Annotated in this window: 55 protein-coding genes (2 of these 55 only partly in view); 45 read left to right on the top strand and 10 right to left on the bottom strand. The window is 44.6% G+C overall.

The window, feature by feature from the left end; translation table 11 throughout:
* The 26 genes from LOZ80_RS26040 to LOZ80_RS25925 form a co-directional block, all read left to right on the top strand.
* Positions 1-175 carry the final stretch of a phage replisome organizer N-terminal domain-containing protein gene (locus tag LOZ80_RS26040; protein WP_238167396.1) on the top strand. Its footprint begins 674 nt before the window's first position, so 175 of the gene's 849 nt are visible here — the last part of the coding sequence; its start codon lies beyond the left edge, outside the window; its stop codon occupies positions 173-175.
* Positions 168-1,454, top strand: a complete 1,287-nt coding sequence (locus LOZ80_RS26035) for a replicative DNA helicase (RefSeq protein WP_238167395.1) — start codon at positions 168-170, stop codon at positions 1,452-1,454. Before LOZ80_RS26040 ends, LOZ80_RS26035 begins: the two co-directional genes overlap by 8 nt.
* Before the next feature lie 146 nt (positions 1,455-1,600).
* Positions 1,601-1,798, top strand: a complete 198-nt coding sequence (locus LOZ80_RS26030) for a hypothetical protein (protein ID WP_238167394.1) — start codon at positions 1,601-1,603, stop codon at positions 1,796-1,798.
* Positions 1,795-1,923 (top strand): hypothetical protein, encoded by a 129-nt coding sequence (locus LOZ80_RS39220; RefSeq protein WP_283214703.1) that lies wholly within the window; start codon positions 1,795-1,797, stop codon positions 1,921-1,923. Before LOZ80_RS26030 ends, LOZ80_RS39220 begins: the two co-directional genes overlap by 4 nt.
* A complete protein-coding gene (locus LOZ80_RS26025) occupies positions 1,923-2,324 on the top strand; it encodes a RusA family crossover junction endodeoxyribonuclease (protein WP_238167393.1) in 402 nt (133 codons plus the stop codon). Before LOZ80_RS39220 ends, LOZ80_RS26025 begins: the two co-directional genes overlap by 1 nt.
* A gap of 138 nt (positions 2,325-2,462) precedes the next feature.
* A complete protein-coding gene (locus LOZ80_RS26020) occupies positions 2,463-2,651 on the top strand; it encodes a hypothetical protein (RefSeq protein WP_238167392.1) in 189 nt (62 codons plus the stop codon).
* Between the two features lie 123 nt (positions 2,652-2,774).
* Positions 2,775-3,782 carry a hypothetical protein gene (locus tag LOZ80_RS26015; RefSeq protein ID WP_238167391.1) on the top strand — a complete coding sequence of 336 codons (1,008 nt, stop codon included), beginning with the start codon at positions 2,775-2,777 and terminating at the stop codon, positions 3,780-3,782.
* Entirely contained in the window at positions 3,782-3,988 is a 207-nt protein-coding gene (locus LOZ80_RS26010) for a hypothetical protein (RefSeq protein WP_238167390.1), read from the top strand. Before LOZ80_RS26015 ends, LOZ80_RS26010 begins: the two co-directional genes overlap by 1 nt.
* Before the next feature lie 423 nt (positions 3,989-4,411).
* Positions 4,412-4,633 carry a hypothetical protein gene (locus LOZ80_RS26005; RefSeq protein WP_238167389.1) on the top strand — a complete coding sequence of 74 codons (222 nt, stop codon included), beginning with the start codon at positions 4,412-4,414 and terminating at the stop codon, positions 4,631-4,633.
* Positions 4,630-5,088 (top strand): sigma-70 family RNA polymerase sigma factor, encoded by a 459-nt coding sequence (locus LOZ80_RS26000; protein ID WP_238167388.1) that lies wholly within the window; start codon positions 4,630-4,632, stop codon positions 5,086-5,088. Before LOZ80_RS26005 ends, LOZ80_RS26000 begins: the two co-directional genes overlap by 4 nt.
* Positions 5,089-5,455: 367 nt before the next feature.
* Positions 5,456-6,019, top strand: coding sequence for a hypothetical protein (locus LOZ80_RS25995; RefSeq protein WP_238167387.1), 564 nt, complete (start codon positions 5,456-5,458; stop codon positions 6,017-6,019).
* Positions 5,973-7,490: a phage terminase large subunit gene (terL, locus tag LOZ80_RS25990; protein WP_238167386.1), complete on the top strand. Its 1,518-nt coding sequence runs from the start codon at positions 5,973-5,975 to the stop codon at positions 7,488-7,490. Before LOZ80_RS25995 ends, terL begins: the two co-directional genes overlap by 47 nt.
* Positions 7,484-7,720 (top strand): hypothetical protein, encoded by a 237-nt coding sequence (locus tag LOZ80_RS25985; RefSeq protein WP_238167385.1) that lies wholly within the window; start codon positions 7,484-7,486, stop codon positions 7,718-7,720. Before terL ends, LOZ80_RS25985 begins: the two co-directional genes overlap by 7 nt.
* Positions 7,721-7,739: 19 nt before the next feature.
* The gene (locus tag LOZ80_RS25980) at positions 7,740-9,590 is read left to right on the top strand and encodes a portal protein (RefSeq protein WP_238167384.1); all 1,851 of its coding nucleotides are present in this window, start codon (positions 7,740-7,742) and stop codon (positions 9,588-9,590) included.
* 68 nt (positions 9,591-9,658) lie between these two features.
* Positions 9,659-10,447, top strand: coding sequence for a hypothetical protein (locus LOZ80_RS25975; protein ID WP_238167383.1), 789 nt, complete (start codon positions 9,659-9,661; stop codon positions 10,445-10,447).
* Positions 10,448-10,463: 16 nt separating this feature from the next.
* Entirely contained in the window at positions 10,464-11,426 is a 963-nt protein-coding gene (locus LOZ80_RS25970) for a N4-gp56 family major capsid protein (protein WP_238167382.1), read from the top strand.
* 58 nt (positions 11,427-11,484) lie between these two features.
* A complete protein-coding gene (locus tag LOZ80_RS25965) occupies positions 11,485-11,766 on the top strand; it encodes a hypothetical protein (RefSeq protein WP_238167381.1) in 282 nt (93 codons plus the stop codon).
* A gap of 41 nt (positions 11,767-11,807) precedes the next feature.
* Positions 11,808-12,395, top strand: coding sequence for a phage adaptor protein (locus tag LOZ80_RS25960; protein WP_238167380.1), 588 nt, complete (start codon positions 11,808-11,810; stop codon positions 12,393-12,395).
* Positions 12,392-13,948: a glycosyl hydrolase family 28-related protein gene (locus LOZ80_RS25955; protein ID WP_238167379.1), complete on the top strand. Its 1,557-nt coding sequence runs from the start codon at positions 12,392-12,394 to the stop codon at positions 13,946-13,948. Before LOZ80_RS25960 ends, LOZ80_RS25955 begins: the two co-directional genes overlap by 4 nt.
* A 10-nt stretch (positions 13,949-13,958) precedes the next feature.
* A complete protein-coding gene (locus LOZ80_RS25950) occupies positions 13,959-15,368 on the top strand; it encodes a hypothetical protein (RefSeq protein WP_238167378.1) in 1,410 nt (469 codons plus the stop codon).
* 54 nt (positions 15,369-15,422) lie between these two features.
* Positions 15,423-15,557: a hypothetical protein gene (locus LOZ80_RS39215; protein ID WP_283214702.1), complete on the top strand. Its 135-nt coding sequence runs from the start codon at positions 15,423-15,425 to the stop codon at positions 15,555-15,557.
* Positions 15,558-15,683: 126 nt separating this feature from the next.
* Positions 15,684-15,959: a hypothetical protein gene (locus LOZ80_RS25945; protein WP_238167377.1), complete on the top strand. Its 276-nt coding sequence runs from the start codon at positions 15,684-15,686 to the stop codon at positions 15,957-15,959.
* Entirely contained in the window at positions 15,956-16,672 is a 717-nt protein-coding gene (locus LOZ80_RS25940) for an HNH endonuclease (RefSeq protein WP_238167376.1), read from the top strand. Before LOZ80_RS25945 ends, LOZ80_RS25940 begins: the two co-directional genes overlap by 4 nt.
* A gap of 26 nt (positions 16,673-16,698) precedes the next feature.
* Positions 16,699-17,412 (top strand): hypothetical protein, encoded by a 714-nt coding sequence (locus LOZ80_RS25935; protein WP_238167375.1) that lies wholly within the window; start codon positions 16,699-16,701, stop codon positions 17,410-17,412.
* 38 nt (positions 17,413-17,450) lie between these two features.
* Positions 17,451-17,948, top strand: a complete 498-nt coding sequence (locus tag LOZ80_RS25930; protein WP_238167374.1) for a copper amine oxidase N-terminal domain-containing protein — start codon at positions 17,451-17,453, stop codon at positions 17,946-17,948.
* 49 nt (positions 17,949-17,997) lie between these two features.
* Positions 17,998-18,162, top strand: a complete 165-nt coding sequence (locus LOZ80_RS25925) for a hypothetical protein (RefSeq protein WP_238167373.1) — start codon at positions 17,998-18,000, stop codon at positions 18,160-18,162.
* On the opposite strand, the gene LOZ80_RS25920 is transcribed toward LOZ80_RS25925, so the two are convergent.
* Positions 18,159-18,308, bottom strand: coding sequence for a hypothetical protein (locus LOZ80_RS25920; RefSeq protein WP_238167372.1), 150 nt, complete (start codon positions 18,306-18,308; stop codon positions 18,159-18,161). The two genes, LOZ80_RS25925 and LOZ80_RS25920, sit on opposite strands and share 4 nt — an antisense overlap.
* Before the next feature lie 123 nt (positions 18,309-18,431).
* Between LOZ80_RS25920 and LOZ80_RS25915 the strand changes: the two genes are divergently transcribed.
* The 6 genes from LOZ80_RS25915 to LOZ80_RS25890 all read left to right on the top strand — a co-directional run bounded on the left by LOZ80_RS25915 (position 18,432) and on the right by LOZ80_RS25890 (position 25,493).
* The gene (locus tag LOZ80_RS25915) at positions 18,432-19,673 is read left to right on the top strand and encodes a hypothetical protein (protein ID WP_238167371.1); all 1,242 of its coding nucleotides are present in this window, start codon (positions 18,432-18,434) and stop codon (positions 19,671-19,673) included.
* 7 nt (positions 19,674-19,680) lie between these two features.
* Positions 19,681-23,562 carry a hypothetical protein gene (locus LOZ80_RS25910; RefSeq protein WP_238167370.1) on the top strand — a complete coding sequence of 1,294 codons (3,882 nt, stop codon included), beginning with the start codon at positions 19,681-19,683 and terminating at the stop codon, positions 23,560-23,562.
* A gap of 45 nt (positions 23,563-23,607) precedes the next feature.
* The gene (locus LOZ80_RS25905; protein WP_238167369.1) at positions 23,608-23,805 is read left to right on the top strand and encodes a hypothetical protein; all 198 of its coding nucleotides are present in this window, start codon (positions 23,608-23,610) and stop codon (positions 23,803-23,805) included.
* Positions 23,802-24,212: a hypothetical protein gene (locus tag LOZ80_RS25900; RefSeq protein WP_238167368.1), complete on the top strand. Its 411-nt coding sequence runs from the start codon at positions 23,802-23,804 to the stop codon at positions 24,210-24,212. Before LOZ80_RS25905 ends, LOZ80_RS25900 begins: the two co-directional genes overlap by 4 nt.
* Positions 24,169-24,915, top strand: a complete 747-nt coding sequence (locus LOZ80_RS25895; protein ID WP_238167367.1) for a peptidoglycan recognition protein family protein — start codon at positions 24,169-24,171, stop codon at positions 24,913-24,915. Before LOZ80_RS25900 ends, LOZ80_RS25895 begins: the two co-directional genes overlap by 44 nt.
* A gap of 155 nt (positions 24,916-25,070) precedes the next feature.
* Positions 25,071-25,493: a YhjD family protein gene (locus tag LOZ80_RS25890; protein WP_238167366.1), complete on the top strand. Its 423-nt coding sequence runs from the start codon at positions 25,071-25,073 to the stop codon at positions 25,491-25,493.
* A gap of 282 nt (positions 25,494-25,775) precedes the next feature.
* On the opposite strand, the gene LOZ80_RS25885 is transcribed toward LOZ80_RS25890, so the two are convergent.
* The gene (locus tag LOZ80_RS25885; protein WP_238173118.1) at positions 25,776-25,925 is read right to left on the bottom strand and encodes a hypothetical protein; all 150 of its coding nucleotides are present in this window, start codon (positions 25,923-25,925) and stop codon (positions 25,776-25,778) included.
* 241 nt (positions 25,926-26,166) lie between these two features.
* Here LOZ80_RS25885 and LOZ80_RS25880 point away from each other — a divergent pair, with 241 nt between their 5' ends.
* Both LOZ80_RS25880 and LOZ80_RS25875 read left to right on the top strand, forming a co-directional pair.
* Positions 26,167-26,424, top strand: coding sequence for a hypothetical protein (locus LOZ80_RS25880; RefSeq protein WP_238167365.1), 258 nt, complete (start codon positions 26,167-26,169; stop codon positions 26,422-26,424).
* A 19-nt stretch (positions 26,425-26,443) separates the two neighbouring features.
* Entirely contained in the window at positions 26,444-26,929 is a 486-nt protein-coding gene (locus LOZ80_RS25875) for a hypothetical protein (RefSeq protein ID WP_238167364.1), read from the top strand.
* 110 nt (positions 26,930-27,039) lie between these two features.
* On the opposite strand, the gene LOZ80_RS25870 is transcribed toward LOZ80_RS25875, so the two are convergent.
* A complete protein-coding gene (locus LOZ80_RS25870; RefSeq protein WP_238167363.1) occupies positions 27,040-27,330 on the bottom strand; it encodes a hypothetical protein in 291 nt (96 codons plus the stop codon).
* Between the two features lie 18 nt (positions 27,331-27,348).
* Positions 27,349-27,531, bottom strand: a complete 183-nt coding sequence (locus LOZ80_RS25865; RefSeq protein ID WP_238167362.1) for a helix-turn-helix domain-containing protein — start codon at positions 27,529-27,531, stop codon at positions 27,349-27,351.
* Positions 27,532-27,661: 130 nt separating this feature from the next.
* Between LOZ80_RS25865 and LOZ80_RS25860 the strand changes: the two genes are divergently transcribed.
* Both LOZ80_RS25860 and LOZ80_RS25855 read left to right on the top strand, forming a co-directional pair.
* Complete coding sequence (locus LOZ80_RS25860) at positions 27,662-28,018, top strand: DUF1878 domain-containing protein (protein ID WP_238167361.1); 357 nt, start codon at positions 27,662-27,664, stop codon at positions 28,016-28,018.
* A gap of 251 nt (positions 28,019-28,269) precedes the next feature.
* Positions 28,270-28,548, top strand: coding sequence for a hypothetical protein (locus tag LOZ80_RS25855; protein ID WP_238167360.1), 279 nt, complete (start codon positions 28,270-28,272; stop codon positions 28,546-28,548).
* Positions 28,549-28,583: 35 nt separating this feature from the next.
* On the opposite strand, the gene LOZ80_RS25850 is transcribed toward LOZ80_RS25855, so the two are convergent.
* From LOZ80_RS25850 to LOZ80_RS25835, 4 genes are all read right to left on the bottom strand, one after another.
* The gene (locus LOZ80_RS25850; protein WP_238167359.1) at positions 28,584-28,859 is read right to left on the bottom strand and encodes a hypothetical protein; all 276 of its coding nucleotides are present in this window, start codon (positions 28,857-28,859) and stop codon (positions 28,584-28,586) included.
* Positions 28,860-28,876: 17 nt separating this feature from the next.
* A complete protein-coding gene (locus tag LOZ80_RS25845; RefSeq protein ID WP_238167358.1) occupies positions 28,877-29,194 on the bottom strand; it encodes a hypothetical protein in 318 nt (105 codons plus the stop codon).
* A 96-nt stretch (positions 29,195-29,290) separates the two neighbouring features.
* Positions 29,291-30,058 carry a hypothetical protein gene (locus LOZ80_RS25840; RefSeq protein ID WP_238167357.1) on the bottom strand — a complete coding sequence of 256 codons (768 nt, stop codon included), beginning with the start codon at positions 30,056-30,058 and terminating at the stop codon, positions 29,291-29,293.
* 482 nt (positions 30,059-30,540) lie between these two features.
* Positions 30,541-34,377, bottom strand: a complete 3,837-nt coding sequence (locus LOZ80_RS25835) for an AAA family ATPase (protein WP_238167356.1) — start codon at positions 34,375-34,377, stop codon at positions 30,541-30,543.
* Positions 34,378-34,581: 204 nt separating this feature from the next.
* Here LOZ80_RS25835 and LOZ80_RS25830 point away from each other — a divergent pair, with 204 nt between their 5' ends.
* The 6 genes from LOZ80_RS25830 (at position 34,582) to cysC (ending at position 46,750) form a co-directional block, all read left to right on the top strand.
* Positions 34,582-35,220 (top strand): lysoplasmalogenase, encoded by a 639-nt coding sequence (locus tag LOZ80_RS25830; RefSeq protein ID WP_238167355.1) that lies wholly within the window; start codon positions 34,582-34,584, stop codon positions 35,218-35,220.
* A 95-nt stretch (positions 35,221-35,315) separates the two neighbouring features.
* Positions 35,316-38,423, top strand: coding sequence for an S-layer homology domain-containing protein (locus tag LOZ80_RS25825; RefSeq protein ID WP_238167354.1), 3,108 nt, complete (start codon positions 35,316-35,318; stop codon positions 38,421-38,423).
* Between the two features lie 439 nt (positions 38,424-38,862).
* Positions 38,863-40,173, top strand: coding sequence for an AAA family ATPase (locus LOZ80_RS25820; RefSeq protein ID WP_238167353.1), 1,311 nt, complete (start codon positions 38,863-38,865; stop codon positions 40,171-40,173).
* Positions 40,160-40,897 carry a hypothetical protein gene (locus tag LOZ80_RS25815; RefSeq protein WP_238167352.1) on the top strand — a complete coding sequence of 246 codons (738 nt, stop codon included), beginning with the start codon at positions 40,160-40,162 and terminating at the stop codon, positions 40,895-40,897. The genes LOZ80_RS25820 and LOZ80_RS25815 overlap by 14 nt, the downstream gene beginning before the upstream one ends.
* A 243-nt stretch (positions 40,898-41,140) precedes the next feature.
* Entirely contained in the window at positions 41,141-45,988 is a 4,848-nt protein-coding gene (locus tag LOZ80_RS25810) for a GLUG motif-containing protein (RefSeq protein ID WP_238167351.1), read from the top strand.
* Positions 45,989-46,147: 159 nt separating this feature from the next.
* Entirely contained in the window at positions 46,148-46,750 is a 603-nt protein-coding gene (gene cysC, locus LOZ80_RS25805; protein ID WP_238167350.1) for an adenylyl-sulfate kinase, read from the top strand.
* A gap of 287 nt (positions 46,751-47,037) precedes the next feature.
* Here cysC and LOZ80_RS25800 read toward each other — a convergent pair whose 3' ends face one another.
* On the bottom strand, positions 47,038-51,282 hold the full coding sequence (locus LOZ80_RS25800) for a GGDEF domain-containing protein (RefSeq protein ID WP_238167349.1): 4,245 nt from the start codon (positions 51,280-51,282) through the stop codon (positions 47,038-47,040).
* 261 nt (positions 51,283-51,543) lie between these two features.
* On the opposite strand from LOZ80_RS25800, the gene LOZ80_RS25795 reads away from it, so the two are divergent.
* From LOZ80_RS25795 to LOZ80_RS25785, 3 genes are all read left to right on the top strand, one after another.
* Positions 51,544-51,795 (top strand): hypothetical protein, encoded by a 252-nt coding sequence (locus tag LOZ80_RS25795; RefSeq protein WP_189010090.1) that lies wholly within the window; start codon positions 51,544-51,546, stop codon positions 51,793-51,795.
* Between the two features lie 133 nt (positions 51,796-51,928).
* Entirely contained in the window at positions 51,929-53,503 is a 1,575-nt protein-coding gene (locus LOZ80_RS25790; protein WP_238167348.1) for an SWIM zinc finger family protein, read from the top strand.
* Entirely contained in the window at positions 53,500-56,487 is a 2,988-nt protein-coding gene (locus tag LOZ80_RS25785; protein ID WP_238167347.1) for a DEAD/DEAH box helicase, read from the top strand. The genes LOZ80_RS25790 and LOZ80_RS25785 overlap by 4 nt, the downstream gene beginning before the upstream one ends.
* A gap of 38 nt (positions 56,488-56,525) precedes the next feature.
* Here LOZ80_RS25785 and LOZ80_RS25780 read toward each other — a convergent pair whose 3' ends face one another.
* On the bottom strand, positions 56,526-57,671 hold the final stretch of the coding sequence (locus LOZ80_RS25780; protein WP_238167346.1) for an O-antigen ligase family protein. 1,374 nt of this gene lie beyond the right edge of the window; 1,146 of the gene's 2,520 nt are visible here — the last part of the coding sequence; the start codon falls outside the window, past its right edge — the gene reads right to left on this strand; the stop codon is at positions 56,526-56,528.

The following is a 57,671-nucleotide window of genomic DNA, read 5'->3' as shown; positions in this document are numbered from 1 at the left end:
TCGCTGGATTAAAGAAGGCATATACACCAGGGCGGAATCCAAAAGACGCCATGATGAGGAAAGAAAAAAGGTTGTGTCCATTCAAACCAAGCAGCAGCCTGTAGCTGCTCCAAAAGAATTTATTCCTGATGCTGATTTAATGGCGAGAGTGAGGGCGGCCAACGGAGATGTTTGATACAGAAATTATTGAGTCTCAGGTACTGGGTACGTTATTGCTTGATCCAACACTGGTGAGGGACACAGTAACGGTCACGAATGCAGACATGTTCATGAGTGCCATGCACAAAAACATATTCGTCATGCTGCAGAAGCTAAACGACCGGAACATAGAAGCAACCTTAAACAACGTAGCGATCCACTTTAGCAATCAAATTCACAAAGTTGGTGGAATCGGATACCTATCAGAAATGATGGGTTCCGTACCATCGGTGAACCAATTCAACTACACGTTGAGTAAATTCCTAGAGTTTGATGCCCGTCGCAAGTTCAATCACCTGCTTGAAACATACAAAGGTATTGTGAGTGATCCGGTTGAAACGGACTTCGAGGAAATTTTGAATGAGTTTGAACAGAAGGCGCTGGCGATCCGGCCGAAATCGCTGGAAAAAGAGAGTAGAATCGACGGACTGGTGGACTGGTACGAGGATTTGGAGCTCAAGATGGCCGATCCCACTCGAGCATATGGCATGATGACTGGTTACACTGGGCTAGATGCACTCACACTTGGCTTTCAACGCGCTGACTTCTTTGTACTCGGAGCTCGGACGAGTATGGGAAAATCAGCTGTCGCCAATGAGCTCGCAGGTAATGCAGCAAAGAAAGGGCTAAAGGTTGCTATGTTCAGCCTGGAAATGAACAAAGGGCAGATATACAACCGGTTCGTAGCAAGCATGTGTCAGATTCCGCTACAAGATTTGCGGACAGGTAGGGTGCCACTGGAAAAACGAGACAACATCGGCATAGCAATGGGCATTATTTCCGGAATTACTATCAATGATCAACGAGGCGTCACCGCTGATTATATAGCAAGCGAGATGCGGCGAATGAAGCGTCAAGAAGGATTGGACATGGTCATCATCGACTATCTTCAAGAAATCATGGAGCCCTCTGAAAAGAACGACAATACCGGATCCGCACTGCACCGTGTGTGCCAAAAGATCCGAATTGCGGCTAAAGAGTGTGACTGCTTCGTACTTGGACTGTCGCAGCTCAAGCAGGACATTGACGCAAGGCAGCAGAAACGGCCAATCATATCCGACTTAACAGGTAGCGCAGCAATTGCAGCTGTAGCAGATGGCATAATACTTCTTTATCGCGATGAATACTACAACCCCGATACCGCAGAACCAGGAATACTTGAGGTCAATCTAGCTAAACAGCGGAACGGACCGACCGGACTGGTGAAGCTGAAATACGACAAAGTGTATCAAACAATCACAAATAACTATTTCTAGGAGTGGTGAAATGGACGCGTTGTTAAAGACGTTCGCACACATCGAGGAAATGATGCAACAAGAGACGGACCCGTTGAAACGGTGGAAACACAGGATGGTACTGTCTGAAATGATCAGAAAATTCGAACTATTGGGGAGGAATTAACTTGAAAAAGAAACCAGTATACCGCTACAGCATGCCAAAAGGGATTGAAACCAAGGGAACAGCGAATGGCGAGGTAACTAGTTCATTCATGAATCCCATAGAGTTAGCGGAATGGAAGCGCGGATTACCAGCAAGACCAGACCATGCGCTGGAGAAGATATTGAACCGATCGTACAAAGGAGGTCCGGACATCGCATGAAATGGGCCGTCTACTACAAGTCACGCAGACTCACGCCGCCAGTACCAGACAGAGACGTGGCAGAGCAACATTTGAAGAAGCTCAAGTACACATTCGCGAATATTGATGTGAAAGAGGTGATGTGATGAAAATTGTAATCCCAGGCACGGCACCTAGTGTTAATCACATGTACGAGAACAGAGCGATACGCTACACCAACAAAAAAGGTCAAGCTGCCATGCGGAGAATTAAAGTCCTTTCGAGGGATGCTGAGCATTATCAAAACTTGGCTATATTGCTAGCGAAAGCATGGCGGACTAAAAACAAATGGAAGCCGCCGGACGGCAAAGTGATCGTTAATCTCTGGTACTTCTGGCCGGACAATAAAAAGCGAGACACGCACAATACGTTAAAGTTGCTTCTTGATTGTCTGGAGGCAGCGCAGATCTATACAAATGATCGTTACGCGTTACCACGCATTATGGATTACGAAGTGGACAAGAAGAATCCAAGAGTGGAAATAGAGATCGTGGAGGTCATATCATGAACCAAACATACATCAGTACCGTTCAGAGCGTCTCAGGACGTCATACAGGAGTGTTTATAGTATCCGACGACCCAAATATCATCCGAGAATCCATGAAGCTCACAGATGCCTTTAAATCGGTCGTAGGGGGTGGTAGAAATGAACATACCAGCACTAGCAAAGATTCAAGATCCAATTGCTAAGGCGATCATAATTGATTTAACACAGCGCTTGGAGAAATTGGAGCAGAAACAGCAGTCGACTCCTGCGATCGGATTCCACCAAAATGCGAGCACGTCGAGTGTCGATATCGCGTTCCCGAATAGGCGTAAAGCAGTCGGTGACTAGAATACTAAATGTTGAGTAAATGAGAGAAAAAGTATCAATATATCGTGTTAATACGAGTAAAAGTGTGCTATAATTAGTCTAATAAGGTAATTTGGACGAATTTAATCTCAGGAGGATGAATACATGAATTTACGGGATCAACTTACAAGCGTTCAGAACCAACTTGCGGAGGAAAAAAGCAAGGCTGTCGATAAGAATTTGGAGCTCATTTCGTCACTGGAGAAGCAAGAGGAAAAGTTGCTGCATGACATCATGATCGAGGAAGATAATCTTAAATCAGCACAGATCCAACAACAAAATGCAACCATTGACGCATCGAACATTGCAATTCCTCGTCAGTATGATTTCAACGTTGACTATAATGATATTTATGGGACACAAATTTTAAACGATCGCATTCAAGGTCATCTCGATGATTTGAGAGAGCAGCTCCACAATTACTACATGGGACTACAGGAAGAAAGAGATTGTCAAATCCGTGAATTACGCAAGGATGTTGATGACGCCACTGAACAAAACAAAGAATTAATCAAAGCCAAAGGGCAGGCTGAAATTGAACGTAATGATTTTGCAAAGCGATTCGAGAACGCTGGAGAGCTGATTAAGGAACTACAAGCCGAAGTCGCTCGCTTGAAAGAGCGCGAGATGGAATTGATCGAAACTGCTAACAAAGCACCGCTGCTATATCCGCATAAAGTTATTGATATCGGAGCGAGCAACCTGGATGCAGGTGACGCAATTCGTGAAGAACGCGCGAAGGAGCTCGCATTAAAACCTAAAGTATGGAATCTAGAGTGGGTTGATGAGCTCAAGAAAACCGAGTACAAAGGTGTGGGTGAAGACGGAACTGAACTGATCATCAAAAGGCTAGAGCTTGGCAGATACAACGTTCAGGTGGGACCCCGGCCTGAGCAAGTTGTTACCGAAGTGGTTGTTGCGGATTCTCAAGATAGCGTAACACCGGAGGAAACTTTTCCGACAGTTCCCAGTGCCGAAGCACCAATCATTTCAGGAGAAATTCCGTTGGTTGTTCCAACACCAGAATCTAGTGGACAAGGCCAAACGGTTGAAGAAAGACTCAGCGCGTTAGAGGCTCATGTGTTTGGATATGTGAAAGGTAAGGTGGCGTAATGGAAGAAAACGCGATCTGGACACGGATTAGTAAAGTTGACTTGGAGAAAGATCCTGTATTATTAGACGAGGTTAAGAGTCTAGCTAAGACTCACCTTGAAGCAACTGTGGGGCATCCTTTGGACGAAGTAGAATACACACTTACGGATTATGACGAAGACACTATGAGGTTAGATTGCAAAGTAAAAGAAAAGCTGGCGTCCTAGTGGGCGCCTGTATATAAGGGGATGAGACAATGTTTCAAATCATAGAATTCATCTTCTCTAGCTTTTGGAGATGGCTTGGAATGTTTATGTATTTGGGTGTAATATTCGGGAGCATCACCGGAGTGCGGATATACAACAAAAAGACCTAAATTGGCCGAAGGGCATCGAATCGACCGAATAACCCCAGTGGAACGTGGGCCGTATCGAGGTATTTTAGGATAAGGGAGTAACACTATGAATAGAGCAACAAACATATACATCGTGGACCCTCCTGGCAGCACAGGTCAATTATGCGCTTGTGGTAAGCAGGCTATGTTCCTGTTAGGAATACATGAACACAAGATCCATATATGCGAAGTGTGTGTCGGAGAAGTGGCCAAAAGAATCATTGATGGACTAACTTAGGTGAGTGAGGGGAATGTAATGAGTAAGTATCATGCAGATCAAGAAAGAAAGCTTGAGCGGTTAAACGAGATTGCACTACATGACACTACTGTAAATGCATTGATGAACATATATAAAGCAGGCGATGTATCTTTTGAATATGTACTAATCTCTATGGTGGAAGTACTCTATCATGAAAAGAAGAGGATACATGAACAGTTGATGAAATACGCTCATAGATACGGGGTGATGGACGAATGAGCAAGGTAACCGAGATGCTGAAGAAATACCAGTCGTATAAGTTTGCGGTAAACGTGTACGAGAAGCATAAACCAGTTCCAACAGCTGGAATTTCCAATTATAGTGGTATGCCAGGAGGATCAGGAGCACCGGAACGATTCTTCGCTCTTGTGGGCAAGCCTGCTGATATGGGTGTGACGAGTATGAAGGACAAAATTGATTATATGCGATATAAAGCTGCTGTCGTCGAGATTGAGGGAGCTATCGGAATTCTCTCAGACGAGCAACAGTCGGTAATTAAACTCAAGTGGATGCATGATATGACGCTTAAACAGATCGCTGAGCGCAAGGGATATAGCATTGACACCATCAAAAAGGCTCACCGAATGGCACTGAAATATTTGACGGATGCGCTAAGATTCACGCAAATGCCAGAGATCGAGTCACATGAAATGGGCAAAGTTAGCACTTTTTAGCATCTTTTTCTCACCCTTACCTGTAGTATAGTAATAGTATCGAGAGAATGTTGCTAACGTAATGATAGCTATGTGCGCAGTCGTGCGTTACAACTCTCTTGTTATACTCCATATGGTGTAACCGTAGCACAGTGGATAAATCCGCGGGAGTGGGTTCAATTCCTGCGTGGAGGGTAAATAACAGATTGATTCGCCGCTTACGGTTGAAGTGGCATAACGAGGGTACATCGTAATAGTGAAAAACCGTATAAGGAAGTGAGTACCATGATAGACGCACTCAATGCGCTATGTTGGTTCTCGGTTCCTTTTTTCGTATGGTGGCATTGGTTCTGGAGCGTTTATTACAGGGATGAGGATGGTGAATGATATGGCTACAGGAGTTAGCATTGACGACAATACCAAAGAGCAGATAAAAGGGTTGCTGGCAACCGGTATGGCGAAAAATGCGGTAGCCAAACAAATAGGTGTATCATGGGCGACTGTAGACAAGGTGAGCAAGGAAGAACCAGACAACCTTGAGAGTTTGCGAGAACATAAAAGAACGCAGTTTATTGACCGTTTATGGAACAGCATGGATTTGGCTTTAGGATTGGCGGATAAGAAGATTCAATTAGCTCTTGAAGCGTCTGACAAGCTTGATGAATTATCCGATGCTATTGGAGATTCTGAGTTGGATTTCAAGAAAGCTCAGGAGTTGCAAAATGCAATTACTAATCTTTCGACTGTTCCGCTAGGACAGATATCTACCTTCATAGGGACTATGTATGATAAGCACGCACTCATGACTGGTGGAAAGACTGGTCAACTCGGCGTGAGTGGTGGACTCGACAACACTACACAAGACATAACTGGACTATCTCCAGACGAACGGAGGGCGAGGATAGATGAGCTTAACCGCCGCCGAGGAAATGGAACTCATAGCGCTTCTTGAGATCGAGGAGAAGCATAACGCAGCGAATGATTACTACGAGTATGTGAAGTATACACATGGCTCGATGTATGGATATACAAGGCATGGTGAATATATATGCCGATTGTTGGATGATGCAGTGAATAGGCGCAAACGCATGCTATCCGAACAGATACCGGTGAAGACACAATACTTCATGTTATCGGTACCACCACAGCATGGTAAGTCAATGCACATTACTGAGACGTTCCCCAGCTATTTCCTTGGACACTTCCCCAATGAGGGAGTGATCGAGGTGAGTTACAATAGCGGATTTGCCGAGAAGTTCGGCAGCAAAAATAAAGACAAGGTTGAGGAGTACGGTAAAGACTTATTCGGCATTAATGTAGCTGCTGACACTAGGGCTAAAGACGAATGGTCAGTGTCCATTGATGGCAAGAAGACGCGAGGTGGCATGATCTCCAGAGGGATTATGTCCGGTATAACAGGTTCATCCTGGGGCGATTGTGTTATCATCGATGACCCCATCAAAAACCGCGAGGAAGCAAACAGTGAGACGTACCGTAACAAGATGTTTGAGGAGTGGAAAGATTCTATATCTACTCGCATCCATCCTGGGGCGATTGTCATATTGATTAATACTCGCTGGCACGAGGATGACTTATGGGGCCGGCTTCTCGATCCGATGCATGGGAAGCCGCTGCCGTGGGTAGTCACTAACTTACCGCTTGAGTGCGATGAGACGCATATCGAGAAGGAAGGGAATCCACTTGCCAGAGAGCTTGGTGAACCGCTATGGCCTGATCGGTATGGTCACGAGTTTATTGAGGAACGCAAAGCTTACCCGACATCATTCAACGCTTTGTTTCAAGGCAGGCCAACAAGCCAAGAAGGAAATATGCTCAAGCGTGATTGGTGGAAGTACTACGATGCTACGCCGCCAGTTGCTTCTAAACTAATCAGTATTGACGCAACGTTTAAGGATGAAAAGGAAAGTGATTACGTAGTTATTCAAGTTTGGGGCAAGAATCGTGCTGACATGTATCTACTGGATCAGGTGAGAGCGAAGATGAATTTCCCTGCTACGGTGCAGACGATCCGAAATGTGGTCAAGAAGCATCCAGACGCATCTTGGAAGCTAGTAGAGGATAAAGCGAATGGATCTGCGATCATAGCAACGTTGCAACGAGAGATACCAGGGATCATCGGTATCAACCCTGAGGGTGGTAAAGTATCGCGGGTGAATGCGGTATCAGCTTATATCGAGTCTGGTAATACGTTCTTACCACGTAATGCCGAGTGGGTTCATGACTTTGTAGAAGAGGCAGCAAGCTTCCCAAATGGTAAAAATGATGATCAAGTCGATGCGATGAGCCAAGCGCTCCATCGTTTTATTTATTTTAGCGGTGATTTCCCTGAAAAAGAGGCTAAACCATTGCCGTTTGCATTCAGATCTGATGAACCAAGCGAAGGAGGTTTCATGAATTGGTAAACGTCATACTAGCTTTATGCATCCCCCTTACCGCTGTGGTAATGGGTTATTTCACGTTAAAGGCCGTGCAACTCGGGTTACGATGGCAGATTGAGACGAAGCAACAGCAGTTGCCAACGATGGAGCAGCCGAAAATCAATCCATTTGAGAGCGCACCTAAACAGCCGATTACATTGGATAGCAGCATTTTAGATGAATGGGTCAATGGTCCTAAGCCAGAAAGTAGGTGAGTAAGTGGACGCAACAAGCATGATGCAAGAAGGATCGAAGGTACAGAAAAACTACACCTATGGGTTAGCCTACATCAAGCGTATGGGATTCCTAGATCTATGGCCGGAGTATGAGAGGTTCAAAGCAGGTATACAGTGGCCGCCAGTGACAAAGCGCACCGAGAACCTTCCTAGGCCCGTGTTTAACATCATTCGATACATTGAGAACCACAAAGTATCAACAGTGATGAATGAGAATGTTAAAATGCTGTTCTCTCCAGAAGAGATGGCAGGTGATGGTCCTGAAAGTGAACAGCAAGAAACAATCGAAACAGAAGCTGCGGACAAGTTTACTCGTTACTCAGACACGGCTTGGGAAAAGATCAAACAGGATGAGCTCAACGAGGAAGCCTTGGAGAGTGCTTCTAATCTTGGAACAGGCATTTGGCATTACTACTGGGATAGCGACATTACAGGCGGCAAGGAACTACCGTACGAAGGTGATATGTGTGGTGAGACAATTGATCCACTGAACATTTTCTTTGGGAATCCTCAGGAACGGAGAGTGCAGAAGCAGCCATACATACTTATAAGCTTCCGAGACGAGGTTGATTCGGTTAAGGAACAGGCCATAGCCAATAAGGTGCCGCAGCATTTGGTTGATTTGATCAAGCCGGATAGCGACACGAACAATGAGGGCTATGATCGAGCGAAGGTTGAACTAACCGATAGCACGAAGACAACGGTGCTTACCAAGTACTGGCGCGAGAAAGGCATGATTTACTTTACAAAGGTATGTGGCAGCATCATAGTGAAGCCTAAAACGCCAACTAACATGAAGTTGTATCCAATCGTTGTCATGCAGTGGGAACGACGTAAGAAGTCCATATTTGGCGTAGGAGACACAGAGGGTATCATCCCTAATCAAAAGGCGATTAACTTCCTCATGGCTATGCAGTTGCTATCTGTGCAGCTTACAGGATGGCCTAAGTTGGTTTATAAGGATGGTGCTATTGATCCAAACAAGGTCACAAATACACCTGGTGAGATGATTGCTGATAAAACTCCTCCAGGTCAAGGTGACGGAGTAAAGTATCTGACTCCTGGCAGTAGTACAAATCTAGCTATGGGACTTGTAGATTCCTTTATGGAGTATACGAAGTCTCTTTCCTCTGCTCAGGATGCCTCTACGGGCGATGTCGGTAAAGGTCAACTCAATGCTTCGGCTATTATGTTGCTTCAAAAAGCAGCAGGCGTGCCAATTGAGTCGATTAAAAAGCGCTTCTACCGAGCCATTGAAGACATTGGACGTATATGGGAAGAGTTTTGGAAGGTCAAGTACAACACGACTCGCAAGGTCACGTTGAAGAACGACGATGGGAAGGAATACCCCGCTGAGTTCAACGGATCTAACTACAAAGATGTTGATATGAACCTAAAAATTGATATCGGCCCTTCGTCCCAGTACTCAGAAGAATTGATGATGAGCTCTCTCGATAAGCTATTCGATGGTCAGTACATCAGCTTGGAAGATTATTTGGAGTTTGCGCCCCAGAATGTTATCCCATTCAAGGATCGACTGCTCAAGAAGATCGAAAAGCAAAAGGAAGCGCAGAACATGCAGATTGTCATGCAAATGCCGCCAGAACAGCAACAGATGTATATGAATTCGCCGCCTGAGGTGCAGCAACAAATGATCCAGCAGTTCACTCAGCAGCAACAACAAGCGCAAGCATCTGCACAGATTCAAGATCCGCAGGAGCAATTCAAACAGGATATGGCTTTGAAAGAAGTGGATAATCAGCACGACATGAAGAAAGCAGAACTGCAAAGTCAAACTGATCTACAAAAAGAAGCAATGAAACAAACAGCATCAGCAGGCCAGAGGTAGTTTAGTCCTTTGGCCTTTGCTATATCCAAAAATATTCAGCCAACCATAGCTGAACAGGAGGAAATAACATGGAAGACATCGCCAACCATAGCGAATCAGCATTACAGGTATCAGAAACGCCAATAGAGACTTCTACTCAAACCGAACAGGCAAACACTCCTGCCGCCACACAGGAAGCTCCTAAAGGGTTAACAGTGAAGTACAACAAGGAGGATCGCTTCATTCCAGAAGAAGAAGCGCCTACTTGGATTCAGAAAGGTTTGAACTATGACAAGGTAGCGGAACGCGCAAAAGAAGCTGAGACCTATCAACAGAACCTTGAACGAATCGCCAAACATTATGGATTTGATAGCCACAATGATTACATGAAGGCGCTCGATGAGCATGAACATCAACTGAAAATCCAAGAAGAAGCAGCAAAATTAGGTGTTGATGAGAGCGTTATTCGCGATCACCTAGAGCCGATGAAGAAACAAATTGCTCAGTTTGAGCAGGAAAAAGAAGCGCTTCGTCAGGAGCGTCTACAAGTTCAGATTAACTCTGATATCGCAGATTTAAAAGCGAGATTCCCTGACTTTGAACAGCACCAAGAGAAAGTATTCGATCTGGCTATCAGCAAAGGTTACAGACTCGAAGATGCTTACAAGTTAGCTACTTACGAGGACAAAATCTCTAACATCGCTAAGCAAACTGAGGCAGAAACGCTGAGAAAGATTCAGCAAAACAGGGAAACCGCAACCGGTTCGTTAGGTGCTGGCGGTGTTGAGCATAAAACGGGATTCGCGGCCATGTCTAAGGAAGATCAGCTTCGCATGATTGAGGAAGTTAAACAAGGGAAGCGTACAAGCTTCGACTAAAAGGGAGATGTTATGAATGGCTACAAACGTACAGGGATATAACACAGGGTCTGGTGTCAATCAGTTATCCGCAGAGAACGCAACATTTTATCAAACGGCTATGCTTGACAGGCTTACTCCTGAGCTGTTTTTCATGAACTATGGGGACAAGAAAAATATTCCGAAACGTAAGGGCGCTACAGCGAACTGGAGACGTTTGAACAACCTTGCTGTATCGACGACTGCTATCACAGAGGGTGTTACACCTGATGGTGTAGATTTGTCGATTACACCAGTAAATGCTACAGTTCAGGTGTATGGTAACTGGACTAAAATCGGGGAGTTTATTGATCTGGTAGGACTTGATCCGCTTATGACTGAAACGGCTGAATTAATGGGTGAAAATGCTGGGCAATCGATGGATATTATTGTTCGAGATATCATCACAGCCGGAACAAACGTTACTTATGCAAACAGTAAAGCTTCTCGTGTAACAGTAGCAGCAGGAGACAAAATTACCGCTGCTGATATTCTTAAACTACGCCGCACAATGAAAAAGAACAAGGTTAAGCCTATTAAGCTACCTGACGGTTCTATGGGTTACTTGATGTTTGTATCACCTGACGTTGCGTTGGATTTGATGCAAATGCAGGAGTGGAAAGACCAGAACACATATGTAAACACGGATAACCGTAAAAATGGTGAGCTTGGTAAACTGTACGGTGTATACTTCCTCGAGGCTGTAAACGTGTCGATTGACCCTACGGGTGGAGCTGCTAGTATTCCTGTTCACCTTAACTTGATGATCGGCGCTGGAGCATACGGTGTGCCTGACGTAGAGGGATCAAGCAAGCCTGAAATCATCGTTCACACAGCTGGAAGTTCAGGTGTAGCAGATCCGCTTAACCAATTCAATACTGTGGCATGGAAGTCTGTTTTCACATCGGTTATTCTCCAACAACTAGCTATCATTCGTTATGAGTGCGCAGTATCAACCTAATATAACAAATTAATCATGAGGGGCCTTCGGGTCCCTTTTAATCTGAGGAGGAACTAACATGGCAGGAGCAAAACAAACAGAATTTCAGGAAGAACAATCATTAAAAGAACAATTGGCAGCAAGACCGAAGAAAACTCTTATGATTCCACGCGATCCACTTAACAAAGATGACGTTGTGCCTATTGTATGGAATGGCATCGTTTATGCTGTTCCGCGCGGTAGAGCGTTCGAAGTTCCGGACGTAATCGCAGATATTTGGAACCACGCTTATGAGCAAACGATTGCAGCTGAATCAAAGATGGAAATCACTGAAAACCGAGACATTCAAGTCTACGGATAATGCCCCTTATTGGGGCTTTTTTGTATAAAGGGGATGATGTAGTGACATTGCAAGAGATTTTAAACGAAATATTAGAGAAGTACCCCCATCCATTATCTCAAGATAACATTATTGGCAAGATTAACACGTTGCTAAAAGAGTTTTTTCGTACTATTTACAAACCGATAGTTACAACTTCTTATGATCTCCTTGCAGATAACCCCTATTACCCGATTACATACTCACCTTCAAAAGTGATTGATATAGTAGTTAATGGCATTGAATATGACTCACTTAACATAAAAGGTAAAGCATCCACCAACTGGTACTGGTTTACGGATGACAATTGTATTGCGGTTTATCCAACTCCTACCGAGGATGTTGCAGGTGGTTTGGTTGTATTCAGATATAAGGAACCAATGGTATTGAGTTCATCAAATCTAGGTGCAATACCTGACTTTGACCATGATTTTCACATGCTCATCGTTTATCGAATCTGCAAACAACTCGCAGAAAATTACAATGAATACGATATCGCCAATGGCTTTGTAACTCAAATCGATAGTCTAATGGACGATTTTAATAAAGGTAAGCAGGAACCAGATTACAGACAAGTTCAAGATGTATACGGGGGGTGTATGTTACTGTGACTCAGCAAGCAACAGAATTAATAGCCTCTCAAGTTGGATCGGCAATCAATAATCAGCGTACATGGGGATCAATTATTTACAATGTGAAAGATCCACAGTATGGCGCAAAAGGGGATGGAGTAAAGGATGATACACCTAGAATAACGTCAGCCATTACTGCTGCTGCAATATCAGGTGGTGTTGTCGTGTTTCCTCCAGGGACATACCTCACAGGAAGTTTTTCCATTCCGTCAAATGTTACTGTATGGATACAAAACGGAGCTAAACTTAGCATTAAAAGCGGGGCGACAGTAACTATAAACGGCCCCATCGATGCAGGTATCTACCAAATCTTTAGTGGTTTAGGAACGGTCAGCGGCGTGCCTCGCATTCCATATGCTATCCCTCAATGGTTCGGTGCCAAAGGGGATAATACACAAGACGATGGTCCTGCAATCAATGCGGCACTAAATTTTCATGATAACGTATTTCTGCCTTGTTTGAGTTATGGAACAACCAAGTATGCTGTAACTACAATTACTCTCAATAACTACAAGAGAATATTCGCGCTACCTGGCACACTTGTATTTGTAATCCCAGCAGACAACACCACATTCAACATTATTGGCTCTTATGTGAGCATCGAAAACCTATATATTCTAGGAACGAACACCACGTCCGAAGCAAAACCAATATTTCGATTTAACACAACTGCAGGAAATATTCGAAAGGTACGTATTACAAATGTCGAAGCGGTCGATGCGTGTGCAGTATTTCGGGACGATAACCATCCAACAAATATTGTAGTAGATTGTTATGTGGATGACGTGAAGATAACGCTGCCACGAGGCGTTCCCATTAAGTTGTATGATTTTTACGCCTTTAATCATTTTCATAAAACGATTGTCGATTTTACCGCTAATCTTACAGTACCAACGTTTGAGGCATTTCATTTTGAAAACGGCCAGGGTTTATATATGTCACGGTGTGACGCATTCGGTTATGGACCAGGTACAGGCAATGCGGCTTCTCATGGTTTCGTGTTCATTAACTTCCAAGCCGTTTGGTTAGATCGATTAGATGCTGATACAGTAGGAGGATATGGTTTTTATTTTTCAGGATGTCAATTTATCGAAGCTGATCAATTAATTGCATCTCTTTGTGGCATAGGTGGGTATTATCTATTTGGTTGTAATGATTATCACATGGATAACATCTACGCAGGTGGACGAGTAGGATTACCGTGGGCACCAGCTGCAGCACATGGAATATCCATCATTCAATGCGGTGTAGGGGCTAGGATTACCAACCTAACTCTAAAATCCAACACTGGTGATGGCTTGAATGTAAGCAATACCGCGACCGGATTGTTTTCCAATATCGTTACCAACAACAACAGTGGGTACGGAATTAACGAGACAGGCACATCAAACTTTAACTTATTTACAAACGCATTTTCATTTAGCAACACTGTAGCATCAGGTAAATTGGTGGGCTCGTCATCAAACATCACGAACTGGAAGCCTAATAGTGGTGCGTATACTGCAAATTCAGCAGGACCGATAACGGTATAAGGAGGATACTATGAACAAATTTCCTCCCATAAAAAACAGACCACCAATCGTACAAAGAGTGTTCAAAGGGATCAACAAGCTTGATCCTTTTAGCATTAGAGACGACGAAGCATCAGATATGAGCAATATATCATCGGCAAAGTACCCGGCTCTCTCAGTGAGACCGGGCTTTTCATTACTCGGAAGTGCGATGCCAGCAACGATAAACGGGTTGGCAGCATGGAAAGACAGTGAGTTACACGCGGTGTCAAACGGTACGTGGTATAAGTACACAGGTGGTGTGTGGACGTCAACAGGGGCAACAGGATTAAATGCCGCAGCAAGTTACAGCTTCACTAATTTCAAAGGAAACCTAAGCGATATCAGTTTGATTGCAGCGAATGGCGTTGATCCAGTTAAAGTGTATACAGGGTCTAGTGTATCTAACCTTGCAACGGCACCAAGCGGCCTCAAGTTTATCGAACAATACGCTGACAGACTTTGGGGTGTCGTTGGTAACGAGCTTAAATTTACAGCCTATAGAAAGGCGAATGATTGGACTACTGCTGCTGGAGACGACGCAGATAGCGGATTCATCGTGTGCGAAACACCTACAGGGGAGAATATCTCAGGCATTGTGGCAGGCATCAACCATGTTACTGTATTTAAGCCAAATTCAATCCATGAGGTATTTGGATATGCTCCTTCGGATTATCGTTTAGTGCCTGTGACTTATGAGGTCGGAGTCATGAACAATAATTGTTCCGTAGTGTTTAATAATGTAATGTTCATCCTTCATCGTACAGGGATTTATAAGTACCAGGGTGGCGTAATGCCGAGCAGATCCTTTTCAGAACCAGTCCAGTGGTACATCGACAATATGAATGTTGCTGCAAGCAGTTTAGCTACATTAGGTACAGATGGAAACAAGTTGTATGTGTCTATCCCAATGAACAGTTCGACCTATAATGATACAAACCTCGTCTACGATCCTCAGTATGACATGTGGACGGTTTGGAATGGATACACAGCGAGCCGTTTCGCTAAGATGAGTGCTGATATGTATATCAGCAATAATGACGGCACAGTGAGGAAGGTTGGCGGTTTAACAGACAATGGAGCGCCAATCACATGGAATCGAGTCAGCAAACCATTCAGCGGAGGATCGATGAGCCAGCGTATCAGGTGGTATCGAATGTTCATCGTAATAGATGTTCCTGCTGGCAGCTCGATAAATATTTATGTAAGCAGATCATCGACAGGAGATTCTGATTGGTTTCAAGTTGGTAATACAATTACTGGAACTTTACAGAGTGTAAGAATCCCCTTAAACATGGGGGCATTAGCGATGGGAAACTGGTTGCGAGTGAAGTTCTCGGGGACGGGGCCAGTCATAATAAATGAATGGGCTAGGGAAGAAGATTCAATGCCATTAGCTTGACGGTGGTGTATGCGTGGTGTATGATTGGTGTATGAAATATGCCAAGGAGGTCATATGCGACGCACATCTATTACTGTTCCACCTGAGATTGATAAGATAGTGGAAGAGTATCAAAAGAAAAATGGTATTACATCATGGACAGCAGCATTATTCGAGTTAGCAAGAAAAGGAAATGAAGCAAGTAAATAAAAACCGTCCCCATCATAGTCCTGGCAGACTAGGGAACGGCTTCACTCGGGCATACACCCTACCTAGATTATACACCAAGTACTACTCCAACGCTAGGATGTTGCCTCCAAAATCAGGAGGATAACAATGGAATTATTAAACAATGGATTATTAAAAGCACACATTAAAGCTTGTGATCAAGCTTCAATGGCAGAAGGCGTACAGGATGCTGGCATGGAGTTCGATGCTTGCCTTAATAGGATTGCAAAGTTATTAGGTGATGAGCATAGTGAATTAATTTTAGCTGTTGAGGCAGCGATGAACAACTACTCTTTTACAGATTCGTATGAGATATACAAGATTGGTGTTTCTGATGGTATGCAATTACAACAAGAAATCAATGGACTAGGAGGGAGGAAATGAAAAATAAGTATGAGATCCGCGGAGATGTGACTGTTATTTTCATTACTTTTAAAGGTGAGGTTCATGATTGCTTGATCGATACAAAAGATTATGAACTAGTTGACTCCTTTCCGAATAGTTGGAGAATTACTAGTAATGGCGGAACTGGGATGTATGTCAATGGAATCATTAAAAGCAAAGGTAAAGGTAAAATGGTTTTGCTACACAGACTAATTTTAACGGCCCCTAAAGGTTACCATGTCGATCATATTAACCACAAAACGCTTGATAATCGAAAGTCCAATTTAAGATTAGCTACACCGTCTGAAAATGCCCAAAACATAAATAAGCCAAGATCTCATAACAGGTCAGGTGAATTAAATGTATATTGGTATAAACCTAGGAGTAGATGGAGAGCCAGGATATATGTAAACGGTAAAGAAAAACATCTTGGTTCATTCACGGATATTAATGACGCCAAATCTGCTGTGGAACATGCAAGAAATAATCATTTACCATTTTCAGAGGAATCCAAATTAAATGATACCACTAAGCCAATTGTTACAAGAACTAATAACTCAAGTGGTTATCCAGGAGTATATTGGCATAAAAATTACGGTAAGTGGTCTGCTGCTGCTAAAATAAAAGGAAAACAAAAGCACTTAGGTTACTTTGAAGAAATTATCGATGCTGCAAACGCTGTGAAAAGGTATAAACAAGAACACTCTCTATGAGGGTGTTTTTATTTTGGAGGTGCAACATGTCAGGAATAAATTTACCAACGATACCCGCAGACATAAGCTTCGAAGACTTTGTAAATCTTGTAGCTCGCGTGCTGAAGGAACTGCAATGGTTTACTGAGGGGAATATCGATAATATCAATGTCAGGAATTTAAAAGCCGAGAAAATTAATACGGGAACACTAAATGCTAACTTGGTGAAGATATCAGCGGCCAATGGTTCGAAATCTTTCACTCTTGATACGAATGGAATTGTCGCCAATAACGGCACTGCTGACACGTTAAAGTTTGACCTTGCTACGGGTTTACTTACCATCGTATCGGCTCTTATTCAGTCTGCTACGGGGTTTCCTAAGGTAGAAATAAACAACAGTACAAATTTGCTAGGTATTTATCAAACGATAAGTGAATCAATAAGAGTTGACCCAGCCGGAACAAGCGGTAATCCTGTGTTAAGTTTTTTTAGTGGAGGACAAAGAAAAGGATTCATGCAGTATCTTTCACCTGATATTTTATTAGCTACTCTTGTTGGTGGTGCTAGCATTACATTAAGTTCAGGTGCTACTCTTAACTTAGGAGCGACTAATCTTATTAATATGTCGTGTTCTAATATAAGAATCAACAATCAAAATGCATATAACAATTCCTTCTCTTATGTTAAAAATGTTGCGGCAGGCGTGCCTACATTTGGAACGATTACGGTAACAAATGGTATTATCACTAACGTCACATAGTGTATAATGGTTAAAAATACCATTAGGGGATGTAAATTATGAAAAAATTTATTTTAGGAATACTTGTAGGAGTTTCAATAACTGCGGCAGGATCAGCATATGCAGATGATATTGTTAGTATTGTAGGTCAAAAAATTGATGGAAGCTTTCCAATAAAGATCTCAGGAAAACAACTTGATACGCCTGCTGCTGTAATTCAAGGCACATCGTACCTACCCGTTCGAGTAATAGGCGAGGCTCTAAACATGGATGTTACATTCAATGCTGACCTTGGAATTGAACTGAAAGAGAAGGGAGCTGTCAAAGTGCCTGAGAATACACCACAGCCAACTGTAACTCCAACAAAATCGAGTAATGACATTCAGATGGAAATCGATGATTTAAATAGAAAAATCAATATTTCTAAAGCTTCATTGTCTTATGCTGAAAAAGACTTGAAAGAATTCCCCACTGATGAAAATCAAAAAACTATCGATGCTTTAAAAAAGCAAATATCCAGCTACGAAGCTGAGATTACTGCTTTGCAAAATAAATAATCAAACGAGAGTCGCTGATGCGGCTCTTTTATTATGAGGAGGAAGCGAAATGAGTAAACAAGCAGAAGTCCAAGAGGAAGTACTTAATACGATATCGAAGTTATGTAAGTGGATTAATGAGAAGTGTGATAAAGGAGCCTCTGGCGAGGAAATTAGAGTCCTACCAGAGGTAATAACTGGGGTTAGTGAACTTTATTCAGCGATTAAGAATTAGGTTCTTTCTTTTACGGCAGCAAATATAATTTGGTACATTGTTGCAACATTTTTAGCTGCCTCTTCTGGGTCAAGGCCAATGTTAACCTTATCAATTGCAGCAAGTGTCAACGCTTTTGCAATTTCTTGATTTTCAATAAACGCCATATATAGTACACCTCCCTCCATATAAAATGAAATGTGACTATATCATTCTATCAGGTTGGAGATAATTTACAATTGAGTCTATCAAAAGATAGGCTCTTTTTCATTTCCAGAAAGGGTGATCACATGGCAGTAACCTATAAAAAACCAGTTGATGATAATGTTCCTTGGGACCAACGCCTGGCTAATTACGCAGGTAACAAAGACGCGGGCATGAGCGAGTACCAACGAGCCTTGGAAGTTTACCGCGGCAAGAGCGCAGCAGGCGACACAGAAGGTGCCAACGCGGCTAAGAAGTGGTCAGATCAGGTGAACACAGCAATCGGCGGCATCGGCAATAACCGCACAGCGCAGATCAATAATACAGCGGATACCATTGGTCAGAGAGTCAACGCCAAGCCGTTTGAGTTCAAGCAGACGTCAGCGCCATTTCAATACGATGCACAGTCTGATCCTTCCTATCAAGCAGCACTTAGACAGGCACAGGCAGGCGCACAGACAGCCACAAATAATGCAATGGTTGGACTAGGTTCCCGTGGTATCGGAAACTCTTCCGTTGCAGTCGACAGAGCGAATCAGATTCAACAGAGCGCCATCGGAAATGTGAACGATACGATCCTCCCGCAGCTCATGCAGCAAGCCTATGGCCGCTACAGCGATGGTTTAAACAACGAGTACCGCACGCAGCTGGCTAACTATCAAGCCGGACAGGATCAGATTGGCAACCTTACTAAATATGCAGGAACGCTAAGCGATCTAAACCAACGCGAAGCAGATAATGAACAACGAGGATTAGACAATGCTTATCGCAACAATGTGTATGGGGAGAATGTAAAACAAAACAACTGGAATGCGTACAGAGATTCCGTTGGTCTCACTGGCGATCTAGGTACTGGTCCTAAGTCTGATTATGCATTGTTAGGTGATCAATCAGGCAGATTGAGCTTACCGGGACAGCAGTACGCAGATAACCAAAAACAACAGGCGTTTGAGAATAAACTGAAAACCGAGATGCAAGGGGCAACCATCGCTAACATGAGTGGAGACAATGCGCGGGGCTGGGCGGCAGAAGCACGTCAAGCAGGTAATCAGCAGCTAGGACAGCTATTTGATGTATGGGATCGTACAGGCGTGGCTCCAGCGGGTATACCGGGAGTTGTTGCAGGTACACAGTTGAAAGGCAAAAGCTCATCAAACGGAAACAATGAAGCAAGTAATGCGGCTTACAGTGAGTTTCTATCTGATGCCCCTAGAATAGCAGATAGAAACGAAGGGTTAGCTCTGGTTGAATCTTACCGTCAAGAAGGTGTTGCCGAAGCTACTCTTCAAAAAATGCTGAAAGAAATAAATAGTAAATTCAAGGAGTGATTGATGTATGAGCAGGTTGGATGATATCAGAAAATCTAGTTCGACAGCAGTTCAATCACAACCTTCGCAACCACAGCTATCACGGCTTGATCGGTTGAGAAATCAGCAAGAAGCAGAGTCAATCAATTCTCGTGGATCAGCAGAAGCAGACGAAAGTCGACTGATCAACGAAAGCAGAGAAGCGCAGTCGCTTGCTAATGACTATCGCAAACAACTGGACACGATGCAGGCAGAGGATAATCCTAAACACTTTAAGACGGACAGCAACGCTATGGGAGGCGTCAAGGCGCGAACTCTACCCGTGATCGGTCCTATTCTCAAAGGATTGGATTACGTCGCTGAAAAAACTGATCCTTTTGCGGACCTTGCTCGTAGTTTCTATCTCCCAGGTGCAGGCGTGGCTAATGTGGCTGGATTAACATCTGCTGCTGAGAGCGGAGTGGCGAAATTGTTGCCTAACTTCGCTCAAACAGCAGCAGGTAAAATAGCTTCCAAGTTTGCACTTCCCGGGCTTCCGTTAGGTGCAGGAGCAGCAGTTCAAAATGATCCTAATGCAGGCGCAGGTCAAGTAGCTTTAGGAGCACTTGAAGGCGCTGCACTAGGCGGCGGTTTGGGTGCTTTAGGAACAGCAGCAGGAAGAGGATTAACTCGACTTGCTGACATCGCTCCCGGACTCGCTAGAAACGCCATAAAGAACGTTGCTGCCAATACAAGAACTGTAGCTTCACCATTCGCTGAAGATGCAGCAGTAAGCAATCTAGTGGCTAGAGGATACACCGAGAATGTAGGTAAATCCTTTGGCAATGGTGGATTAACTCGCTTGGATGACATCAGACCAACACAGCCTGCCGCACCGCGCGTTATTCCCGAGCAACCGATAGTACCGATTGCAGAAGCTGCACCACAAGTAAGTTCAGCACCGGATGCACTACCGCGACAACAAGGAATCCGCGGAAACTTCCAAAACCAATTGGAGAACGGTAATTTTTCGGATGAGTTACAAGGTAGGATCCGCAATACTGATCAACGATACGATGTTGCTACGAATGCCGAGAGTGTCGCAAAAGCGAATGAGAACGTTAAAAACCTACCTAAAGCTGAATCAGACTTCCTCCTTAATGAAAAAGGTGGTCCCGATCATATTACAACCGGCTATCGTTTGATGCAGGAGCTTGATGCATTGGGCGAACACGAAAGAGCTTTGATCGTATCGAAGAAGCTTGCTGAGGATCTAACCAAAGGCGGACAGACCACTCAAGCAGCTTCAGTAATATCCAGGCTAAGTCCAGAAGGACAACTATTAAACTTGGTTCGTACAGCTGAGCGCAACGGAAAATCAGTAACAACAGCTGATTCAGTGAAGTTCAAGGAGCTCGCCGCCAAAGTGCAGGAGAGATCCGGCGCGGGCGTTCGTGCAAATCAGTTCAACGAAATTCTGAACCGGTTGGAGCGTGGCGAAAATGTAGGTGTTGATGACCTGAACAAGCTGTCAAATTTTCTATCTGGCGCCGAAAAAATAGCTAAACCCAAGGTAATCAGAGTAGTCGATGATATTCCGGCTGAATTGAAGGAACCACGTAAGCGCGATAAGGTAATTTCCTTCTTGGACGAAGCAGAACAGAACGCTTTAGCGCGCATTGCAGCACGCAAAAACAACCTGAATAGTTTACCAGTAAATGAGTGGGCAGACCATGCAATTGTCGTTGCAGCTCAGATTGCTAGAGGCTCCATAAAGGCCGCTACACACGTCGAGGATTTAGTCCGTATGTTTGGTGAACAGATACGCCCTGCGGCTACAGAAGTATTCCAAAACGCTCAGAAATTGCTTAAATCATCATCGTCAAGTGTTGGTGAGGGAGATATCGCAAAGGCTAATGAGGCGTTACGGAGAGTGAGCGGAGAGAAGCAACCGCTAGCTGAAAAAATCGTCGAAAAATATGTGCGTGAGAATGAAAAGGTGAGCCCAAAGGACATAGATACTTTGCGCGAACTGGCGAAGAAAATCACGAAGCTATCCGGTGACCAAAAAATAGATGCCGATATAGAGATGCAGAAGATCCTTAATAGCTATGAGAAATCGTCACCGTGGGATAAGATACTAGCGATCCGTTACATGGCAATGCTGCTAAACAGCGGTACGCAGGCAATCAATGCTATTTCTGGTCCTATTATGGCGAGTACTGGATACGCTGCGGATATTCTCGGGACGATGGTTGATATTTCAATGAACAAGGTCCTTAAAACTCCTAGAACGACTACTTTATATGGGACTAATCCATTACAGTTCATGGCTCGCTACTTTAAACATGGTAAGACTGGAGGATCCGCAGGTTTTCACGGAGTTAATCCAGCGGGCATCCAGAGCACTAATGAGATTAGAGGGCTAGCCTTCCCTAGCTTAAAAAATCCATTAACCACTCTTCCTAGCCTAGCTGAACGCACATTAGGCGCCGTAGCTAAAGGTGCTGACTATGCCACCTACAAGTCAGTATTTGACTCTGAAATAGTAAAACAAGGCTTCTTGGATGCTAAGAATCAAGGCATTAAAGGCAAAAAAGATATCCAGAACCACATCCAAAACTTTGTGAATAACCCACCGGAAGAGGCAATATTGCAAGCTGATAGGATTGGGAAAAACACCACATTCCAACGATCTGATACAACGGGCGGGAAAGTAGCTAATTTCTTAAACTCTTCACCTAATGCGATTAAGCCAGCCGTGAATGCTATTTTCCCGTTTGTTCGCACACCAGTTAATATAGCTTCTACTGCTGTCACATTGACGCCAGCGGGTATTGTTAAAGGTTTATATCAGCTGACGAGTAAATCGCAAGCATCGCAACGCGAGGCTATCCGAACATTATCTTTAGGACTAACCGGTTCCGCTGGCATCGGTTCTTTGGGCTACTATCTGCAGCAGTTGGGAATCATCACCGGAGCCAATGATAGTGGGGACAAAGATGTGGACAATATCCGCGAGCAAGCAGGAAAAGGAAAATATCGTTTTAATACGTCCGCGTTGTCCCGGTATCTCCAAGCTATGTTTAATGGCGAAGGGTCAGAGTCAGCCGAGAAAGCGGCCAAGTACCAAAAAGGTGATTCTGCATTCGACTATAATAAGCTGCAGCCATTGGCGTTTCCGGCAGCAATTGGTGCAAGTCTTGCTGAGAATAAAGACAAACCATTACTTGAAAGAGCATCCCAAGCTGGAGCAGATGCTTTTGGATCTCTATATGGAATGTCTACGCTTAAAGGTGTTCAAGATGTGTTTCAGCCTAGCTACGGAGGTACGGTCGGTGAGAAAGCTTTGGGCGCACCGAGTCGTATTGCTGAGTCATTCTTTAAAAGCTTTAGCCCAAGTATGCTGGCTCAAGAAGCGCGCAGGCAAGATCCCATTCAGCGCAAGACGCCATTTAACGATGGATTGTTTCCCGATGTGAAAGCTTACTTTAAATCTCGAACTCCTGGATTCGGGTTGTCTCAGTCCTTGCCAGCTAATAAAACAACACTAGGCCAAAACAAAATGAACGCACCTGGAGCCGTTGGTCAATATCTGAATCCATACAAATCTGAAGTGGCTCCTTACACTGATGCAGCTGCTATCATCACTGACCTAATAGATCGTACTGGAGACAAAACACTTGCTCCTAGTGCTCCAGATAAGAAAGTTTCAGGAAAAGACAGGAAAGGCGTGTCGCAAAGTATTGCCATCCCTGCCGAACGGTATGCTCGCTTGCAAGAAGAAGTTGGGAACGAGATCATCAAGAAAGTATCTGCTTTGTCGCCGTCATTGTCCGATGCCAAGAAAGCTGAGAAGTTAAAGGATATCTACTCTTCAGCAAAAGAGAAGTACCGTGACAAAGTGAAAAAAGAATTAGGATTACACTAAGCCACTCGATAACGGGTGGCCTTTCTATTAAGGAGCTGATGAAGTTTGATTGAAATGGACGAATCAGAGCATACAGCCGATCAGCCGACTAAGTGGTGGGAGCTGCTTGATAACACGAAAGGTTTCGTTAAGTTTCATTATAACGACATCATGCAGCATGGCAGCGATGAGTTAAAAAATGCGGTTAACATCGTTTTAGGCGGGCAGCCGCCGAGTAAGTATAAAAAGGGGGAATCAGCTTGAAATGGGTAATGCCTAGCTTTCTAACGAGCCTAATATCAATTTTAGCCATCGCCTTAAACAATAAATTCGGTTGGCACCTAAGCCCGGACAAGCTCATCGCATCCGTGGCCTTATCCATTAATTTCGTTGGCGTGTCCGTGTTTACGGATATCGCTAAATTACGCCGCGGTGAGATTCCTAATCTAAATAGTACTAAGCTGTTTACGTTGCTGTTTGCCTGCTTGATGATTGGCTTCTCTGATTACATTGGGATCCAGCTTGATGACGAAAGTGTGTGGTTCATAGCCGGTACAGCTGCAGCATTTATAACTGGCAAAGGAATAAAAGATATCATCCAGACGAAGCAGGAGGGAGCTGCCGTAAATGTCACTACGGAATCTACAAATTACATCAGCAATAACAAGTAACCTAGGAAATGTTGTTTACCAGGACATCACGGATTCGCTACCTAAAAACCCAAAGAACACATGGGCGCAGCTGGCAGGGGTTCGAGCACTCGAGGAACTGACTACAATCGTCCTGCATCATGACGCCTACCCAAAGAAAAACACCATAAATTATTCAGACATCCAGCTTATGACTAAGATCGCAACCGATCACATCAATAATAAGGCCTACGATGTCACAGGAGAGGGAGGAATACCTTACCATATCTTTATACGGAACGGTCGCATATATCAGTTGAATGATCTCCAAGACCGCACATATGGGGTGGCGAGCAACAATGGTTATACCGTTCACATTGTCGTATCAGGTGATTACTTCAACTACGATGTATTGACAGATGCAGACCGCAACGCTCTGTATGCGGCCATCCTGATGGTTATTGATGTGTTGCCGAAGTACAAGGAAATCAAAGCTCACAAAGAGTTGAATGCTACCGACTGCCCGGGCTATGATCACATAAAGGTACGATCGGATATCAAGAACATCCAGATGAAGATTCAGCGAGACAACACTGTTGCTGCTAAGCGTGAACGCGGTTTTTCCGTAGCTAATCAAGCAGCTTATATGTACGATAAGTCGAAACAAGATGACGGAGACGGAGCATGGGCGCAACATTGGCTTGATGAGGTGTATGGGATCATGAAAGATAAAGGATTATTATAGACAAACAACCCAGTAAATGGTAATATATACCTAAATCGTGAAGCACACGTCGAAGAGGCCTTGTCGGGAAAGCATCCCTGCAAGGCTTTTTTTGTTGTATATCCACCTCACTTTTGCATATAATAAGAACATACATTCGCAAATGAGGTGTTCTTATGACAACAGATGAAGAACTCAACGACATCAATACTTACATCCTGCTACCTATGATCCTTGGTATGATTGACCGCTGGATGAGCTACCCCGACATAACTCCGCTCAAGCATCTGCACTCGAGCCAGTTTCAGCAGCTTCTTGACATGATTACGTTGGACCACGTGGAAGTTAAGCAAAAGTTGAAGGCCGCCGACATAAAAGTAGTAGAGGACTGGAAAATAGGATCGTCGCTCGATTACAAGATATTCGCACGAAGAAAAGAAGAAAGCTTTATGATCTGGAAAGGCTGGGCAAAATCTCAAATAGAAACGTTACTCGGCCAGTATGTGGGCAAGTTGGATAAGCGGTTGTTTAAGCGGCAGGCTGATGTCGTGGTGGAAGATAAGCCGATCGATCGGAGTTTGTTTGTTAATTTTGATTAGTAGCATAAGGTGTGGAGGACATGGTAATAATAAAAATGAGTGAGTTTGACCTCATTGACCTCATAATTGACCTCATCAGTATTTTCATCTATTTTACACCATTTAACACAATACCTTGATTTATAAGGGTTTATGGGTCGTAAATAACACTATTTTACACCATTTTACATGGGTACAACATGGGCGGCATGATGTAATAAGGGTTACAAACCCTTATTACAGCTAGTTTTTAAAGTTCTAAGAATTAAAAGGGTAACATTTGGGTAACATAAGTCAAAAAAATTAGATGCCTCTCATGAGTTCACCGAACTTATGGGAGGCATCTTTTTTCTTTGTTTTGGAGATATGCAGGTAAAAATTCTTTGTGGTGTCATCACCCTTATGGCCCATGCGGTCCATGATATCCCGTAAAGGAACACCTGCCTCAGCCAGAAGAGATACATGGGTATGCCTGAGGGAATGGGGGGGTCAGTGCTTCATTTAGACCTGCAAGCTTTAATAGTCGTCTCATGCGGTTCTCAATCTTCTTGATATAAATCGGATATCCGTGTTTTTTAGCAATATCCACAAAATCAAAATTCTTATCATGATACGTTTTGCGATATCGCATCTTCACTTCATTTTGTTTAGAGAGATGCTTGCCCGAGGTGGGATCGTCGATGGAGCAACGAACATGGGGAACTATGTAGCGGGCGAGGCGGGCAAGGAAATGATTGTACCTCTTGAAAATACTTCATTCGTGGATAAGTTGGCGGGCGCGTTGGGCACCGCTGTTATGGCTGCTATGCAATTCAATAACGGAAGCAATAACAACAAAAACTCTGGCGATCTTAATTTGACGATTGACGGCGTGAGTATTGCCCGTGTAATTGCGCCTTACCTAAATAAAGAAAGTGGCCGTATTGGTGGCGGCATGATTACAACGACATAAACAGAGGGTGGGTGATAACTTGGATCCAAATACGATAAAAGTCAAAGCAACTGCTCAGCATAAACAAGTTGCGCAAGATTTCATCTCCACTCTCTACAACGGAACGGTTGAAGAGTTCTCTGATATGCTCGCGGACTCGTGTCAGGCGTCAGTTTATACGGTTTATGAGTATTTCATCAAACCCAATAGCAGCTTGAATGATTACGATGGATTTCATGACTTTTTGGAGAATACAGTCCGGGAAGAAAATCGCGCTATCTTTTCATCCGTAAAGACACGATGCGGTGTAGCAGAAATGGCACGCTACGACTCGGATGGAGAAGTGTCCATTTACTTAGTCGAAAACACACTGAAAGTAATTCATTTTATTTCTCCTGTAGAGGCAAGCGGCGGGGCCATCCCAGTAAGGATGGTAGTCAATATGAAATATGATCCGGCGTCACAGACTTACTCTCCTTGTTGGAAGATACGGATTACAGGGAATGAATACAAAACAGCAATATAAAGTAAAGAGAGCCTCTCACAAGGGGCTCTGTTTTCATGTTAAAAAATCTTTATATCGTTCTTTTCGATGTAATCCAGTAATTCTTTAGTTTTCCGTGCTGCTTCTTTTTGTTACTTCCAAAAGGCATGAAAGAACGCTTCAAACATTAACTGATTAACATTTTCATTTGAGGGGAATGCACCAAATTCTTTAATTACAAAATCGCGATAATGTGCGTGCATTGAGTCCATAAAATTTTTTATAGCAGTAGGTGATGGTTCTCCTATAAACGTAAAGACAAACTTTCCTTTTCTTGTTTTAACTACCCTTCTGCCTTGTTCGTCAATGTAATCTTCAAGAACAACTGTTAAAGGTATCTTGAAATCGAAAATGTCTTTCCTTTTCCTGGACTTTGAAACCATAGATAGTTTTCCTTCCTCTCAGTCCCTTTTCCCCTCGAACCATTCCGCGAATGCCTTCTTTGGTATTTTATAAGTGCGACCTATTTTGACTACATGAAACGCTTTTGAGTTCACTAACTCGTAAGCTGCTGTTTTACTAATACCAAGGAACGTTTTAATATCGGCTACTTCTAAAACCTCAGGAAGATCTTCAATTTTCAAAGTCGCAATCAACTCCTCTCCAACTATTACAGTATCGACCAGGATGCACTTGTTCTAATCCATTCTTTATGAAAATTTGATTAGACAAGCTGCCATCTATGTTGGAAAATGTAGGTGGGAGGTGAGAAATTTGGATAATCAAGAACTAGAGGAAAGATTGAATTTTATAGAATATAGACAAGAATTGTTATTTGAAGATAGCCGTACTAGTCGTATTTATTTCGAGTACAAAATCACTCGAGAACAAAGTGGTAAAATTGCTGATTTGTTTGATGAGTACAGAAATTTGATTGAGAGTAAAGAAAAAGTAACCCATCATGGACTTGAGACAAAAATGTACAATATAGTTCCGCAGCTTGAACATAATTACCATTTTGTTGAGAGTGTAGCACAAGCTTTTTATGAAAGTGGAAGTTGGGAAGAAGTGTTTGAAACTTTATACGGCAGCATGCCGAAGTATCAACATTATATGTCAAGCAAAAACTAGCTTTAAGCACCCAATGTGGTGCTTTTTTTATTGCCCACAAACCGCATTTAAATGGTGAAATGATCTTTTTGCGCAGAGGTTGATTGGAAGCTCATGGCGATGGAAGAACTGATTGATCTAGGCAGTATCAGCAGAAAGAAATTATACGGCTAGAGAGGTTTTTGAATCCGTGAGAAAATAATTAGTGAAACCTTTTCGAATCAGCCTTACAGTGGAGTTATAATAAGATAACAACACTCAAGGAGGCTGGTATGGAGATGAGTTTTTATTTTATTACTCGCGGATGCAGAGAAACCGGAGATTACGATGTTTTTATTGTGAGGGATGGATTTGAAAGAAAACTAGATAAGCATGTTCGTGGAAACAAAAAGAGTGGTCTTAAAGATGCCAGGAGGATTGTAGCAAGCGAGGTAAGTGCAATAAATCTTCCATATGACGCTGTAGTTACTCACTATTGTGAAAAGCCGGGGAGAGAAAAGAATCCGCGTCATGATTGGACTGTTCAAGATTACAAGCAGCTGCTCAAATAAGCGGCTTTTTTGTTGGAAAAAACCACTAGCGAGGGCTAATGGTTAGAGGGGAATCTGTAAATGTGATTCATTAGGCTTTCTATAAAAGGTTCGAAATCGGATTTCATTGAAGCGAATCTAAAAATAACGTCATTGGTTTTTATTTCGAAAATGGTCAAGGCTCTTTTGCCGTTTGATTCTGGAATTGGACCTGGCGCAATAATTACATCTTTATAGTTTAATTTGAGATAAGTTTGCTGATTGCGAAGTATAGAAATGTGATCTTCAAAAAATTGTATTGTCGTATCAGCATCCGTAAAGCTAGTACTCATAGTTACACATCCCCTTCTTAACTAAACAAATTCGTGAATCTAACTGGATCAGCGTCTAGATCCATTGCAAATGAACCATGAACATTATGGCCGTTTGCATTTCTGAAATATCCATTATCTAAACGATATCCTTTGCTTATTGCAATATCATAGAAAATATGAACTTTCTCGGCTCCCTTTAATGCGTGATGTTCAGTTATGACAGATTCAACTAATTGCCCGGTGTTTGAGTTATGAGGAAAAACTAAAACGCCAAATTTACCATCATTGAATTTTTGAACTACAACGTAATAATCATTATATCTTTCACGAAAAATCGTCTCGATTTCACTCATGCCATAACCTCCTTTCTTGTCCTATATTTTACCACAGATAAAAATATCGAAAGAAATTTAATATAATAGGGAATAGCTTCATGAGATGACGCTTAGTTAACTATTGATATTCTCTTCATATGCTTTCATAATCTCATCTTTAGTGCGGAAGTCACCAGGCATATAATAACTGATTGGCAGAACTGGAAGTGTCAAAGTAAAAGTATCAAAATGATCATAATCATATGTTGCAAAATAACTTACATCTAACAGCCTACTATCAGGTGGGAATGATTCTAACGTCATAATGAATCCAATAGGTGCAAAGCCTATTTCACTATACAAATTTAGGTTTGTACCAGAGAGGGCTGCGGTAACTCCACTTTGCCTTGAAAAATGTGAGGCAGTCAAGTAAGCATAAATATTAATTCTTGGATCTATATATTTCGTTTCTTTATTCAATAAGAATTTTAATAAGTCAGGATATTTCTTGATGAAATCAGAATTGTTTACTGAGCAGAACATTGCAATTACTTGTTTTATAACTCTTAGTGGATACAATCTGAAGGGAAACTGAAGTGATGATTCGCCTTCACTACGTGCAAGCAAATGTCCTGATTGGTATGCCAAATCTACATAGGCTGGAACATACCAAGCTCCAGTGGAATTATTACATCGCGCACATAGCGTATAATTTCCCGCACCTCTTTGTTGAATAGGTGCATGAGTGGGAAAATAATCAGGTCCTTTGTCCATGTAATCTGCGAATTTTGGATTTCGTACTTGATGATTATTAAAGGCTGCTTCGGGAGGGATATGCTCAAAAGTAAGAGCTCCATATCTTCCGCATATATGGCATACTCCTTCAATTTTTCTTCTTGCCATCTTTAGGAATCCTCCGAGTCGAAATGAATTAAATTATAACAAAATTTACCTTATAGCGCTCTAACCATTTCAGTCATCATTTTTATTGAAAGAAAGGATATAACATGGGTGCAAAGAAACTGTTAACGGCAAAACAAAGGGGGAGAAACAAATCAGTTCTCCCTCTAATAATTAGTTCTGTTAAATTAACAAAATAATTTAACATTAATTTAACGCAAATTATTTATTAATGGTAAATGCGATTAGTAATGTTTCAGATTAAATACATGAAAAGCCTTATGTGGCGCGGGATAATGAAATCTAGTAAACAATGTTACAGAGTATACCCTTATGGGCGGAATGATGTAATAAGGGTAACAACCCTTATGCATTAAGGATTCCGTTAGCGGGAACCGACGCTTGACCTCATTTCGACCACGTTATGCATTTTAAAAAAAAAGCTTCTCATTAGTTATTAAACTAATGAAAATCTTTTTTTCTCTCTATTCCAATATCTTCTTCTTCTTAGCTTCCGCGATGGCTTTAGTGCGGCGATTCACATTTAATTTGCTGAAGATGTTGTGGATATGGACTTTAACCGTTCCTGCCGTCACGCCTAGTTGAAAGGCAATTTCTTTATTTGTCATGCCGGATGCCATCAGATTCAAAACTTCCAACTCGCGGTCGGTCAAAGAATCCATGGCATGCTCTTCAGGATTTGTAGCTCGTTGGGTTGTCGAGACGGACGCATCGCCAAACGAGTCGGAAAGCTTCCAGATGAAAAGAGCTTGCGATGCCAGAATGCGGAGCGTTTCGAGACGCTCATCTGAAAAGAGGCGATGATCCCGATTATCTTCTACATACAAGACACCTGATAATTGTTCCTGTGAATAAAGCGGCAAACAACAAACGGTTTTGCAGCGATTCAGGGCTATGTAAGGGTCGGATCGGAAAAGATCGTCCTGCGCGGCATCCATCAGCTGAACGGGTTTCTCCAACCGGGAGGTATACTGAATGAAGGACACCGGCACCTCGCCGCTTTCAACCAATGACTTGCTTTGGCTTCTTGACTCGCCGTTAGCGGCAAACACCGTTTCCACCCGCAGATCCCCATTCCTGTTAACGACCAGGCATCCCTTTTCCGTCTCGGAGGTTTCTAGGATGATTGCCATGAGCTGTTTCAAAATGTTTTGCAAGTCCACGCCTTGCGATATGGACGTGGAAGCTTTGACTATAGCAGTGAAGTCAATCTCTACTGCACCAAACTGGACTTCCTCCGATTTGTCCGTCTGCAGGGAGACAAGGCTTGCGTCTACGGTTTTTAGAGCAGCTTCCTGTGGATGGCCAAATGGCGGTTCATCCAGCCACTTCGGATATTGCCTCTTCATTTTGCTCCGCTTGGACTCCGCGCCCCATAATCCATAAGCTTCATAAGCTTCTTTGAGGTATCCGATGGCCACTCGCTCTCTGCCTTTTTGCAGATGATATTTTGCGGCCTGCTCGCAAGCTACTGCTTGATATTGGAAGTAGTTCCGCTCGCGGGCAAAAAGGATGGAGCGATCGTATAACTCGATAATATCCTTCTCAGAACCTTTGAACCGGGCGAATTCCGCCTGAAGCAGCAAAAACTTGTGCCTGAAATTTTCCGGCGCCATCCGGTCCCAGGCTTTGAACTGGCGATACCGTCGTTTCAGTCTTTTGGAACATGCGGCCTTTTCACCGGCAGGCAGGTCGTCCCAGGCAGCTATGATCGACAGCGCTTCATACCAATGATGCTCTGATAAATGGGGGGCATGGACAGAAAGAAGTTCATATGGATTGGCTTGTTCCGCAAAGCTGACTGCTTCGCGATATCGTTCGAATAAATAATAAATTTGCGCTTTGTACGTGTAGATTTGATAGAGCGTGACGGCTCTGCTCTCGTCTTTCATCACATCATCTAGAAAGTCAGATTCGCTCGTACGGCCGTCCGTGAGCGAAAAAACATCTTCATGAGGAGAGCGCAGCTTTTTCGCCATATCCATGTAGACTAATATATTTTTGAAAACGAGGTCTTCTTTGGTATGCTCGATTACCTGCAAATTTTTGCGGTTGACGTGCAGTATCTGATTCATGGAATTTCTGACATAAGACAAGTTAATAAGACTTCCGACCGCATAACTGGCGTATACGTAATCGCCCGCTTCCAAACCAAGCTTTGCAGCTTGCTCCAGCTTAGCTTCGTCATCGCGATCGTACCGCACCCAAGGGGAAATTACACCGTAGAACATCACGTGCACTTTGCATCTAACGGAAGCAATGGCGGATTGCTCAGCCAGATCGAGCGCAATTTTGCCCAACTGATAGGCCATTTGGTACTCGCCAAGCACGGTGCCTAACAGCATGCCATAAGAAGTATAAAGGCTTGGCGCCACGGGAGAGGAGCCGTATTTGTAAGCCAGCCTGATGAATTTCGAAGCAATGATGGCAAACACTTCCCGATTGGAAAAAAAGGTCGGCGCTACAAGAGAAACTAACAGTTCCATCATGACTTTGATTTGAAGGTTGTCAATCTCCGATAGTGAAAGGAGTTCGCTCATCCTTTTGTCCAACAATCGCTTCGTCAAAAGCATTTCCTTAACAATCACGAGCTTATGCGGCCGTTCCGATATGCGGATACCGACTTCCCTCAGGGCTTGCAGTCCCAATTCGATAGCTTGCGAATATTTCCCTGTATTGCTGTATTGTTCAATTTTTATAATGTACACCTGCGCTCGCTCTGTCCACGTTCTTGCCCGCTTCAGCATATCGTTAAGCCTAGCCTCCGCCTGTTCATAATGCGCACACAAATAATCGCACTCGGCACATTTTAAATAAAGCTGGAACGTGAATTCAAAATGACGCTCCCAGAAATCGTCAGTAAGGCATGCAATCCCTGTCTCGAAGTGTTGCAGAGCCGCCGAGTAGGCGGAAGATTGCATCGCTTTCCTTCCCGCTTGCTCATTCAGCCGGGCCGTCATTTCCCGATCCTCTGCGGATAGCAAATCCAATGCTTGATTAAAATGGTTTACGATCTCGAACAAAGCCTGGTCTTTTTCTTTTGACATATCAAATTCAAGTAAAAACTGGCCGGCCAAGAGATGGATTTCCATCCGTTGTGGACTGTTCAATAGGGAATAAACCGCCTGCTGTATTCGGTCATGCGTAAATTGATATTGACTGATAGCTCCTGGCTCCTCAATAAGGCTCAAAAGTCCTTCCTGCACGGCGAACGATAAAATAGGGGCAAGTTCATCTTCGATATGCCCGCTCACAGCATGCAATATCCGAATGTTGAACTTGCTGCCCAGACAAGCGCCAATCTTCAGCAATTCTCTAGTTTGGAAAGGAATCTTGTTAATACGTTCTACGAGATAATCGAGTTGGCCGTCGATCTCAGGGAATTGACTCAGAGCTTGCATGTTCCATTCCCAACAGCCGCTTAACGGGCTGAGCTGAAGGCATTGCTCGTCATAAGCCGCTTGCAGCAGTTGCTTCAAGTAAAACGGATTGCCAACGGATTTTACGTACAGCGTATGAGCGGCTTGAAAGCATTCATCAGGATCGCACTGCAGCAAATCCGATACCATCGTTTGAATATGCACGAGATCAAGCGGCATCAGCGAAAGCTGGCGGACGGAATAACCTGGATGTTCGCCTTGCAGCCACTTTTCAAGCACATTCAGGCGCCCGTTCCGCTCTTGATTCCGGTAAGAGGCAATGACGAGCAGGTGCTGACTTTCAGGGTCAACAATTAAGGCATGCAGTAATCGAAGCGAACCTTCATCTGCCCACTGCACATCATCTAAAAATAAAACAAGCGGATAATCCCTGCTGGTGAAAACTTGAACAAACCTGCGAAATACCCATTCAAACCGATTCCAGGATTCCAAACTTGGCACATTCTCGCGAGGAGGAAGCTGCCCTAGAAGCAATTTTGCTTCGGGAATAACGTCTGTTATTACGGCACCATTAGGTCCAACAGCCTCCTTTACCCGTTCTATCCATTTTTGCAAGAGGGGTTCAGGTTCTGTTAACAGCTGTCTGATGACACTTTGAAAGCATTTTATTATAGGCTCATAGGGGCCGCCTGTCTTGTATTGATCGAATTTTCCGGAGGCAAAATAGCATCTGCCAATCACGGCTGGTTTGAAGGCATTCTGGACGAGAGCCGATTTTCCTACACCGGGTTGGCCGGATATCATGACCAATTCCGTTGCTCCGAGAGAAGCCCACTGAAATGCTTCTTGCAGAACGGCCAGCTCGGACTCTCTGCCATACAATTCATCGGATACCCGGAGGGTTCTGGGATGCTTTGGCACGGTTACACTTCCTTTGATGAGCATGATGAATCTATGAAAGCAACAAGTAAAATTCGACAATATGCGTGATTTTCCTCTTGATTCCGAGAAAATTTTTGGGACTATATCATTTGGTATATGTGAAATTGGATGTTCTTAACTATACTGCTTGGGTAAGGATACCTATAGGCGGACAAAACGAAACACATTTATGGAGGTGAGGATATGTATCGAAAGCTATTATTGGCTGCCATTATTTGCTCGGGCATCGGTTACCTTTTTGCTATCGCTGATGGAAATATGATCGCACGCTGGATATTAAAGCCAGGAACTATCATTCTTATCATTTTACTGGCAACTGTCTTGCGGAACGCTGCAAAGTTTTATAAGCGTTCTATTATTGCTGGATTATTCATTTCCGCTATTGGAGACAGTTTTTTACTAGTATCAGGCAATCAATGGTTTACGTTGGGACTTGTCGCATTTCTCATTGCTCATCTTGTTTATATTTGTGCTTTCTTGACACGGTGGCGCTTTTCTTTCCTATACGCGCTTTCTTTGATTCCGATTGCGATGTATTCTTTTTTTCTCTTGCAAGGACTCCATGAAGGCATGCTGGCAGGCGGAAAGAACGGATTATGGGGTCCTATTCTGCTCTATGTCATCGTGATTTCCGTCATGATCTGGAGCGCTGTTATGAGTAGAAGCCGGCTTGCAACAGCAGGCGCAGTGTTGTTCTTCGTATCCGATTCGCTGCTTGCTTGGAACATGTTTGTCACGCCGGTTCCAGCGGCGGCATACGGGGTAATGATTTCCTACTATATTGCCCAATTTTTACTAGCAGCAAGTATTGAAAAATCATAGTTTTAGGGCTTTTCGCAGCCTATATACCATTTGGTATATGCGGATTTTTGTCGAAACAGCTATTATCAGAAGGAATTTGAAGGGAGGACAACATCTTGCATTCAGCATGGCAAAGAAGAGTATTGAAACATTTGCAAACGAGTATGATTTACCTGCTAATTATAGCGCTCCTGGCGATCAGCGGCGGGGTTCCCGCTCAAGCCGGATCGGGTATTAATACTAGTTCATTCAACAGCTTTGAAGTATCAACGGACACTGTCGCTTATTTTAGCGGTTACCTGGATCATGCAGGCAACTATTCGAAAGAAACCCCTACCTACCATTTCAGGTTTACTACAGCAGATAACTTACAAGCGGGGGATACGATACAGCTCCAATTGCCGTATCCGTATAATTTTGTAGACAATCCTAGCTTCATGTGGAGATCTAATGTAGCCATTCCTGATATCAAAATTTCAACAAGTGTCAATGGAGTACCTGTGATCATAGTAGCTTCGGCTACGACCGCATGGTCGGATGAGGGGCATCCAGCCCTCTCTTTTACACTATCGACTGGATTAGCTACAGGAGTGAATGTTGATATCCAATTGACTAATTTTCTGATAACATCCGATTATCGTCATTCTATTCCCGGCTTGGAACAGTTTGCAATTTCCACCAGCGCAAACCCTGCTTGGTTAACTGCTACTCATGGCATCTTTACCCGTAATGTGGCCAATTATTTCCCTGATGCCGATTCGTATGCAACGTCAGCTGCAACCGGCTATCATTTCAAGTTTGAGGTTATGCAGCCTATTAATCCAACGGCAACCATCACGCTTACCTTTCCTGCAGGGACGACTGTACCTGCCGCAATCCTCGCATCTCAAGTGAAAATTAACAATACAGCAGTTGCGGCGGCGGTACTATCCGGCAATAAGCTCATATTGAACCCATCCGTTGCATTGCAGAGCTTTTCCACGGCGACGATTGATATCGAGCAGGAGGCACAATTCGCCAATCCGGCGGTCCCCGGATATTATAATTTCGTGATAGCAACCAGCGTGGATACCATGGTTGCGACTCGCCGGATCGGCATGGTTTCGTCACTAGGCGCTTCTCTGGCCGATAATCCTTCGCATGATGAAGGATATGTCTCTGTAGAGGATAGCAATACCTTGCGATTTGCGTTCACGACACCGACGATTTTGAAAGCAGGGGATACGGTGACGGTTTCCAGCCCTCAGGGCACCGTTCTGTCCAATTCTGCGATATCGGTAAATGACATCATGTTGGAGTGGTCGTCCGGGGTCCAGGAAAGTATCCAAGCTTCTCCCAGCTCGGTAACTCGCGTAGCTGAGAACCAGTTGCAATTTGTTCTCCCATCGGATTATTTCTGTGATCCGGATTATCACCTCGTGTTCAATATACCTAACGTTATTGGTTATGGGGAATTCGAGATGAAGGTATCTACATCGCGTACAACTAAACCAGCGAGCGTGATACTAGAGGTCGTGCCAGATACGATTCAGAACTTCACGTTGTCAGCTGGTACGACATTGGCAGACGCACAAAATGTGCCCTATACATTTACTTTCCAAACGAATATGTCGGTGTCGGAAGGAGATAAGTTTAATCTGGTATTTCCTGTAGGGATGACGATTCCTAGCGCCATAAATGCATCCTCCGTCAAAGTGAATGGGACTCAAGCGGGGAGTGTAACTTACTCCAGTTCCTTACGAACACTAGGAATAGAAGTTCCTGCGGACATTCACATGTTTGATACGGTTACGATTAACCTTGCCGGGAGTGCCGGACTGACGAATCCTGCTATTGGTTCATATATTTTTAGCGTGTATCCAAGCGAGTTTCGTGGAGCGGCAGCTCAGGCCACGCTTAACTTTACTGAGTTGGTGAGCCCCATAACAACTGGAATCGCCGCTTCGCCGAGAACGGTGCAGTTGAAGCTGGGAAGTTCCGTCAGTCAGCAGCTCCAAGTGACAGCGTTACAATCGGACAGTACGCAGAGGAACGTGACAGCTGGAAGCGAAGGCACGGTGTATGTGAGCAGCAATGCGCATATAGCGACGGTGACGGCAAATGGTTTAATTGAGGCAAAACAGGCAGGCGCAACCGTGATCACGGTTACTTATAGTGTCTACACGGACTCGGTGAATGTTGCGATAGCGGATGCCGACGCGTCTTCGGACGGCTACTCATCTCCTCAACCGGTAACCTCAGTTCCCGAGAAGTCCCTAAATACAAGCTGCACAGAGAAAGAGAAGGAAATCTTTGCTTCCACAGGTGGAAAAGTAATACTCGAGGGAGTTGCTAACGCCGACATACCGGCAGGCGCCTTACCTGCAAACGGGAACGTCAAATTAGCTTGCATTCAAACGGAACAAGCACCACCACTAACCAAAGGACTCAATAAAATCAGTCCAATTGTGGAGCTTACTAGTTCCAGCGGGCAATCTTTAATTCATCACTTGCTGCTGGGCTTGAACTATGATTCGCAAAAAGTTGCAGCAGGCGAGAAACCGGCTATCTTCTACTATAATGAGGCTCAAGGTCGCTGGAATTATATTGGAGGCAAAGTCAACGCAGACGGTACGATTTCCGTTGAAGTTAATCAATTCGCAAAATTTGCCGTATTTTCGTTCGGCATAAACCATTTTTCCGATATGAATGGCCATTGGGCATTATCTTTTGTGGAGCGGTTGACTGGCATGGGGGCTATCCATGGCTTCGAGGATCAAACCTACCGTCCGAATCAGATGGTAACCAGAGCCGAGTTCGTGAAAATGATTGCCGACGCGCTGGCTTTAAAACCAGTTGCGGTATCGACTGCTTTCGCAGATCATGACGCCATTCCTGAATGGGCGAAGGGGGCGATAGCTGCGACTGTTCAAGCAGGGCTGATACATGGCTATGAAGAGGGCGGCAAAGCTTGGTTCAGACCTAATCAACCGATGACACGTGCGGAGATGGCTATTATTTTCGCCAAGGTTCTTGACATGCATTCCGTGGGGGAGATTAGGACAAAGATCATTTTTGCGGATCAAAAGGAGATTCCAGTTTGGGCTCAGTCAGCCGTAAGCATTAGCTCGGGGCAAAAGATCTTCGATGGTTATCAAGATGAGACATTCCGTCCTAATAAACCTGCTACACGAGCCGAAACGGCTAAGATGATCTACATGCTGTTAGAAATTTTGCACTTATGACGATACTTAAGTTGGCTGGGGATGAGAGGGTAATAATGGCTCTGTTTACCGAATATGTTCGGCTTTCTCAGTCGCAAACGGGCATTCACCCATCCGAGGATCTCTTCCAGCTACACAATGTGCAAGAATTTCGATTTCCCAATAATAATTAAAAAATCGAAGAGGCTGACTCAATAGGAGGTTACAAACCTAAAGAGCAGCCTCTATTTTGTATGAAACTATGCAAAACAAGATCCCATGGAACGTCGTTCCTTTATTGCAGAACCGTGCTTCCGCATCAGTCATCTTACTTCGCAATAATAAATTGTATATATTATTTGATTTAAAAGTAATAAAACCATATTTAAAACTTACGAAATTAATAAAAATTATCGAATATAGTATATTTGGTTAAACTAATGGTATGATAGTAAAAAAGAGGTCGAAGAGGGTGTAAGCAGTGAAGCATTACGATGTGAAAGTTGTTTCTCTTGAGTTGAGAAATGTGAAGAACGTGAGATATGGAAAAATAGATCTGGATTTGAACAACGATGACATATTAGATGTTCAGGTTGTTGGACTTTATGGGCAAAATGGTTCGGGAAAAACAGCGGTAGTAGAAGCGTTTAGTATTTTACAATTACTTTTAAATGGGCAGGAGTTGCCTTCTAAAAAGCAACGCCTTATCTATGATGGGCAAGAAAGTTTATCGCTTGTTTTTGAATTCATTTTACAGGCTGAAGATGAAATTAACAAAGCTATTTACCATGTAGAGCTAGAATATGAAGAAGAAAGAATGGTCGTAAAATCAGAGAAAGTGAAAACAAAAGGCAAATCATATGGGAAGATGTTCTCTTATACCCGTGATGAATCCAGCTCGATAGAATTGCGTCAAAAGCCGAAACAAGAAGTTGAAGTGGTTCTTAGTGGTATAAAGCTTCTTTCTCAAGAAGTAAAGGGTTCGTTATTTTTCAGTAAGATTGTAAGCAACCAATCCAAAAAATTATTTAGTGGAGTGGACTTATTAGTATATATAGCATTAAAGGAACAATTCGCTAAAAATTTATTAGTGATTAAAAATTTGCAAGAAGGGGTATTTCCTTCTTATTTATTTAATGACTTTACTTCTAAACCTGTTGAAAATAGCACGTACAATGTCAAAGATGCTATTAATTTATCAAAAGAACAATACAAATATCTATCTAATGTCATAGAACGCAACAATGTAGTAATTAGTTCCATCATTCCAGATTTAAATGTACACCTTAAAAATATGGGGGCAACGACGTTACCCAACGGTGAAGAAGGAGTTCGTGCTGAATTTTTATCCGAAAAAGGAGATACAATATTGCCTTTGAGTGCTGAATCAGCAGGGACCTTGAAATTGTTTGCGATCACAACATCGCTAATCGCTGCTTTCCATAATTCATCGGCATGTGTAATCATTGATGAATTAGATGCTGGAGTTTTTGAGTACCTACTCGGAGAATTAGTTGAAATATTCCAAGAACATAGCAAAGGGCAATTAATTTTCACATCTCACAATTTACGGGTGTTAGAAAAATTGTTACCACAGAATATTTGGTTTACGACGACGAATGAAGAAAATAGATATATTAAATTTAAAAAATTACAAAAAAACAATAACATGCGAAATGTGTACCTGCGTACGGTTTTAGTAGGTGGTCAATCTGAATTTTTATACGAAGAAACCAATCCGCTTAAAATTATTCGATCTTTCATTGAGGCGGGGATCGATGATGGCGAATAAGCTGAAAAAAGTTCTGTTTGTGATTGTCGAAGGCGAATCTGACGGCCTTTTATTTTTCGATGAGCTGGAGAAGGTATATCCCAAAGATTTGTTGGTCATAAAAGCGTTTCGAGGGGACATCTTCACACAACTTGAATTACAAGGTGTAGGCATAAGAGATCGTATAAGAGACTTCTTTATTAGTAAGATGGGAGATCTACAACCAAAAGATTTTTTGGGAATATTGCACTTTTCAGATACAGATGGGTCATTTGTAGGTGAGGATAAAGTCTATGTTGATCTAGCCCAAAAGGAAGCCATCTTGTACAAGAATGATGGGATTTATGTCAATACAACAGTTCAGAAGTTGAGTATACATCACCGAAATCAAATAAAAAAGACCAATACGAACAATGCAAAAAATATTACCCAAATAACTTACAAGAAAGTGCAAATTCCGTATAGTTTGTTTTATTTATCACAGGAAGTAGAACATGTAATCTTTGATGAGTTAAATGTATCACAGAATTTAAAGATCAGGAAAATGGTAACATTCTTAAAAAAAGTTAGGGAAACACAAACGATTAATGACCTCTTGAAGAGCCATTTTCCTCCGCTTGCAGAGGAAGTAACAGATAAGTATAAGGAATCATGGGATTACATTTTTAATGCAGATCATTCGCTTCAAAGGTGTACCAATGCAATACTTATGTACGAATACATTGATAAATTACTAAGCCCATAGTGACCTGGCGGATAAGCTCGGTTCCTATGGGTTTGTGCTTATTAATTTACAATCCAGATAAATATTTTTCATCCATCTTAAAAACCGCGAAGCAGTGATGCTATGCGGTTTTCTTCTATTTATTGGATTATTTTTCATTATCCTTTTATTGGGCTGCTGTAGACTTATTGTAGGGTTTAATGCATTTTTCAGAAAGCAAAGGATGGAGTGGAGCAAGGAATGCGGAAATTGGGAAATAGAGTTATGACTATGATATTGGTGATTATGGTCGTGTTCGGCGCGATCTCAGGCGGTGGAGTTGGAAGCAGGAAAGTTTCTGCGGCAATTGATTTTTCAGGAGAGGGGTCATTCAGCAAACCGTACCTCATCGGAACGGCCAATCAACTGAATAAAGTCAGGGGCAGTTACTTGGATGGGAATCTTTATTTTCAGCTGACAGGTCCTATTGATTTGAGCAGTTATGCCGCACCGGGCTGGGTTCCTATAGGTAATCAGGACACGCCATTTAAAGGTCACATGGATGGTAACGGATATCAAATAACGGGGCTAACGATACATAATGGCGATTTCTCTGGCTTATTTGGGAGTATCGGAAATGGAAGTTCTGTTGCGAATATGAAGCTGGAAAATGTATCTATTCATAGTGGTTATGCAGTAGCCGCGTTGGTTGGTTTGAACGATGGAGGAACAATAGAAAACAGCTTCGCTACAGGAAGTGTGAGTGGAGACTATAGTGTAGGCGGTTTGACTGGCAGCAACAACAATGGAGAGATTAAGGACAGTTATGCTGCAGTGGATGTGAGCGGGAGCGAAAACGTAGGCGGCTTGGTTGGTGATTCCAACAGCGGAATTATCAGCGGCAGCCATGCTGCAGGGATTGTAAGCGGAAATAAATATGTAGGCGGCTTGGTTGGTTACAAGTCAGATGGAACGATCAGCGGCAGCTACGCTTCAGGCAATGTGAGCTTGGTCGCAAGTACGGATAGGAATGCTGGCGGCTTAGTTGGATACAACGAGAATGGCACGATCAGAGACAGCTATGCTTCAGGGAAGGTAAGCGGAGGTGAAGTGATAGGCGGCTTGCTTGGTTCCAGCCGAAGTGGGACGATCAGTGACAGTTACGCTATAGGGGATGTGAGCGGAAGCTTTGTCGCAGGCGGTCTGGTTGGGAACGCGTCTTATGGCAAAATTACCAACAGCTACGCTGCAGGTAATGTGAGCTTGCTACCAAATCCTGCTGTTGCCTATGGGAGTCCCTATGCAGGTGGCTTGGCTGCTACGAATAACAACGGAGAAATCAGCGGCAGCTACGCTACAGGTAATGTGAGTGGGACGGATGAAAGTTATAGTATAGGCGGTTTGATTGGCAAAAACGATAATTCCCAAGGTGGAAACATCCTGAATAGCTACGCCACAGGCCATGTGAACGGCGGTAATTCAAGTTTTCAAGTGGGCGGTTTGATTGGCTTCAGCACGAGTGGAACTATTAGCTACAGCTATGCCACGGGGAATGTGAATCTGAGTGGAAGTGATTTAAGTACTCAAGTGGGCGGTTTAGTTGGCGACAACAATGGAGGAACAATCAGCCATAGTTTTGCCACAGGGGAAGTGGGTGGGAGATATGAAGTTGGCGGCTTAGTTGGGACTAATTATAACTACGAGAGTGGGGAGGTCAAGAGCAGCTACGCCTCAGGGCAAGTAAGCGGAAGTGCTGATAGTGAATATGTAGGCGGGTTGGTAGGTAGGAACCGATATGGATTTATTAACGATAGTTACGCCTCAGGGCAAGTGGCGGGCAATGAGAAGGTAGGAGGTTTGACCGGGCAAAACGGCGGCGGAATGATTAACAACAGCTACGCCACTGGGAAAGTGAGTGGAAGTATCGATGCAGGCGGTTTGGTTGGAGAAAGACTGGATAGTCATCTGGGTGGCGGGGGAGTGGCTACCAACAGTTTCTACGACACGATGACAACAGCACAATCGGTCTCTGCAGGAGGCCTGGGCCAATCTACTGTGCAGATGCAGGCTAAAAGTACTTATGAAGCAGATAGTGCTCATATTTGGGATTTTGCGAATGTATGGACGATAGATGCCTTGCATAATAACGGGTATCCTTATTTGTCAGCTATTCAGGTTTACTTGGACTATGACGGGAATGGGAGTACTAGTGGAACTGTTCCGACGAGTCATTCTTTCATGCAAGGTGTAAAAGCTGACGTTTATTCCGGCATGATTAACTTAATCAAGCCAGGCCATGTTTTCAATGGATGGAACACGCAGGCGGATGGCAATGGCGTTTCCTATAAACCGGGGGATTCATTTGCTATAGCTGTTAATACGATCTTGTATGCGAAATGGATTGTACCCAATTCTAATGCAACGCTGACTTCCACGATCGGAAATGTAAGTATAGGAGGAACAACTAGCGAAAGCATAACGGACATTCCCTATGGTACAACGTTAGCTGCATTTAAGGCAGCAATTACGCCAGCAGCGGATGCAGTGTTTGAAGTTTATGATGCAGATGGAGTAACCGCAGCTACCCGATTGGCGACGGGCAAGAAGGTTATCGTAACGGCGACGGATGGAACAACGAAGACAACGTACACGGTGAATGTGAAAGCGAACGATGCGAATGAGTTCCTATCATTCGGTTTGCCTGAGCAAACCGGTTCTGCCATCATCGATGCGGTTGCACATACGGTAGAGATTGAAGTGATGAGTGGTGCCAGCGTGAACAACTTGGTGGCAACGTTTGTTTTATCGGCAGAAGCAACGGTGAAGGTCGGCACCATAGATCAGGCAAGCGGCACGACCGTGAACGATTTCACAAATCCAGTCACTTATGTTGTCAAAGCAGAGAATGGTACTGTGCAAAACTGGAAGGTTACTGTAACCGTTGCGGTAGGTACCGAAAATGAGATTACAGCATTCAGTTTAACTCAGCAAACCGGCCAAGCGGTAATTGATGCTACCGATCATACAGTTGCGATTCAAGTGGCTAATGGCACGAGTCTAACCAACTTAAAAGCTGTGTTCACTTTATCTGCAGGAGCCACTGCCAAGGTCGGGACTACGGATCAAGTGAGCGGCACGACTGCAAATAATTTCACGAATCCGGTTGTTTATGTGGTTAAAGCACAGAACGGTATTACGCAGAACTGGACAGTTACCGTAACCGCTGCATTTAGCAGTGCGAAAGCTATTACGGCATTTAGCTTTCCTCAGCAAACCGGTCCAGCTGTCATTGATGCCACCGCGCACACAGTTGTGATTCAAGTGGTGTACGGTACCAATGTAACCAGCTTGAAGGCCGTGTTCACTTTATCTCCCGGAGCTTTTGCGAAGGTAGGTTCCAGGGGGCAGACCAGTAACTCGACAGTTAACAACTTTACAAACCCGGTCACGTACTTGGTGAGAGCAGCGGATGACAGCACCCAGAACTGGATCGTGACGGTAAATGTTGCGGCGGCGAGCAGTGTGAAGGACCTGACGGCGTTCAGCTTCCAAGGATTGTCCCCAGCGGTAGTAGGAACGATTAATGGCGCGAATATCGCATTAACCGTGCCTAATGGAACAGCCGTGTCGTCCTTAGTGGCAACGTTCACGAGTTCCGCAGGGTCGACGGTGAAGGTAGGTTCGACCGCGCAAGTGAGCGGAACGACGGCGAACGATTTCACTTCGCCAGTGACATATATGGTCACTGCGCAGGATGGAACGATGGCATCCTATACAGTGGTGGTCACTCGGTCTGCTGCTCCGGCGGGCAATCCCAGTTTGAGCGGATTGACGCTAAGCAGCGGGGGATTGACCTTAATTCCCGATTCTGTGACGGGAACAACGTATCATTTTAATGTGACTAATCCAATCTCAAGCATGAATGTTACGGCTAGCGTGTATGATCGCAATTCCGCCATACTGGGTAGCTTGTACAATAATGGTAATGTCCTTGTGGTAGGTCCATTTAACTTAACTACTGGTCAGGCAACACAATCGCTGCCGCTTGATATAGGTAATAATCGAATGGAATTAGTGATAACAGCTCTAGATGGTTCAAGTAAAACTTATCTTGTGTACGTGAATAGAGCAGCAGCGGTATACAGCAATGGTGGAGGAGGCGGAAGCGGTCCTAGTAATGTCGGAACGATATGGGCAGCTCGCGGTGGAACGTTAATCTTAAATGGGGTCCAAATTGATGTGCCGCTAGGCGCAGTGGATACCGATACTCAGGTTACAGTGAATAAAATTAGCGGCACTTCCAGCCTGCCTTCTGACAATTCAATGGGCTTGGCAAGTGAGATCTACGAGATTACCAAAGATAAAGCCGGTGATTTCATCAAGGCTGTCGTTATTACCTTGCCTTTTGACAAGGCAAAGATTGATTTTTCTAAATCATCAGCCGCACTTTATGGATTGAACGAGCACAACCAGAAGTGGGAGCTGCTGGATGATCAGAAGATAGATCAGACCCAAGGAACGGTATCCGGATCTATTCGTCATTTTACGAAGTTTGCTGTTCTGGTAACGGATAAAAAGACGACGACTAATCCCCCAGTAGAAGTCGTGAATTTTGGCGATATCAAGGGGCATTGGGCCGAAACGAGCATTCGTGATTCGATTCAACTAGGCATAATAGATGGCTATTCGGATCATACGTTTAAGCCGAATAATCAGATCACAAGAGCTGAGTTTGTTACTATGATTGTAAAAGCCTTTCATCTACAGGCACAAACAGGGAAAGCTTTTGGCGATACGCAGGCTCATTGGGCGCGAAATGCCATTGAGATTGCTGCCGCACTGGGCGTGGTTACGGGATATAGCGCAAGCGCCTTTGGTCCTGACGACTTGATTACCCGCGAACAAATGGCGGTAATTGCCATTCGCGCTGCACAGATCACCGCTGCGGGGGACCGTATAGACAGCTTTAAGGATAACGCTGAAATATCTGACTGGGCTCGCGCCGCGCTAGCTGCAGCAACGGCTAAAGCTTTATTTAACGGATACGAGGACGGCACGTTGAAGCCGAAAGCGAATACCACACGCGCTGAAGCGGTGACTATCATTTTAAGAGCGATACAGCTTAAAAAGTAGGTATTAAACGAATCAGCCTCTACCCTGGCAGCAGGATATAAGACCCGAGAACAGGCAGAACTGCTATATTGCCACTTTGGGAGGATTTTTAGACTTTTATATGGAATAAATAAAAAACAATATGGATTCTGCATAAAAGAAAGAGGGAGACCGACTTCGATGAATAAACACCTAACAGAGCAATCCTCCTCCATCTCTAATGAACTAAGATCTTCCCTAAACGGCTATAAAAGCATGGTCATCTGGTTCACGGGCCTATCCGGCTCTGGAAAATCCACACTGGCGCAAGCGCTGGAACGGAGACTTTTCGCTGATAAAAAGATTCGCTCATACGTACTAGACGGAGATAATCTCCGATTGGGCCTAAACCAGGATCTCGGATTCAGTGCCGAGGATCGCAAAGAGAACATCCGTCGAACAGGCGAAATGGCGAAAATACTCGTGGATGCGGGCGTAGTCGCGATCACTTCCTTAATTTCCCCCTTCCGTGAAGAGCGAGCAGCTGTGAGGCGCTTGTTTGCTGAAGATGCTTTTGTCGAGGTCTTTGTGTCATGTTCACTGGAGGCCTGCGAAACCAGAGATCCGAAAGGTTTATATCGCAAAGCACGTAACAACGAGATCGCTGACTTTACGGGGATAAGTTCACCGTATGAGGAACCCATCGCACCTGATCTCGTCGTTCCCACCGATCGATTGAATGTGGATGAGTCTGTAAGTTTGATTCTTTCCTGTTTGATAGAACGCGGGTTGTTGTCTGAGTAGGAACAGCCTCCCAATCTGCGACAAATAAGAGCCCTTAGGGGCTCTTATTTCACTCCAATACCCCTTATATCGCAAATAGCAGCTCCCAAAGGTTCTTATTCCTTTGAGTAGCTGCTATTTGTCGTTATCTGCCACTCTCAGCGTTCTCCTAACCATCTATTTAAACTAGCTAATTTCAAGATTCCATACCAGACTCACATGAAGCCCCCCAATTAGATACCTCCAAGGACTCTTAATCCGCGCCAATAGTCCCTTTTATCACAAACTGAAGCTCCTAAGGGCTCTTATTAGTCGTCTTGTCGAAAGTCTTCGTTTTCCCAAGCCGCAACGACCTTGTTTTTCCCTGTCTTCTTCGCCGTAATCTCGGCCATATCTGCCTGCTCGATAAGCTGCTCTACGGAGCTCGGCTGGCAGAGCTCGAGGGAGGAGACCCCCACGCTGACGGTGATCGTGTAAGGCCGCCCGAAGGCGAATTCCTTCTCAATCTCACTGCGCAATTGGCGGGCGATCTTGAGTGCTTCTTTGCCATCAGTTTTTGGCAAAATAAGAATAAGCTCCTCGCCGCCGTAGCGCCCTGCGATGTCGCTTTTCCGTAAATTGAAGCGGAAGATATCGGCAATTTCCCGCAGTACGCGATCACCTTCGGGATGCCCGTAGTCATTTACTCGCCGAAAGTTATCCACATCGATCATGATAACGGATAGATCCAGCTGATAGCGGCTGGAAAGTTCGAACTCATCTCTCAGCTTCTCCATGAAATGGCCCCGCAAATAAAAGCCGGTCAGGTTGTCGATGACCATCTCCCGATGGAGGAGAACGTTAATGATGTGCGGTTTAATGAACGAAAGGAAGTGCTCCATGTGCTGGAGTTTCGTTTTGGTCATGCCATCCACATAGACCTGCAGCGTGATCGTTTGATCACCGCGCTGAAAAAGGGTGAAGGACAGCGTGGTACTGCCCTCACTGCGGGTTTGATAAGCCACTAATTCATCGTGGTCTCTTAATCCGGATGCGGTAACGAAGTACTTCTGCTTATCGTGCAGCAAGTTGTAGGTAACAGCCAGCTGAATTACCGGGAAGTAGTCAAATAGCGCTTTCGTCAGCCGCTGCATGGTCGTGACCAAATCCAAGGTTTCTGTCACTTGCTCGCTTAGCTCGATGATAATCTGCAAATCGAGCGATAGGAGCAGCCACTGTTCGCGGTCCGCAATCATTTTCAGTACAAAATCATTCTGCATGATAGCCGGGGTAGCCGGAGAGAAGGAAGGTTGAATGACGAGTTCCATACATGCCTTCAAATAGGGCTGCCAGTTGTCTTTTTGAATCATTTGATAGCCATTCAAGGCCCGCCTTAAATACAGCATGGCAGACTGTATGTCTCCTTCGTGCATCGCCCGATCAGCTGAAAGCCGGTAATAATCCGGCCAGAAGACATCATAGGCATACCGTTTCATATAGGTTTCAAATTGTTCAAATCCTGCCTCCACGTGCTCCGATTTAAGCCTTAACAGCAAAGCGAGCAGTTCGCGATAAGCCCAACCTGTGAAAAGGCCAGAGTTGTTTTTGGCAATAAATTGCCCAAAAAGCTGGCAGGCCATGTCCAGATTTCCGCGGCTTGTCTGGAGCAGCGCCTCCAAGAAAACCGCGTTATGCTCATTTTCGAGCGAGGCAGGAATGTGAACGGGTTGATGCTGCCGGAAAGCGGCATAGCCTTGAAAGACGGATAGCAGGGCCTGGCTAGACTCTGTAATATGCTGAGCAATCAGAATCGTTTCCAACTCGTGAAACGTTGTCCACTGCTCCCATTCCAGCGCGAAGAGAAGTTGATTCGTCAAATAATTCTCGGCCAAATCCTTCCGCCTCAGCTCGTCCACCTGGACAACGCGTTCCTTGTGATACAGATAACTTGCCATATCGCCTTGGTTCAGGGAGAATTCCATCGCGTTCAGATGGCCGACTTGTTCCTTGAGCGTGTAGCCAGAGCGCTTGGCGCCCTCAATCCCGTGGTACACATACTTATTGATCAGCTTATTATTGCTTTGGTAGGAATAAACGTCATACAGACGGAGCATCAGATCCGTATGCGGGGACGTATCCAGCAGCGGCTCCAATTTGGCGGCGATCGATAAAGCCCATTCCTCGAGCTCAGGAAAGTGGATCAATAGATTGATTGCATAATAATTCGAAACTTCTGCGAAATGGCGCAGTGTCAACTGGTTTCGATTCGGATACACGGTTTCCATATAGAAAATATGGAGCTGACTCATTTCTTCATCTTGCAAGGGGAAGCAGAAATTGCTGGTGTTCAATAAAAAGGCTGCTCTGACGCGATTCTCCAAAGCTTGCGTTGCATCGAAGATGTAAGGAAACAGCTTATCACGCAGTTCATATACGTCTTCTTTGTTTTGAATGATGCGCAGGAACGTCCATGCAAAGCGATCCGTAATTTTACCGGTATGTTCATAAACGGTTGAGGCTAATTGTTCTGAGAGCGTAAATTGATTCAGAAGATGGTAGATGCGACTCAGCAGCCGATCCAGGAAAATAAGATACGGCCGTTCGAGCTTTTCGAACAAATATTTAATGCGCTCCAGCAATTCAATCTTCTGACTGTACGAAAGAAGCGAGCGGATTTGCTTGTAATATTTTAACAACAAATAGTATTCGATTTTGTACTCACTGGCCAAACTGGAGAGCGTTATAAGCTGCGGCAGGGCAAATGGGCGAAACTGATGTTGGTAGCGCAAAGCGGTTTGATAGTAAGCTGTTAGGGCAACTGCTCCAAGCTGCTCCAAGACCAATTGCGTGATTTCGCTCGAGATAAATACGCTGTCATTGTGACTGACATGAGCAAGCCCAAGCTCAGCTAATCGCGTAAGAGAAGGCAGCACGCTGCCCAAATCCTTCTCATTAGCAGTGAACATGGAAAATAGATTGATGGGCATCGGCAAACAGCACAGGAGCCGCAATAGTTCTAGTTCTTCAGGGTCCAGTTGAGCGATGCGACCAGCAAACAAGCTTGGAGGATACAACTTTTTGTCATCCAGATGAAAAGTCGCGGTCTTGTGCCAGCCGCTTTCAGTAAGCAGAATTTGCTTAGATGAAATAAGCTCCTCGAGAATAATTCGGCAGTGGCTTATATTCATTTTGTTCGCATGCAGCCAGTCTTGGAGATCACAAAGCAGTGTAGAATCAGCACGGCCGAGCTGCGAGGCAAGCAACTGCTTATAAATGGCCGGATCAGAATCAAGGATATTCAACGTTGGAAAAGAAAGCTCGGCAAAATGCTGAGGAAGCTGGCTGCCGCTAAACGTAAAATGCAAGCTGGCCATGACGCGCCCTTGCTCTCTCCAGAAATTCCGCAGAATAAGCTGAGAATCTTCATCGAAATGCTCGCAGTTTTCAAAAATGTAGTAAAACTTCTGAACTGGAAACAAGGGGATCACCGATGAAAAAAACAGAACCAGCCACTCTGTAACCAAATAAAGGATATCATCTCCTTCATAATGCTTCTTCAGCAGTTGATCGAATTTCCGCGATAAGTTGCGCAGCATGGTCACGGATCCGGGTAGAATCCCGTAGGCTATGTGCAAGGTTCGAGTCACGACTTCCCGCAAAGTGGCGTAGGGCAGTGACTGGGAGACAATTTTGAAAAAGTAACCATTCTCAAGCACTTCGTTAATATGCTGCGTGTAGACATCGAAGCGAATCGCTTCATTTTCACAGATGAGTCCTAATAACCGTTCTCCGCCCGATTGCAGAAAATAACGGAAATGTTCCCGCTGTTCCTCGGTTACAGGCGCCGCAGCCGGGTGCAGCAAATTCTTCCCAACGTAGGTGACGGATTGATTCTCAGGGGGCATGTCCAGACTGATCAGAATGAGATCAGCAATTTCATTGGCAAATAGAAAAGACTCCGGCTGAGTGCGAAGACGCTCAACAAGCGGTTGAAGAGAAGCCGGAATTGATCTGTAAAGCGATTGGATCAGCAGATAAATAGCTTCAAAGTCCGCCACGCGCGATAGGAGAAACCTTCTGGCGTAACGTGAAAATGAAGCGAACGGATAATCGGTCAACAAATGATTGATAAACTCGTTGGCCGACGGGAAGGGTTGAACATCGATGATAATGTGTAAGGTTTGCGGATGGAAAAACAGCATGTCGGGCAGTAAAAATCCCATGTAAAATTGTTCTTCATGCATAATAGAAAGCGCTTTACAGAGTGAGACAAGCAGCTGCCCTTTTGCCGTATCACCGAGCTGCTCGTTTCCTGCATCGGAGAAAGGGAGGTAACCCTCTGGTAAGAGAGGGAGCTGGATATGAAGATTATCGTGAACTAGCTGCCACTCTGTCGGCTGGCGGAAGAATGATCCCTTGGCTGCTGAAGCCCAGGCGTGCAAGCGGTTATTAATTTGTTGATAGTGGAAATATTGCCATAGCTTATGATCAATGTGCATAACGGAATGAGCAAGGGTATGCGAGTAGGTGAGATGGCGATTAGTTGGGAGCGTTTCGTGGTTTGCAGGCGGCATCTTCCCCCTCCTCCTTGTATAGGTATGAAGAAATTTATTATGTTATGGTTAATAAATACGAGCAATGAAAAGCGGTTTCTCAATTGTAACAAAAATGTGCGACAAATGGGAGTGGTATGTGGCTATTGCAAGGTTGCTTGGACGTATACCTGCTTGGCCTATGAGAAAGCGCCTAAATGTTGCAAATATAGGCATTGGTACATTCCTTGGACTAGGCATAGACGTATACTATCTCAAACCATCAGAGGAGTTGACGTATCAATGGCTTACCAACCGAATCAACCAATGCAAGGAAAACAATTTCAGTGTCCACCGGCTGACCCTATAATGACAGATCCAGAAAGAGTGGTCAGAGACTTCTACCACCCGCAAAAGGTGCAAGTCATTCACCCAATTCAAATTGTAAACAGACATCACTGTGTTCCTGTCTATGAGCACGTATATACGTGTTCTGAGGTCGACGAGTATTGCGGTACTCACCCGCACCCGCATCAAGGCATGCTGCGCAAATAAGATCCCAGGCAACCCCTGAACAGAATCGGAATGATTCGGTTTAGGGGTTCTTTTCTTTGGAGAAGGTGTCCATGAGCAAAGGGATTCGGTATAATTAAAAGATGAAATTGTCGAAATGCGGAGGAACACCATCATGTCAGAGTTAGCGATAGACTGGAATCATTGGACGGGGCGGATCCGGTCTTATTTTGACAGTACCATTCTTGAACGAGGTTGGAAATATTACCGGGATGGCGTTGTAAGGGCTATAGAAACAGAAGGGGCATCAGTGATTAAAGCACGTGTCTCAGGATCTAGAAGCTATAAGGTCCATCTCGATTTAAAAGCATTCAGCAAGAGCACCTGCAGTTGTCCTTATGGTGCTACGTGCAAGCATATGGCGGCAGTCTTATTTAAAGTCGCAGAGCAAGAAGGATATGATCCTAAAGAGCTCAGAAATCCCAAGCAAACCAGTTCCAAAACGCAGTTTGAATTCGATCTTTCCTCCAAAAAGGCGGTCAAACTGCCCAAAGAGACGGATAGTTGTGAAGCGTGGGTGGCCTATTTTGAAAAGCAATATGCCAATTCCAAAATTTACAATGCGTTCAGCTTGGAAGAACTGTACATGCGCGCCTGGGGGCAGCTGAACAAGTTGGCAGATGATTGGGAGCCCGCCATACGCGGAATCTATGACATTCAAGTTAATCTGTATCTCATGAAGCTGTGTGATGCATTGATGCAGTCCAAGTCTGGGATGTATGATTTCTTTTATAATGCGGAGTACTTTTTTGCGAAAATAGCGAAGCACAGCCGAGAACGGCTGCATACCGCTTTATGGGAAATCAATGTTGAGAAAGCGCAGACCAAGTATCCCGGGCATTTGAAGGAAATCGGGGCTTACTTGGCTGGATTTATGGATGCAGAAGCCTTCAATTCCCAAAGAAAGTGGTATGACCTCTATAAACTCCTATGGTCTGAGTTGCTGAATGAGAAGAGTCTAGTGACGGACGAGCTTACTAGACTGCGGTCAATCGTTGCGGCTAGAAGACGGGAAAGCTACGGTCATGAGGCAGCCGTTATGGCTTTAGCCCATTTTGATATGATGAGTGAAGAAGATGAGAACGCTTGGGAGCGGGTTACGCAGGAATGCTTGTCGATCGTGCCGAGCGATTGGTTTGGCTATTTGAACATATTTCTACAGGAAGAACAAGGGGAACGTCTCTTGAAATGGCTTCGCTGGTTAGGGCCGGAGGTTCAGAAGAATGCGGCTCATTATGCAAGTGATTATTTGTTTTTCTGGCAAGAGGCGTCACGATATATGGATGTTGAAGATGAATATAGACAGGCGATGGTGACCTTGCTGCCGGCGAGTTATCGCGATTATTCGAGCTTCCTCTTTCAGAAAAAAGAGTACAAAACGTGGGCGGACCTCTGTCTGCTGCTAAACTTAACACCACTGCAAATCTCGGCTGGAGAATTGCAACTTGTTGAGAAAGCGGACCCGCGCTTAATACTGCCTATTTATCATTATGCGGCTGAAGAATGCATCCAAGCAAAAAATCGTGATGCTTACCGCGAGGCTGTTAAACTGCTTAAAAAGCTAGCAGCCGCCTATAAAAAGTTGAAGCAAACGTCTCGATTCGAGGCTTATATCCAGTACTTAGTGCAAGAGTATTCGCGCTACCGTGCATTTCAAGAAGAATTGCAGAAAGGAAAGCTTCTACCATGATCAGCTTGTCACAGATTCATATCAGTCTGGAAAGGTTTCCTAGAGGGAGCTTCGTCTGCTACGGAGAAACAGAAGAAGCCAATATTGTTCCAGGCTATAGGCTTAGAAAGCTGCTATTTGCTTGGCATGAGCGGTCTTTTTATGGCAATCAGCTTAAACAGGTCCATTCCTCACGCGGAGAAGGCATAGAGCTAAGCCCCTATATGACGATGGACTACTTGGCGGAACCGGGCGTTTTATTGCATGCCAAATTGTCCTGGGATGCGGGTGTGCTGCTGATGCAGCAAGCAGCTTTAATCTATAAAGAAGCGCTGGCAGAAGGCTGGTACATGCCCTCTTTTGAAGAATGGCGCGAGGGCCGGATAGGCTGGAAACTGAATCTCCCGGACGAGAAAATGGACGAGTTTCAGCAGCTTCTCAGTGAGAAGCGGGTCAATGAGACTTTTTGGCGCCAATGGTTCGATGACATTGTGGGGGAGATGCTGCATCAGAATCCTGATTCTGAGATAAGTACAATGTGGCGTGGTTTGGTTGCAGGGAACCTGTTGCTCAGAACAAGTGATCCGGATTTTGATATGGCTAGAGCCCATGCCAGCTGGATGCAAGAGAAAGATTGGCTGTTAGCTATCGGTTGGACACAAGACAATACTCCTTATCGTATTTGTGTGCAGTTGGTGGAGCCATATGCGGAAACTTACGTCGATGGAACGACAACAGCTAAGGATAACGGCGCTGATTGGCGGCTTCGATTCATCGCACAGGACCGCAAGGATGCAAACCGAATCGTGGAGTTCAGTTCAGCGGGCAATAGCTTGTCTGGACAAGTTCCTGCTGCATGGAAGGAAACGATGGAAATGAGCATCCAGGCACAGACAGAACGCCTGCTGCGTATTCTTCCTCAACTCGAGAGTGAATTCCAAATCGGAAAAATTAATGAGCAGTTGTCCGATGATCAAGCTTGGGAATTTCTGACCGTATGGAGTCTGCAGCTCGTGGCGGCCGGCATTTCAATCTTTCTGCCATCATGGTGGGAGGAACTCCAACGTCTGCGTCCACAGCTCAAAGCGAAGCTGAAAAGCTCAGTCGGCACGCGAAAAGCGATGTTCGGGATGGATCAAATCATTCAGTTCGACTGGCGTGTGGCACTGGGTGGCGTGATTCTGTCAGAAGAAGAATTCGTGGAGCTGGCAGAGCAGAAAAAGCGGCTAATTTATATCCGCGGCAAATGGGTGCAGCTGGATCCTGTCTATCTGGAACAGATTAAGGCCACGATGCGCCAAATGGAGAAAAAGAAGGGCCTCTCGTTCCGCGAAGTTTTGGAGATGCATCTGATCGATAGCGGAGAGCAAGAGGAAGCGGATGCGGATTCGGGGCAATCGGCCAAAGAAGAAAAAGCCGAGATGAAAGTCCGCGTTGAACTGAACAGCAGCTTGAAGACCTTGTTGAAACAGTTGAACCAGACCAAGTCCATCCCGCTTGTGGAGCGGATTGAGGGCTTGGAAGCCGATTTAAGGCATTATCAGCAGGAGGGCGTGTCTTGGCTCCTATTTCTGCGGAAGATCGGTCTAGGAGGCTGTCTGGCGGATGATATGGGGCTTGGGAAAACGATTCAGTTTATCGCCTATTTATTAGCGATGGAATCGGGTTCAACGCCGTCTCTGTTGATATGCCCAACCTCTGTGCTGGGCAATTGGCAAAAAGAATTGGAGCGTTTCGCGCCTGGGCTGAAGATCCATCTCCACTACGGTGCGCAGCGGGCCCGTGGCGAGGAATTTGAAGCTTCCATTCAGGGTGCAGACCTCGTGATAACTTCTTACAATATTGCCCAGCTGGATGAAAAGGAACTGTCAAGTGTCAGCTGGGATGCCCTATGTCTGGATGAAGCGCAAAATATCAAAAATGTCTACACCAAGCAGTCCCAAGCGATACGCGGTTTGAACGCTGTACAGCGCATTGCCCTGACGGGAACGCCGATTGAGAATCGATTGACAGAGCTTTGGTCGATTTTTGATTTTATTAATCCAGGGTACCTGGGTACCCTGAAGCACTTTACCCATCAATACGCGGGGCCAATTGAGAATAGTGAAGAAGATTCGCCGCTGCTCTCTGCTCGCGTGCAGCGTCTGGTTCGACCGTTCCTGCTCAGACGGGTCAAAAAAGATCCAGCCATCCAATTGGATTTGCCGGATAAGTATGAGTCCAAAGCCTACGTGGCTCTGACCCCTGAGCAGGGGGCTTTGTACGAAAACGTCGTGCAAAGCTTGATGGAGAAGATCGACAGCGTAGACGGGATCGAGAAGAAAGGTTTGATTCTGGCTGCGTTGATGAAGCTCAAGCAGGTTTGCGACCATCCTTCGTTGTTTCTGAAGGATGGGGTGGGTGTTGGTGCCGGTGCCGGCGGTGGTACAGCCGGCACTGGGGCGGCGCGCTCAGCGAAGCTGGAGCGGCTGCTTGAGATGATCGACGAACTCAGAAGCGAAGGAGGCAGCTGCCTCATCTTCACCCAGTTCGTCGAGATGGGCCACCTCCTGCAGGCGCGGATCGCGCAGGAGCGGGGGGAACCCGTGCAGTTCTTGCACGGGGGGCTGAGCAAGGCGAAGCGCGATGCGTTGATCGCGCGCTTCCAGGACGCGACGCTCCCGGCAGAGGAGCGCTGCCACATCTTCATCCTCTCGCTGAAAGCAGGAGGAACCGGGCTCAACCTCACCGCGGCGAACCATGTGTTCCACTACGATCGTTGGTGGAACCCCGCCGTCGAGAACCAAGCCACTGACCGCGCCTTCCGCATCGGTCAGACCCGCGACGTGCAGGTGCACAAGTTCGTCACCTTGGGCACGCTTGAAGAGCGCATCGATGAGATGATCACGCGCAAGAAGGGCCTCAGCGACCAACTCATCGGCACCGGCGAGAACTGGGTGACGGAGATGTCCACGGGCGAGCTTCGCGAGCTGTTTGTTTTGCGGCGCGAGTGGATGGAGAAGTGACATGTAAAAAAGCGCCACATCGCTGTGGCGCTTCTTTTCTATTTCGCTGCGAAATTAGTCGCAACAATCGCTTCAATATTCTGCTTCTCAGCCGGATCCTTGGCGATCAACTTGTCATAAAGCGGTTGATCCTTTGAGCCTTGTTTCTGCAAGATAGCCAGATACCATCTAATCAAAACACGATTCGTCTGATCATCTAAATTTTCTGTAATATGCGGTTGAATGTTGGCTGCTGCAGCAGCCAAATCCCCGCGCATAAAGCTGATTTGTCCAACACTTAATGCAATGTTTGGAGTAATTACAAACTCGCGACCTTGTGCTTGCTCTTTAGGAAGGTTTTTCAGCGAGTCTACGCGAGATAGAACCTCTTTGTAAGTGGCAAGAGCACTATCCAAGCGTGTGTTGTATTCCTGCGTGTTGTTCTTCTCTCTAGCTTGGTTGGCCAGATCAATATTCAAAGACATACTCTTCTCATACATATCCGTGTACCAAGGGTAGTTAGGAATCTGAGCATTTGCCCAGTCCAGAGCTTCCTGCTTCTTCCCTTTTACAAGGAGCATATTCAGCTGCTGCATAGCAACACTACGGTTATGCGGTTCTTTTTTCAACAACTGATTCAGAAGATCTTGAGCTTGATTCGTAAAAGTTTCCGCTTTCGCCGGATCTTCCTTCTGCACTTGATTAGCAACCTGAAGCAGAATCCCGATTCTGCTAACCTGTCCTGTTAACAAATAATCCGGATGGGCAGGATGCAGGGAAATCGCTTTATCTAGCGGCGTTACGATTTGATTGTAATCCTGACTTTTTTTAATCACTTCAAGCGTTTGTTTATACGAACTGTTCGCGGAAACCAACGTTGCCGAAATGAAGAAAAACACAATCGACAGAACCGCCAGAAGCGCAGGGAAAGCCTTGTGAATCGCTATCGATTTCGACTTTAGTCGAAGCGGAGCTGATGAACTGTTGCTCAGCATGCCACCGAGTGCAAGGAACAGAACGGCACCGAGATAGACATAACTTAAATCAAAGTCAATCATACTGTGAACCAAGAGCGAGATCGTCACAATGAAAAAGAGGAAATGCAGATCCCGTTTCTCCTTTGCGCTTTTAATGTAACTTCTTATATAGAACACGAGAACCGCGATTACGAACCCGACAAAAGCAAGGAAACCAAGCGCCCCAGC

The organism is Paenibacillus sp. HWE-109, assembly GCF_022163125.1.
In the GTDB taxonomy this organism is placed as follows: domain Bacteria; phylum Bacillota; class Bacilli; order Paenibacillales; family NBRC-103111; genus Paenibacillus_E.
The sequence above is the reverse complement of the archived record's forward strand: the minus strand, read 5'-3'. Positions and strand labels throughout refer to the sequence as shown.

Coding starts and splice junctions, on each gene's coding strand:
- LOZ80_RS25890 (WP_238167366.1), top strand. CDS start 25,071: ATGACAACAGATGAAGAACTCAACGACATCAATACTTACATCCTGCTA.
- LOZ80_RS25785 (WP_238167347.1), top strand. CDS start 53,500: ATGATCAGCTTGTCACAGATTCATATCAGTCTGGAAAGGTTTCCTAGA.
- LOZ80_RS25880 (WP_238167365.1), top strand. CDS start 26,167: ATGGGGAACTATGTAGCGGGCGAGGCGGGCAAGGAAATGATTGTACCT.
- LOZ80_RS25845 (WP_238167358.1), bottom strand. CDS start 29,194: ATGAGTGAAATCGAGACGATTTTTCGTGAAAGATATAATGATTATTAC.
- LOZ80_RS25850 (WP_238167359.1), bottom strand. CDS start 28,859: ATGAGTACTAGCTTTACGGATGCTGATACGACAATACAATTTTTTGAA.
- LOZ80_RS25810 (WP_238167351.1), top strand. CDS start 41,141: ATGACTATGATATTGGTGATTATGGTCGTGTTCGGCGCGATCTCAGGC.
- LOZ80_RS25930 (WP_238167374.1), top strand. CDS start 17,451: ATGAAAAAATTTATTTTAGGAATACTTGTAGGAGTTTCAATAACTGCG.
- cysC (WP_238167350.1), top strand. CDS start 46,148: ATGAATAAACACCTAACAGAGCAATCCTCCTCCATCTCTAATGAACTA.
- LOZ80_RS25945 (WP_238167377.1), top strand. CDS start 15,684: ATGGAATTATTAAACAATGGATTATTAAAAGCACACATTAAAGCTTGT.
- LOZ80_RS25895 (WP_238167367.1), top strand. CDS start 24,169: ATGTCACTACGGAATCTACAAATTACATCAGCAATAACAAGTAACCTA.
- LOZ80_RS25815 (WP_238167352.1), top strand. CDS start 40,160: ATGATGGCGAATAAGCTGAAAAAAGTTCTGTTTGTGATTGTCGAAGGC.
- LOZ80_RS26015 (WP_238167391.1), top strand. CDS start 2,775: ATGAATTTACGGGATCAACTTACAAGCGTTCAGAACCAACTTGCGGAG.
- LOZ80_RS39220 (WP_283214703.1), top strand. CDS start 1,795: ATGAAATGGGCCGTCTACTACAAGTCACGCAGACTCACGCCGCCAGTA.
- LOZ80_RS26000 (WP_238167388.1), top strand. CDS start 4,630: ATGAGCAAGGTAACCGAGATGCTGAAGAAATACCAGTCGTATAAGTTT.
- LOZ80_RS25840 (WP_238167357.1), bottom strand. CDS start 30,058: ATGGCAAGAAGAAAAATTGAAGGAGTATGCCATATATGCGGAAGATAT.
- LOZ80_RS25870 (WP_238167363.1), bottom strand. CDS start 27,330: ATGGTTTCAAAGTCCAGGAAAAGGAAAGACATTTTCGATTTCAAGATA.
- LOZ80_RS25790 (WP_238167348.1), top strand. CDS start 51,929: ATGTCAGAGTTAGCGATAGACTGGAATCATTGGACGGGGCGGATCCGG.
- LOZ80_RS25975 (WP_238167383.1), top strand. CDS start 9,659: ATGGAAGACATCGCCAACCATAGCGAATCAGCATTACAGGTATCAGAA.
- LOZ80_RS25925 (WP_238167373.1), top strand. CDS start 17,998: ATGAGTAAACAAGCAGAAGTCCAAGAGGAAGTACTTAATACGATATCG.
- LOZ80_RS39215 (WP_283214702.1), top strand. CDS start 15,423: ATGCGACGCACATCTATTACTGTTCCACCTGAGATTGATAAGATAGTG.
- LOZ80_RS25910 (WP_238167370.1), top strand. CDS start 19,681: ATGAGCAGGTTGGATGATATCAGAAAATCTAGTTCGACAGCAGTTCAA.
- LOZ80_RS26025 (WP_238167393.1), top strand. CDS start 1,923: ATGAAAATTGTAATCCCAGGCACGGCACCTAGTGTTAATCACATGTAC.
- LOZ80_RS25950 (WP_238167378.1), top strand. CDS start 13,959: ATGAACAAATTTCCTCCCATAAAAAACAGACCACCAATCGTACAAAGA.
- LOZ80_RS26020 (WP_238167392.1), top strand. CDS start 2,463: ATGAACATACCAGCACTAGCAAAGATTCAAGATCCAATTGCTAAGGCG.
- LOZ80_RS26035 (WP_238167395.1), top strand. CDS start 168: ATGTTTGATACAGAAATTATTGAGTCTCAGGTACTGGGTACGTTATTG.
- LOZ80_RS25970 (WP_238167382.1), top strand. CDS start 10,464: ATGGCTACAAACGTACAGGGATATAACACAGGGTCTGGTGTCAATCAG.
- LOZ80_RS26010 (WP_238167390.1), top strand. CDS start 3,782: ATGGAAGAAAACGCGATCTGGACACGGATTAGTAAAGTTGACTTGGAG.
- LOZ80_RS25995 (WP_238167387.1), top strand. CDS start 5,456: ATGGCTACAGGAGTTAGCATTGACGACAATACCAAAGAGCAGATAAAA.
- LOZ80_RS25940 (WP_238167376.1), top strand. CDS start 15,956: ATGAAAAATAAGTATGAGATCCGCGGAGATGTGACTGTTATTTTCATT.
- LOZ80_RS25965 (WP_238167381.1), top strand. CDS start 11,485: ATGGCAGGAGCAAAACAAACAGAATTTCAGGAAGAACAATCATTAAAA.
- LOZ80_RS25980 (WP_238167384.1), top strand. CDS start 7,740: ATGATGCAAGAAGGATCGAAGGTACAGAAAAACTACACCTATGGGTTA.
- LOZ80_RS25915 (WP_238167371.1), top strand. CDS start 18,432: ATGGCAGTAACCTATAAAAAACCAGTTGATGATAATGTTCCTTGGGAC.
- LOZ80_RS25935 (WP_238167375.1), top strand. CDS start 16,699: ATGTCAGGAATAAATTTACCAACGATACCCGCAGACATAAGCTTCGAA.
- LOZ80_RS25830 (WP_238167355.1), top strand. CDS start 34,582: ATGTATCGAAAGCTATTATTGGCTGCCATTATTTGCTCGGGCATCGGT.
- terL (WP_238167386.1), top strand. CDS start 5,973: ATGAGCTTAACCGCCGCCGAGGAAATGGAACTCATAGCGCTTCTTGAG.
- LOZ80_RS26005 (WP_238167389.1), top strand. CDS start 4,412: ATGAGTAAGTATCATGCAGATCAAGAAAGAAAGCTTGAGCGGTTAAAC.
- LOZ80_RS25800 (WP_238167349.1), bottom strand. CDS start 51,282: ATGCCGCCTGCAAACCACGAAACGCTCCCAACTAATCGCCATCTCACC.
- LOZ80_RS25795 (WP_189010090.1), top strand. CDS start 51,544: ATGGCTTACCAACCGAATCAACCAATGCAAGGAAAACAATTTCAGTGT.
- LOZ80_RS25855 (WP_238167360.1), top strand. CDS start 28,270: ATGGAGATGAGTTTTTATTTTATTACTCGCGGATGCAGAGAAACCGGA.
- LOZ80_RS25920 (WP_238167372.1), bottom strand. CDS start 18,308: ATGGCGTTTATTGAAAATCAAGAAATTGCAAAAGCGTTGACACTTGCT.